This window comes from Vreelandella olivaria, assembly GCF_023507745.1.
Taxonomy (GTDB): domain Bacteria; phylum Pseudomonadota; class Gammaproteobacteria; order Pseudomonadales; family Halomonadaceae; genus Vreelandella; species Vreelandella olivaria_A.
Genome location: NZ_JALPZO010000065.1, coordinates 1 through 57,671, shown reverse-complemented (window position 1 = coordinate 57,671; position 57,671 = coordinate 1). Strand labels below are relative to the sequence as shown.

At 55.1% G+C, this 57,671-nt stretch carries 51 protein-coding genes and 1 pseudogene (1 of these 52 running past the window's edge); 19 read left to right on the top strand and 33 right to left on the bottom strand.

The window, feature by feature from the left end; all coding sequences use genetic code 11:
- The 7 genes from HP566_RS05205 to HP566_RS05175 all read right to left on the bottom strand — a co-directional run.
- Nucleotides 1-96, bottom strand: the 5' end (the start) of a protein-coding gene (locus tag HP566_RS05205; protein ID WP_249976200.1) for a M20 family metallopeptidase. It extends 1,086 nt beyond the left edge of the window; only the first 96 of its 1,182 coding nucleotides appear in the window; the start codon lies at nt 94-96; its stop codon lies beyond the left edge, outside the window.
- Nucleotides 93-1,499: a M20 family metallopeptidase gene (locus tag HP566_RS05200; RefSeq protein ID WP_249976199.1), complete on the bottom strand. Its 1,407-nt coding sequence runs from the start codon at nt 1,497-1,499 to the stop codon at nt 93-95. The genes HP566_RS05205 and HP566_RS05200 overlap by 4 nt, the downstream gene beginning before the upstream one ends.
- A gap of 37 nt (nt 1,500-1,536) precedes the next feature.
- Nucleotides 1,537-2,517, bottom strand: coding sequence for an ABC transporter ATP-binding protein (locus HP566_RS05195; protein WP_249976198.1), 981 nt, complete (start codon nt 2,515-2,517; stop codon nt 1,537-1,539).
- Nucleotides 2,498-3,556: an ABC transporter ATP-binding protein gene (locus HP566_RS05190; protein ID WP_249976197.1), complete on the bottom strand. Its 1,059-nt coding sequence runs from the start codon at nt 3,554-3,556 to the stop codon at nt 2,498-2,500. The genes HP566_RS05195 and HP566_RS05190 overlap by 20 nt, the downstream gene beginning before the upstream one ends.
- The gene (locus HP566_RS05185; protein ID WP_249976196.1) at nt 3,549-4,457 is read right to left on the bottom strand and encodes an ABC transporter permease; all 909 of its coding nucleotides are present in this window, start codon (nt 4,455-4,457) and stop codon (nt 3,549-3,551) included. Before HP566_RS05185 ends, HP566_RS05190 begins: the two co-directional genes overlap by 8 nt.
- Before the next feature lie 9 nt (nt 4,458-4,466).
- Complete coding sequence (locus tag HP566_RS05180; RefSeq protein WP_249976195.1) at nt 4,467-5,384, bottom strand: ABC transporter permease; 918 nt, start codon at nt 5,382-5,384, stop codon at nt 4,467-4,469.
- Between the two features lie 63 nt (nt 5,385-5,447).
- Nucleotides 5,448-6,965 (bottom strand): ABC transporter substrate-binding protein, encoded by a 1,518-nt coding sequence (locus HP566_RS05175; protein ID WP_249976194.1) that lies wholly within the window; start codon nt 6,963-6,965, stop codon nt 5,448-5,450.
- 198 nt (nt 6,966-7,163) lie between these two features.
- Between HP566_RS05175 and HP566_RS05170 the strand changes: the two genes are divergently transcribed.
- From HP566_RS05170 to HP566_RS05150, 5 genes are all read left to right on the top strand, one after another.
- Nucleotides 7,164-8,126, top strand: a complete 963-nt coding sequence (locus tag HP566_RS05170; RefSeq protein WP_249976193.1) for a LysR family transcriptional regulator — start codon at nt 7,164-7,166, stop codon at nt 8,124-8,126.
- A gap of 202 nt (nt 8,127-8,328) precedes the next feature.
- A complete protein-coding gene (locus HP566_RS05165) occupies nt 8,329-9,102 on the top strand; it encodes a pseudouridine synthase (RefSeq protein ID WP_249976192.1) in 774 nt (257 codons plus the stop codon).
- Nucleotides 9,103-9,147: 45 nt separating this feature from the next.
- Nucleotides 9,148-9,960: a tRNA cyclic N6-threonylcarbamoyladenosine(37) synthase TcdA gene (gene tcdA, locus HP566_RS05160; protein WP_249976191.1), complete on the top strand. Its 813-nt coding sequence runs from the start codon at nt 9,148-9,150 to the stop codon at nt 9,958-9,960.
- A complete protein-coding gene (locus HP566_RS05155; RefSeq protein WP_249976190.1) occupies nt 9,957-10,175 on the top strand; it encodes a DUF1653 domain-containing protein in 219 nt (72 codons plus the stop codon). Before tcdA ends, HP566_RS05155 begins: the two co-directional genes overlap by 4 nt.
- Before the next feature lie 30 nt (nt 10,176-10,205).
- Nucleotides 10,206-12,218 carry a RecQ family ATP-dependent DNA helicase gene (locus HP566_RS05150; RefSeq protein WP_249976189.1) on the top strand — a complete coding sequence of 671 codons (2,013 nt, stop codon included), beginning with the start codon at nt 10,206-10,208 and terminating at the stop codon, nt 12,216-12,218.
- Between the two features lie 7 nt (nt 12,219-12,225).
- Here HP566_RS05150 and HP566_RS05145 read toward each other — a convergent pair whose 3' ends face one another.
- Entirely contained in the window at nt 12,226-13,740 is a 1,515-nt protein-coding gene (locus HP566_RS05145; protein ID WP_249976188.1) for an AbgT family transporter, read from the bottom strand.
- Nucleotides 13,741-13,796: 56 nt separating this feature from the next.
- Nucleotides 13,797-14,978, bottom strand: a complete 1,182-nt coding sequence (locus tag HP566_RS05140; RefSeq protein WP_249976187.1) for a M20 aminoacylase family protein — start codon at nt 14,976-14,978, stop codon at nt 13,797-13,799.
- A gap of 158 nt (nt 14,979-15,136) precedes the next feature.
- Between HP566_RS05140 and HP566_RS05135 the strand changes: the two genes are divergently transcribed.
- Complete coding sequence (locus HP566_RS05135) at nt 15,137-16,093, top strand: LysR substrate-binding domain-containing protein (RefSeq protein ID WP_249976186.1); 957 nt, start codon at nt 15,137-15,139, stop codon at nt 16,091-16,093.
- Nucleotides 16,094-16,139: 46 nt separating this feature from the next.
- Here the strand turns inward: HP566_RS05135 and HP566_RS05130 are convergent.
- The 6 genes and pseudogenes from HP566_RS05130 to HP566_RS05105 form a co-directional block, all read right to left on the bottom strand.
- Nucleotides 16,140-16,752: pseudogene (locus HP566_RS05130) on the bottom strand (GTP-binding protein); the annotation flags it as partial.
- Between the two features lie 146 nt (nt 16,753-16,898).
- Entirely contained in the window at nt 16,899-18,386 is a 1,488-nt protein-coding gene (locus HP566_RS05125; protein WP_249976185.1) for an amidase, read from the bottom strand.
- A gap of 25 nt (nt 18,387-18,411) precedes the next feature.
- On the bottom strand, nt 18,412-20,058 hold the full coding sequence (locus HP566_RS05120; protein WP_249976184.1) for an ABC transporter ATP-binding protein: 1,647 nt from the start codon (nt 20,056-20,058) through the stop codon (nt 18,412-18,414).
- Complete coding sequence (locus tag HP566_RS05115) at nt 20,058-20,948, bottom strand: ABC transporter permease (protein WP_249976183.1); 891 nt, start codon at nt 20,946-20,948, stop codon at nt 20,058-20,060. Before HP566_RS05115 ends, HP566_RS05120 begins: the two co-directional genes overlap by 1 nt.
- Nucleotides 20,948-21,889 carry an ABC transporter permease gene (locus HP566_RS05110; protein WP_249976182.1) on the bottom strand — a complete coding sequence of 314 codons (942 nt, stop codon included), beginning with the start codon at nt 21,887-21,889 and terminating at the stop codon, nt 20,948-20,950. Before HP566_RS05110 ends, HP566_RS05115 begins: the two co-directional genes overlap by 1 nt.
- Nucleotides 21,890-21,964: 75 nt before the next feature.
- On the bottom strand, nt 21,965-23,563 hold the full coding sequence (locus HP566_RS05105; RefSeq protein WP_249976181.1) for an ABC transporter substrate-binding protein: 1,599 nt from the start codon (nt 23,561-23,563) through the stop codon (nt 21,965-21,967).
- 198 nt (nt 23,564-23,761) lie between these two features.
- On the opposite strand from HP566_RS05105, the gene HP566_RS05100 reads away from it, so the two are divergent.
- Nucleotides 23,762-24,664 (top strand): LysR family transcriptional regulator, encoded by a 903-nt coding sequence (locus HP566_RS05100; protein ID WP_249976180.1) that lies wholly within the window; start codon nt 23,762-23,764, stop codon nt 24,662-24,664.
- Nucleotides 24,665-24,735: 71 nt separating this feature from the next.
- Here HP566_RS05100 and HP566_RS05095 read toward each other — a convergent pair whose 3' ends face one another.
- Together HP566_RS05095 and HP566_RS05090 are read right to left on the bottom strand one after the other, a co-directional pair.
- Complete coding sequence (locus HP566_RS05095; RefSeq protein ID WP_249976179.1) at nt 24,736-25,350, bottom strand: class I SAM-dependent methyltransferase; 615 nt, start codon at nt 25,348-25,350, stop codon at nt 24,736-24,738.
- Nucleotides 25,351-25,548: 198 nt separating this feature from the next.
- Nucleotides 25,549-25,911, bottom strand: a complete 363-nt coding sequence (locus tag HP566_RS05090) for a helix-turn-helix domain-containing protein (protein WP_249976178.1) — start codon at nt 25,909-25,911, stop codon at nt 25,549-25,551.
- 645 nt (nt 25,912-26,556) lie between these two features.
- On the opposite strand from HP566_RS05090, the gene HP566_RS05085 reads away from it, so the two are divergent.
- Nucleotides 26,557-29,364, top strand: a complete 2,808-nt coding sequence (locus tag HP566_RS05085; protein WP_249976177.1) for a bifunctional diguanylate cyclase/phosphodiesterase — start codon at nt 26,557-26,559, stop codon at nt 29,362-29,364.
- Here the strand turns inward: HP566_RS05085 and HP566_RS05080 are convergent.
- Nucleotides 29,357-30,316, bottom strand: coding sequence for a helix-turn-helix domain-containing protein (locus tag HP566_RS05080; RefSeq protein ID WP_249976176.1), 960 nt, complete (start codon nt 30,314-30,316; stop codon nt 29,357-29,359). The genes HP566_RS05085 and HP566_RS05080 overlap by 8 nt on opposite strands.
- A gap of 212 nt (nt 30,317-30,528) precedes the next feature.
- On the opposite strand from HP566_RS05080, the gene HP566_RS05075 reads away from it, so the two are divergent.
- The 5 genes from HP566_RS05075 to HP566_RS05055 all read left to right on the top strand — a co-directional run bounded on the left by HP566_RS05075 (nt 30,529) and on the right by HP566_RS05055 (nt 37,067).
- Nucleotides 30,529-31,944: an ethanolamine ammonia-lyase subunit EutB gene (locus HP566_RS05075; protein ID WP_249976175.1), complete on the top strand. Its 1,416-nt coding sequence runs from the start codon at nt 30,529-30,531 to the stop codon at nt 31,942-31,944.
- Entirely contained in the window at nt 31,937-32,800 is an 864-nt protein-coding gene (gene eutC, locus HP566_RS05070; protein ID WP_249976174.1) for an ethanolamine ammonia-lyase subunit EutC, read from the top strand. Before HP566_RS05075 ends, eutC begins: the two co-directional genes overlap by 8 nt.
- A gap of 175 nt (nt 32,801-32,975) precedes the next feature.
- Nucleotides 32,976-34,409, top strand: a complete 1,434-nt coding sequence (gene eat / locus HP566_RS05065; RefSeq protein ID WP_249976173.1) for an ethanolamine permease — start codon at nt 32,976-32,978, stop codon at nt 34,407-34,409.
- Between the two features lie 144 nt (nt 34,410-34,553).
- On the top strand, nt 34,554-36,320 hold the full coding sequence (gene aceK, locus HP566_RS05060; protein WP_249976172.1) for a bifunctional isocitrate dehydrogenase kinase/phosphatase: 1,767 nt from the start codon (nt 34,554-34,556) through the stop codon (nt 36,318-36,320).
- 33 nt (nt 36,321-36,353) lie between these two features.
- Nucleotides 36,354-37,067: an SIR2 family NAD-dependent protein deacylase gene (locus tag HP566_RS05055; RefSeq protein WP_249976171.1), complete on the top strand. Its 714-nt coding sequence runs from the start codon at nt 36,354-36,356 to the stop codon at nt 37,065-37,067.
- A 3-nt stretch (nt 37,068-37,070) separates the two neighbouring features.
- Here HP566_RS05055 and bioA read toward each other — a convergent pair whose 3' ends face one another.
- The 6 genes from bioA to bioB are packed head-to-tail and all read right to left on the bottom strand — an operon-like array spanning nt 37,071 to nt 42,801.
- On the bottom strand, nt 37,071-38,342 hold the full coding sequence (gene bioA, locus HP566_RS05050; RefSeq protein ID WP_249976170.1) for an adenosylmethionine--8-amino-7-oxononanoate transaminase: 1,272 nt from the start codon (nt 38,340-38,342) through the stop codon (nt 37,071-37,073).
- A 15-nt stretch (nt 38,343-38,357) separates the two neighbouring features.
- The gene (bioD, locus tag HP566_RS05045) at nt 38,358-39,065 is read right to left on the bottom strand and encodes a dethiobiotin synthase (RefSeq protein ID WP_249976169.1); all 708 of its coding nucleotides are present in this window, start codon (nt 39,063-39,065) and stop codon (nt 38,358-38,360) included.
- Nucleotides 39,062-39,841, bottom strand: coding sequence for a methyltransferase domain-containing protein (locus tag HP566_RS05040; protein ID WP_249976168.1), 780 nt, complete (start codon nt 39,839-39,841; stop codon nt 39,062-39,064). The genes bioD and HP566_RS05040 overlap by 4 nt, the downstream gene beginning before the upstream one ends.
- Nucleotides 39,838-40,566 (bottom strand): alpha/beta fold hydrolase, encoded by a 729-nt coding sequence (locus HP566_RS05035; RefSeq protein ID WP_249976167.1) that lies wholly within the window; start codon nt 40,564-40,566, stop codon nt 39,838-39,840. Before HP566_RS05035 ends, HP566_RS05040 begins: the two co-directional genes overlap by 4 nt.
- A complete protein-coding gene (gene bioF / locus HP566_RS05030; RefSeq protein ID WP_249976166.1) occupies nt 40,551-41,702 on the bottom strand; it encodes an 8-amino-7-oxononanoate synthase in 1,152 nt (383 codons plus the stop codon). The genes HP566_RS05035 and bioF overlap by 16 nt, the downstream gene beginning before the upstream one ends.
- A complete protein-coding gene (gene bioB, locus HP566_RS05025; RefSeq protein ID WP_249976165.1) occupies nt 41,695-42,801 on the bottom strand; it encodes a biotin synthase BioB in 1,107 nt (368 codons plus the stop codon). The genes bioF and bioB overlap by 8 nt, the downstream gene beginning before the upstream one ends.
- A 140-nt stretch (nt 42,802-42,941) precedes the next feature.
- Between bioB and HP566_RS05020 the strand changes: the two genes are divergently transcribed.
- A complete protein-coding gene (locus tag HP566_RS05020) occupies nt 42,942-43,733 on the top strand; it encodes a tRNA-uridine aminocarboxypropyltransferase (protein ID WP_249976164.1) in 792 nt (263 codons plus the stop codon).
- Here the strand turns inward: HP566_RS05020 and HP566_RS05015 are convergent.
- The 8 genes from HP566_RS05015 to def form a co-directional block, all read right to left on the bottom strand.
- Complete coding sequence (locus tag HP566_RS05015; protein WP_249976163.1) at nt 43,730-44,638, bottom strand: DMT family transporter; 909 nt, start codon at nt 44,636-44,638, stop codon at nt 43,730-43,732. The genes HP566_RS05020 and HP566_RS05015 overlap by 4 nt on opposite strands.
- Nucleotides 44,635-45,888 (bottom strand): TraB/GumN family protein, encoded by a 1,254-nt coding sequence (locus tag HP566_RS05010; protein WP_249976162.1) that lies wholly within the window; start codon nt 45,886-45,888, stop codon nt 44,635-44,637. The genes HP566_RS05015 and HP566_RS05010 overlap by 4 nt, the downstream gene beginning before the upstream one ends.
- Nucleotides 45,889-45,938: 50 nt before the next feature.
- A complete protein-coding gene (locus HP566_RS05005; RefSeq protein ID WP_249976161.1) occupies nt 45,939-47,387 on the bottom strand; it encodes a TrkH family potassium uptake protein in 1,449 nt (482 codons plus the stop codon).
- Between the two features lie 15 nt (nt 47,388-47,402).
- Nucleotides 47,403-48,776 carry a Trk system potassium transporter TrkA gene (gene trkA / locus HP566_RS05000; RefSeq protein ID WP_249976160.1) on the bottom strand — a complete coding sequence of 458 codons (1,374 nt, stop codon included), beginning with the start codon at nt 48,774-48,776 and terminating at the stop codon, nt 47,403-47,405.
- A gap of 122 nt (nt 48,777-48,898) precedes the next feature.
- Nucleotides 48,899-49,105, bottom strand: a complete 207-nt coding sequence (locus HP566_RS04995) for a dodecin (protein ID WP_249976159.1) — start codon at nt 49,103-49,105, stop codon at nt 48,899-48,901.
- Nucleotides 49,106-49,142: 37 nt separating this feature from the next.
- The gene (gene rsmB, locus HP566_RS04990; RefSeq protein ID WP_249976158.1) at nt 49,143-50,477 is read right to left on the bottom strand and encodes a 16S rRNA (cytosine(967)-C(5))-methyltransferase RsmB; all 1,335 of its coding nucleotides are present in this window, start codon (nt 50,475-50,477) and stop codon (nt 49,143-49,145) included.
- Nucleotides 50,474-51,460 (bottom strand): methionyl-tRNA formyltransferase, encoded by a 987-nt coding sequence (gene fmt, locus HP566_RS04985; RefSeq protein ID WP_249976157.1) that lies wholly within the window; start codon nt 51,458-51,460, stop codon nt 50,474-50,476. Before fmt ends, rsmB begins: the two co-directional genes overlap by 4 nt.
- Before the next feature lie 150 nt (nt 51,461-51,610).
- Nucleotides 51,611-52,123 carry a peptide deformylase gene (def, locus tag HP566_RS04980; RefSeq protein ID WP_249976156.1) on the bottom strand — a complete coding sequence of 171 codons (513 nt, stop codon included), beginning with the start codon at nt 52,121-52,123 and terminating at the stop codon, nt 51,611-51,613.
- Nucleotides 52,124-52,303: 180 nt separating this feature from the next.
- Between def and HP566_RS04975 the strand changes: the two genes are divergently transcribed.
- The 5 genes from HP566_RS04975 to aroE all read left to right on the top strand — a co-directional run bounded on the left by HP566_RS04975 (nt 52,304) and on the right by aroE (nt 56,984).
- Nucleotides 52,304-53,350, top strand: coding sequence for a LysM peptidoglycan-binding domain-containing protein (locus HP566_RS04975; protein WP_249976155.1), 1,047 nt, complete (start codon nt 52,304-52,306; stop codon nt 53,348-53,350).
- Between the two features lie 72 nt (nt 53,351-53,422).
- Entirely contained in the window at nt 53,423-54,523 is a 1,101-nt protein-coding gene (gene dprA, locus HP566_RS04970) for a DNA-processing protein DprA (RefSeq protein ID WP_249976154.1), read from the top strand.
- A gap of 64 nt (nt 54,524-54,587) precedes the next feature.
- On the top strand, nt 54,588-55,142 hold the full coding sequence (locus HP566_RS04965) for an L-threonylcarbamoyladenylate synthase (RefSeq protein WP_249976153.1): 555 nt from the start codon (nt 54,588-54,590) through the stop codon (nt 55,140-55,142).
- Nucleotides 55,143-55,220: 78 nt separating this feature from the next.
- Nucleotides 55,221-56,153 (top strand): oxygen-dependent coproporphyrinogen oxidase, encoded by a 933-nt coding sequence (hemF, locus tag HP566_RS04960; protein ID WP_249976152.1) that lies wholly within the window; start codon nt 55,221-55,223, stop codon nt 56,151-56,153.
- A gap of 9 nt (nt 56,154-56,162) precedes the next feature.
- Entirely contained in the window at nt 56,163-56,984 is an 822-nt protein-coding gene (aroE, locus tag HP566_RS04955) for a shikimate dehydrogenase (RefSeq protein ID WP_249976151.1), read from the top strand.
- A gap of 116 nt (nt 56,985-57,100) precedes the next feature.
- On the opposite strand, the gene HP566_RS04950 is transcribed toward aroE, so the two are convergent.
- Nucleotides 57,101-57,671: hypothetical protein (locus tag HP566_RS04950; protein ID WP_249976150.1), on the bottom strand; the 571-nt coding region annotated here is incomplete at its 5' end.

Below are 57,671 nucleotides of genomic sequence, written 5' to 3'. Positions count from 1 at the left end.
GACCAGTTCCGCCAGGCAATCAACCATCGCGCGCTGCTGGCTGGCCAGCCAGTCGAGCACGAAGGTACTGGGTGTAGCGTGTGTGTCGTGTGTCATTTCCGCTCCTTGACGATATCCGCACCTTGTTTGCCGAGGTCCCAGAACAGGCCGGTCATGAGATACAGTGCTTCCTCGGCAAGACTTTCGAGCATATGTTCATCAGGCGCATGTTGCGAGCAGGACGGGTAGGAGTGAGGTATCCACAGGGTAGGCAGGCCCAGCGTGCCAGCAAAGACGTCATTGGGTAGGGAGCCGCCCAGGTTAGGTAGTAGTGTCGGGGATTTGCCCGTGGTGGTTTGAATGGAGGCCAGCGCCCAGCTCACCCAGGGGTCATCTGGGTCGAGCCGCGTCGCTTTCATTTGTGACATGCGTGCTGGCGTGACATCAATATCCTGGTAGCCATGGGCATCGAGGTGTCCGCGTAAATGTTCGATAAACTTATCCTGATCGCTGCCCACCACATAGCGAAGCTGGCAGTGAGCATAGGCAGTGGGGGGGATTGCATTGACAGGGGCATCAGGGTTGCCTGCTTTCAAGGCAAGGATTTCCAGTGTGTTCCAGGCAAATAGCCGCTCTGCGGGGGTTAGCCCTGGCTCCCCCCAGGTAGGGTCGATAGCGGGGGCATTATCGCCATTACCAATGGTCAGGTTAGCGATGGCGTGGCGGACAGACTCAGGAATCGGTTCAGGGCGCAGCCCTTTGACCTGTATAACGCCCTGGGGTGTCACCATGCTTGCCAGGGCATTGGCCAACCGCACTGCGGGGTTTTTAAGCACTCCCCCCCAATTCCCTGAGTGATGGGCTCCTTCGCGGGCATTAAGGGTTAAATCGAAGTTGAAGGAGCCTCGTGACCCTAAAAAAACGGTGGGTGATTCTGCATCCAGGCGAGGGCCATCGGAACCGATAAAGACATCCGCAGCCAGGCGCTGCTGATAACGCTGGCAGATCTCATTCAGCCCAGGCGAACCGGTCTCTTCACCCATTTCCAGGATGAGTTTGACGTTATAACCCAGCTTTCCATCGGTGGCGGCTAATACACTCTCCAGAGCCGCCAGATTAATGGTGTGCTGGCCTTTGTTATCTGCTGTGCCGCGGCCATACCAGCGGTCGCCCCGTTGGGTCATCTTCCAGGGTGAAAGGCCCTCCGCCCACTGGTCATCGTATCCCCGGATAACATCGCCATGCCCATACGAAAGTACGGTTAGCCCAGCCTCTGGCTCACTCCGCTCCGCCAGCAGGAAGGGGCCATAGCCGGTCACTGGGTTTTCAATGATTTCCCACTCAAAGCCAAGCCGCTCAAGATCGGGAATGATCTGCTCGGTAAGATAGCGTTCAAGTTCGTGAAATCGGCTGGGTTCCTGGCTTTCACTGGGGATCGCGATCTTGCTGGCCAGCGAGCGATACAGGCTGCCGCTCGAAAAATACGCTCTTGCCTTGCTGATTGCGTGTTGGCGTGTCATCAAAAAACTCCTTTTAAAATAGCGATACCGGTGTTGATCATGCGAAATGGCAGGCAACTCGCCCAGTGCCATGCAAGTCGACCGGGGGAAGTGATGGCCTACGTTCCCTGCACTCCGGGGATGATTGAGGGCAACGAGGGTGGAAGGCACATCCCGCCGGTGGGCGGCTGGGGTCCGGTTGCACCGAACCAAGCCCCAGGTCGGGAATATCCAGGCTGGGGTCTGGCGTCAGGGCTGAGGCAAGCAGTGCCTGGGTATAAGGGTGTTTGGGGGCAGCAAAAATCTGTTCACGGCTACCTTCTTCTACGATGCGGCCGAGATACATCACCGCCAGCCGATCAACCAAATGTTCGACCACGGCCAGGTCGTGGCTGATAAACAGATAGGTAAGCCCGAACTCCTCCTTGAGGTCGAGGAGCAGATTAAGGATTTGTGCCTGCACCGATACATCCAGTGCCGACGTGGGTTCATCGCAAATCACCAGGTCCGGGCGCATGATGAGCGCACGGGCGATAGCGACCCGTTGACGCTGGCCGCCGGACAGCTGGCCGGGATACTGCTGGGTGGCGCGCTTAGGCAGACCCACAAGGTCCAGCATCGCGGTTACCCGCTGTGAGCGTTCCTGCGATGACAGAGTGGTATGCAGGCGCAGTGGTAGCGCAATGATGTCGCCAATACGTCGGCGTGGGTTAAGTGACGAGTACGGGTCCTGAAAAATCGGCTGTACATGCCTGGCTAGGGTTTTCTGGTCTGAATGGGTAATCGACTTCCCCTGAATGAGCACATCCCCTTCGCTGGGGGGCGTCAGGCCAAGCAGCATTTTGGCCAGCGTGCTTTTGCCGCAACCGGATTCGCCCACCAGCCCCATCACCTGTCCGCGTGGCACTCGAAGAGAGACATCGCTGACAGCGTATAGCGCGCGCTTCTTACTGAACATTTTTCCCCCCAACGTGAAGCGCTTGGAAAGGCCGCACAGTTCTAGCGCGTAGGGAGTTGGCTCAACGCTGGTGGCTTTCATGGAGTACCTCACACGGGATAGCAGTGGACGGCACAGGAGAGGTGGCGAAGTGGCAGCGTACGGCATGGGCCTGGGTAGCCTGGATGAGTGCCGGTGCCGTGGTGCAGCGCTCCTCTGCCCTGGAGCAGCGATTGCGAAAAGCACACCCTTTCACCTCGCCGATAAGGCTGGGCACCACGCCGGGGATAGCCTGCAATCGGCTGCCGGGGGGCGTTTTTCCCGGTGTGGGAATACAGTTGATCAGCCCTTGTGTGTAGGGGTGCTGAGGCGCATTGAAGAGTGTCGTCGTATCGGCGGTTTCGACGATCTCGCCTGCGTACATGACGGCAACCCGGTCAGCAATTCTGGCAACCACGCCCAGGTCATGGGTAATAAAGATGATGGCGGTGCCAAATTCACGCTGCAGATCCCGCAGCAAACGTAATATTTGCGCCTGAATAGTGACATCCAGTGCGGTGGTGGGCTCATCGGCGATGATCAGGTCCGGTTCACACATCAGCGCCATGGCAATCATAATGCGTTGCCGCAGCCCGCCTGATAGCTGGTGGGGGTACTGATCAAGACGCTCTTCTGCCGCGCTGATACCGACTTTTCCTAACAGATAGATCGCGCGCTCTTTGGCTTGCTGGCGTGACACCTTGCGGTGGCGTCGTAACACCTCACAAAGCTGGTTTCCCAGGGTATACGCTGGGTTGAGTGCGGTCATCGGCTCTTGAAAGATCATCGCCATACGTGACCCACGCAAGCCGCTACGCTGACGCTCCGTGAGAGACAGTAGCTCAGCGCCATCGAAGTTCAACTGAGAGGCGGTAATGTTTGCCCGTTGGGGCAGTAAGCCCATCAGCGCCATGGAGGTCATCGATTTACCACAGCCGGATTCGCCGACAATGCAGAGCATTTCACCGCGCTGCACCTCAAAATCGATGCCCCTGACCGCATTCAGGGTACCCGCCGCTACGGGTAGTTTGACCTGAAGGTTGGTCACTTTTAGTAAAGGAGCGGATGTATTGGTGATGCCAGTGGAGATATTGTTACTCATCGCGACCTCCTGGAGCGCTGATATCGCGCAAGCCATCGCCGAGGAGGTTGATTGCCAGCACCAGCATGAATAGCGCGGCGCCCGGTATGGCAATCACCCAGGGTTGGAAGAACATGTAGGCCTTTCCTTCCGCAATCATCAGCCCCCAGGACGGGAGCGGTGGCTGAATACCCATGCCCAGGAAGGAGAGCGTGGCTTCCAGCAGAATGGCATTGGCTACCTCCAGGGTCGCTACCACGATCAATGCTGGTGCAATGTTGGGCAGGATTTCACGCAACAGGATATAGGGTAGTGATGCCCCCAGGGCTTGAGCCGCCTGGACATACTCCGCATCACGCAACTGCACCGTGGCAGAGCGGGCGACAACAGTGAACCTGTCCCAGAGCAGCAAGCCAAGCAGTAGCGTGACCATAATCAGCGAACCGCCTGTCAGCGATGCCAGTGCCAAGGCGACCAGCACCACCGGTAGTGCCAGTCGTGTGGTCAGGATATAGCTCACCACTGCATCCACCCGGCCACCAAAGTAGCCTGCCAATACCCCCAGCGTGGTGCCAATCAATCCGGAAATGAAGGCGGCCAGTAACCCTATAAACAGTGAAATACGGGCGCCGTATAGTAAACGGCTAAGATAATCCCGACCGAGCCGGTCGGTTCCCAGCATATGCTCCCAGCTTCCCGCCGCATGCCACACAGGAGGAATCATGCGGTTAGCAGTGCTTTGCGCATAGGGATCATGGGGAGCCAGCCAGGGAGCTAGTAGCGCAATCAGCACTAGCAAGCCTGTGATGGTGATACCCAGCAGTAACGTGCGATGGCGTGGAAGACGAGCACTGAGGCTGGCGAAGGGCGAACGTAGCCTGGGGGAGGTGCGGGTTGCCAAGGGTGTCGTGGAGTCCGGCATGGTGATCTCCTAGCGAGTACGCAAGCGCGGGTCCAGCGCTGCGTTGAGGATGTCGGCCAGCAACGTCAGCACGATGTAGAACAACGCAATAATCAGTACGACGGCCTGAACAACGGGGTAGTCGTTACGCGATATGGCGCTCCAGGCCAGGTGGCCAAGCCCACGTAGCGAAAACACCGTTTCGATCACTACCGACCCGCCCAGCATGAAGCCAAGCTCAACTGCGGCCAGCGCAACAACGGGAATAACCGCGTTGCGTAGCGCATGCTTGAACACCACACTGGTGGTACTTAGCCCTTTGGCCCGTGCGGTGCGAATATAGTCTGACTGCAACACCTCCAACATGCCGCTGCGGGTCAACCGCATCATGGCCGGGGTGGCGTAGTAGCCAAGGGCGATGGCAGGTAGTACATAACCTTTCCAGCTCTCGCTACCTGCTGCCGGAAACCACTGCAGGTTGACGGCAAACACAATGATTAACGTCAGGCCAAACCAGAAGTTGGGCATCGCCTGCCCTGTTACGGCAATGGCCATGGCAACCCGGTCGATCCAGCTACCGCGTTTTAGCGCTGCTGCCACGCCCAGTGGAATCGACACGCAGATCGCAATGGCCAATGACAAAAAGCCCAGGGTCAAGGTGACGGGTAACCGTTCGGCCACCAGCTCCATTACAGAGCTTTGGTAGTAGTAGGAGCGGCCAAAATCGAACTGTGCTGCATTCCACAGCCATGCCCCAAATTGCTGTATCAACGGGCGGTCCAGGCCGAACTCCTGGCGAATCTGCTCCACTTGCTCGGCGGTTGCTTCAGGTCCGCCAATAGCAATGGCCAAATCGCCCGATATCTGTAGCAGGCTAAAACTGAGAACCGAGATTGTCAGTGCCACACCCAGTGCTACCAGCAGGCGTTTTAAAATGAATGCCCACATGCGTTACCCCCAGACCGCGGCCCAAGGCCGCGGGGTTGTTAACCAGTGACAAAAAGCAATGCCTTATTTCCAGGCCGCTTCATAGAAGCGTGGTAGTTCATCGGGGTAAGCCGTGAAGTCAAGATCGGCGGTATGGGCATAGAAGGTCGAGTAAGAGAAGAGCGGTGCCCAATAGGCCTGCTCTGAAATGCGCGCCAGTGCTTGCCGGTAATTATCTTTGCGAACCTCTGAGTCTACGGAGGTGTCGGCGGTGGTCAGCCATTCATGGACCTGCTCGTCCCTCCAGAAATCATCAACGCCGCCATTGAAGTAGACCCCGACGAATGCCGAGACATCATTGATGGAGAAGGAACCCCAGGCTTTGAAAGCCATATCGGTGCGGTCAGAACGCTGTAGCTCCAAAAGTGCGGGAGAGGTCATAAAGCGCAGGTTGGCATTGATACCCACGGCACGCAGGTCACCAATCATTGCTTCAGCATAATCGCGCTCGCGATAGGCATGCAGGTCGATGTTGAAGCCATCCGGGTAGCCTGCTTCTGCAAGCAGTTCGCGTGCTTTTTCAGGATCATATTCGTAGGCAATGACATCGTCCGTCTCGCAACCAAACTGTGTCGGGAAGCAGGGAGCAAAGAGTGGCTGGCTACCGCCACGAACCAGATCGTTGGAGAGCGCTTCACGGTTGATGGCGTGATTGATGGCCTGACGGACCCGCAGATCATTGAGCGGTGACCCTTCCCGCTGGGCGGAGTCAAGGCTGATATAACCTACCCGCATTGTTTCATCCCCCAACACGGTGAGTTGAGGCATGCGCTCCAGGGACTCCGCCTGATCCGGTGGCACCCGCCATATCCAATCCACCTGGCCCGACATCAGCTGGGCCATGCGTGAATCTTCATCGGCGATAGCCTTGAACTCGATATTGCCAATCGATGGCTGGCCGATGGGGCTGTCTTCAAAGTAGTCATCAAACCGGGTCAGGCTGACACCATCACCAGGGCGCACCTCGGTAATACGGTAGGGGCCCGTACCCACCGGTTCACGACTGAAACCCTCAATACCGACTTCCTGGAAATATTCGTTGGGATAGATGGGCATGGGGCCAGAGAGGTATTCAAGGGCCGCTGGGAAAGGATCTTTAAGATGGAGTCGCACGTGGTATTCATCAAGCTTCTCTGCGCTTTCGATCCAGTCAACATTCTGGCGCGTTACCACGCGTGATTCGGGGGAGACCGCGTAGTTAAAGGTAAACACCACATCGTCGGCGTTGAAGGACTCACCATTGTGGAAGGTCACACCTTCGCGCAGCTCAAGGTCAAGGGTTTGGTCATCCACCCATTCCCACTCGGTTGCCAGTCGCGGCTCATACTCATTGGTTTGCGGATTGCGGTAGATCAGCGTGTCCCAGGCCAGATGAGCGAGAATAACGCCTTCACGCAGGTTGTTGTGGTAGGGGCTAACGTTTTCAGGTTCGCTATCGGATGCATAGACCAGTGTGTCGTTGGCCTTGCCAGCCAGTGCCGGGGTAGCACAGCAGAGTAGCGTTAGAGATGCGGCCCAGCAGAGAGTGCGTTGTGGAGTCATGTCATACCTCGTTATATGAGAACAAACGGATATGAGCGTTTGGCGTACCATCGGCGCTATTGTTATGGGGTGTCTTCTTGAGTGGGGTGAATCGTCGCCTTGGGTTTAAAACTAAGCGATTGATTAAACATGCCACAAGTGCAATGTTTAGAATTTATCATTGCCGTTTCGGCAATGCCTGTTCGTGATGGAGGGGACATGAATCCACGGGTGCTACAAGAAACGGCGTTACGCTACTTTCTGGAAGTGGTGCGTTGTGGCTCTATTAGTGAGGCTTCGGTGAAGGTGAATGTTGCCCCCTCGGCAATCAGTCGTCAGATTGCCCGATTGGAGAGTGAGCTGGACACTCTGTTATTTGAACGACGAGCCAGGGGAATGATCCCCAGTGCCGCAGGTGAGCTATTGGCTGTGCATGCCCGCCATATGCAGCTGGAATCCGATCGTGTGGGCAGTGAAATATTGGCACTGCGTGGGTTACAACGGGGAAAAGTACGCCTGGCTAGCTCGGAAGGCTTTGCGGTGGACTTCCTGCCCGCTGCTGTTATCGCCTTTCGCAAGCGCTACAGCGGTATTCACTTCCATTTAATGGTGGGATCACCTTCTGAAGCGACTCGTCATGTCAGGGAGGGGGAGGCGGATATAGGAATTACCTTTAGCCTTAAGCCCGAAGCCGATATCAAAATAGCATTCAGGCAGCCTGCCCCCATTATGGCGCTGGTCTCACCGCATCATGAATTAGCCTCCAAGAAGCAGGTTTCGTTAGCACAGCTTCAGCGTTATCCCCTTGCGTTACCCGCCCCGGAAACAACACTGCGCCAGTTGTTTGATATCTGCTGTAGCCGCCAGAATCTGGCATTTGAGTCTATTTTCAGCAGTGACTACACCGAAGCGCTGATTAACTTCGCCATCATGGGAGGAGGCGTTGCACTAGCGGGGGAAATTTCTGTTCGTTACCGCATTCACCAGCAGCGTTTGGTGGCTATTCCTATCCGTGACCAGGGAATGGACTCCCGCTTTATTGAAGTTCAAACCCTGGCCAACCGTACGTTACCGAGCGCCACTCAAGCGTTTTTAGAGTTCTTGAAAGCGCAGCTTCCACCAGGGAATATACCGCTTATCCCTAACCTGCCAATGCAATCTAACGGCTACACTCCTTCGTAACCAGCGCCGGGTCGTGCTCATCCGTCAATAGGAAGCCTGGCTTGAGCAGCTACATATAGACGCAACATGGCGAAACGATGCAGTTCACCGCCTAAATACTACGTTGGGCCGATATACTCGGCTGCACAATAGGTGACATTAACTCGCCAAGCCGCGACAATAACGCGCTATTTGCCATCTCAACGCTGTTATCGGGAGTGCTATGTTGCCACTGAACATCCTTTATCAGGATGAGCACCTTGTTGCGGTGCATAAGCCCTCCGGGCTGTTAGTGCACCGTTCAGCGCTGGCGCGTGGAGAAACGGAATTTTTACTCCAGCGCCTGCGTGACCAGATGGGCAGGCGAGTCTATCCGGTGCATCGGTTAGACCGGCCTACCTCTGGCGTCATGGTGTTTGGGCTGGCGTCGGAAGTGGCGGCGTTGCTGAGTGAAGCGTTCAGTGAACGTCAGGTGGAAAAGCGCTATCTGGCAGTGGTACGGGGTAAAGCACCTGAGCAAGAGCGCCTGGACTACCCATTACGGGAGGAGGATGGCACGCGTCCCAAAGCCGAGATGCCCGCTATGCCTGCGATGACGGATATTCGCCGTCTGGATAGTGTGGAGTTGCCTGTGCAGGTTGACCGTTACCCAGTGGCGCGGTACTCGCTGGTGGAAGCGCGGCCATTGACCGGGCGGCGGCATCAGATTCGTCGTCACCTTTCCCGGCGTGGTTATCCGATTATTGGCGATGCCAAGCACGGTAAAAGTGTTCACAACCGCTTTTTTGCCGAGCAGCTTTCTGCCCCTCGTCTGCTGCTGGCGGCAACGTATCTGGCGTTTGATCATCCGCTGTTCGACAAGCGCATTCAGTTAAGCTGTGCGCTAGATGAAACGATGAAAGCGCTGTTTGAGCAGCTTGGGTGGGTGGGGCATCTACCGCTGGACAGTGTACGCACACCACCTATCTCATCGCCCACTGCGCTGCAGGGGCGATAGCGCGGTTTCAGCCCTGACAATATGCATTTAGATAGAGAGCCTGCCATGTCTTCGGATTACGACTTTCGCTTCGGCGGCATTCGCCGCCTGTATGGCCAGCGGGCCGCCGAGGCGTTTCGCCATGCCCATGTGGTCGTGGTGGGGGTGGGAGGCGTTGGTAGCTGGGCGGTGGAAGCACTGGCTCGCTCGGGCATTGGCAAGCTGACACTGGTTGACCTGGATGACGTTTGTGTTTCCAACGTCAACCGCCAATTGCATGCCCTGGACAGCACCATCGGCAAGCCTAAAGTAGCGGTGCTGGCCGAACGCTGCCGCTTGATTGCCCCTGAGCTTGAGGTAATCGCCGACAGCGCTTTTGTGACTCCCTCCAATCTTGCTGAACGCATACCTGACGATGCCGACCACGTGGTGGATGCCATCGACAGTGTAATTGCCAAGGCTGCGCTGATTGCCTGGTGCAAGCGGCGCAAAATCCCCATCACCGTGACGGGTGCAGCAGGCGGACAAACCGACCCTACGCGCATTCAGGTGGCTGATCTCACTCGCACCGAGCATGACCCGCTACTCTCAAAAGTGCGCTCACGGCTGCGCCGTGACTATGGCTTCTCGCGTAATCCCAAGCGGCGCTTTTCCGTCGAGTGTGTCTATTCCGATGAGCAGTTGGTCTACCCCGGCAGCGACGGCGAGGTGTGCCTGCAAAAGCCCGGCAGCGGTGAGGCCACACGCCTGGATTGTGCCTCCGGTTTTGGGGCGGCCACCTTTGTGACCGGCACCTTTGGTTTTGTTGCCGCCTCAAAAGTATTGGAGCGCTTGGCGAAAAAAGCCGCTAAAACTGCCACTGAAAAGGAGACCGAATGACAGCCCCCGTTCCCGGTATTTACCGCCACTACAAAGGTCATCTTTACGAAGTGCTCGGCACCGCCCAACACAGCGAAAGCGAAGAGCCGCTGGTGGTTTACCGCGCCCTGTATGGTGGTTATGGTCTATGGGTACGACCCCTTGAGATGTTTACCGAAATGGTCACGAAAGAGGGGCACACCCAGCCGCGATTTGCGCTGGAGAAGGCATTTTAGGCCGGTATTCCGTTTATAAGGAGCGCTCCTATGGGCACCATCTCACCGCAGCAGACGCTAAAAGCAGTATTTGGTTTTGATGAGTTTCGCGGTGGTCAGCAGGCGGTGGTATCCAATGTTTTAAACGGCCACTCCACGGCAGCGATTTTTGCCACCGGAGCGGGCAAATCGCTCTGCTATCAGCTTCCGGCGCTGCATTTGCCGCATTTAACCCTGGTGGTGTCGCCTCTGTTGGCGCTGATGCAGGATCAGCTCGCATTTTTAAAAGAGCGAGGTATTGCCGCAGCAAGTATCGATTCCACTCAGGAGCGCGATACCACGCGCGATGTGATGGAGCGGGCGAAAAGCGGTGAGCTGAAAATCCTGATGATCTCGGTGGAGCGCTTAAAGAATGAGCGCTTTCGGCACTTTCTTCGCCAGGTTCGAATATCGCTATTAGTGGTCGATGAGGCTCACTGTCTGTCAGAGTGGGGCCACAACTTCCGCCCTGATTATCTCAAACTGCCGGACTACCAGCGTGACTTCGCCATTCCTCAGGTGCTGCTGCTCACCGCCACGGCCACCCCGACGGTCATTACCGATATGTGTGAGAAGTTTGCCATTGCGCCTGAGCATGTGGTCACCACCGGCTTTTACCGCCCTAACCTGGAATTACGGGTGGTGCCTGCACTGGCAGACCGCCAGCAGCAGTTGATTGACTGGCTCAAACCGCAAATGCTGCCGGGCAGTGAAGCGCCCACGATTATTTATGTCACCCTCCAAAACACCGCTGAGCAGGTCGCCAATGCCCTTAATGCCCAAGGTATCGCTGCCCAGGCGTACCATGCGGGGCTGGACTCCCTGCGGCGTGATGAGATTCAGCGCCAGTTTATGAGCGGCGAATCGCCTTGCATTGTGGCCACCATCGCCTTTGGCATGGGTATCGATAAAGGCAATATCCGCAATGTAGTGCACTTCGACCTGCCCAAATCCATCGAGAACTACAGCCAGGAGATTGGCCGGGCTGGTCGCGATGGCCTGCCTTCCACCTGTTTGACCATCGCCGGACGAGATGGCCTGCGAGTGCTGGAAAACTTCGTATATGGCGATTCCCCTGAGTATGGCGGCATTGTTCGCTTGCTGGAAGAGATAGCAGCCGCCGCCAATACGCCGGACCGCCAGTGGGAAGTGCTGCTCAATACGCTTTCCCGGGATACCAATATCCGCCTGCTACCTTTGAAAACACTGCTGGTGCGGCTGGAACTGCATGGCATTATCGCCCCCCGCTTTGCTTTCCTGGCCGAGTATCGGCTGCGCTATCATCTTGAGCCAGATACGTTGATAAGTCGCTTTGAAGGCGAACGGGCGGCCTTTGTACGCCTGCTGGTCGATAATATTCCGATTGCCCGTACCTGGGGTGCGGTGGATTTCGAGCGGTTGCACAGAGCGGGGCAAGCACAGCAGATTGATGCCTCCCGCGCTCGGGTTATCACTGCTTTGGAGTACTTCCAGGATAAAGGCTGGCTGACCCTGGAAGGCAAGCGCATGACCGATGTGTATGAAATATGTCAGCCGAATTTTGCCATCGAGGCGTTGGCAAGTCAGCTGTATGAAGACTGCCTCAATCGCGAACGTATCGAAATTGAGCGGCTGCACTCGATGCTGGCGCTGTTTGAATCGGAGAGTTGCCTAACACGGCGATTGGCTGAGCACTTTGGCGATAACACTTTTGGCGCACCGCGAGATGCGCCATCCGACACCGAACCGGGCCGCTGCGGGCACTGCTCGGTGTGTTACGGCCACCTGGTGCGGCTGCCTGATGCAACGCCGCAGCCTGCGCTATCGGATAACGACTTCACCCGCTACGCTACGCCGTTGATTGAGCGCCACACCGAACAGTTCGGCCAGCCGCCTAATGCACAGCGGCTGGCGCACTTCCTGTGCGGCTTAACCATGCCGATTTTCACCCCTCTTAAAGCCCGCAACCTTAACGGCTTCGCGGTCTTTGAGCAGCGCGCCTATCCTGAAGTGCGCCAGTGGGCGGAGGCGATGCTTGGACACTAAAGGCCGATTAAAGCCCGAACGGTAACCCCAACCAGAACCAAACAAAGAAAAGGCTGCTCCAGCCAGCTAGAATCGCCAGAGAATACGGCATCGCGATAGTTAGCAGGTGGCCGAGGGTAAACGACTTGTTGTAAAGATGAATGACTGCCAGCACTAACGGTAGATAAGGGTTGATGGGCGAAATCACATTGGTCGATGAGTCCGCGATACGGTAAGCGGCTTGGATGGCTTCCGGTTCAAGACCCAACAGCATCAGCATGGGTAGAGAGATCGGCGCCATCAGCGCCCACTGAGCCGAGCCACTGTAAAGAAACAGGTTCACAACGGCAGCTAGCAGGATAAAGCTTAATAAAGCCAGTGCCGTGGGCATGTTGATTTGCAACAGCCAATCAGCACCATTGACGGCACTGACAATTGCCAGGTTTGACCAGTTAAAAATGGCAATAAACTGCGCCACCATAAAGACAATGACAATAAACCCGCACATATCGCGCATCGCTTCTTCCATCAAGCGAGGCACATCGCTGGCGTGTTTAATTTTGCCGACCGAAACGCCATAAACAATGCCGCATAAACTGAAAAACAGAACAATGATTGGCACTAAACCACTCATAAAGGGGGAGGGGATTAGGCCGCCTTCGGCGTTACGCAGCCCAGAACCTGCTGGAAGGATCAGCAGCAGGATGGCCGCAATATAGGCCAGAGCTGCCAGGCCGGTGAAACGCAGTGCCCGCCGTTCCTGGTCTGTTAACTGTATGCCTTGGTTGTTGTTTTGATCGGCACCTTGGTCCTTAAAGCGAGCCAGGGTGGGCTCGACGTACTTGTCATTCATCACCGTGATGATCAAGGTAATAAGCGGCACCGAGGCACACATAAAGAACCAGTTGGATACCACACTGACCTCATAGCCGGGACGAACACTTTGAACGACTTCCGTCGATATGCCGGAAATCAGCAGGTCCGTTCCGGCAATAAAAAAGTTGGCGCTAAACCCGGCAAAAACGGCTATGAACGCCACAATAATGCCGGCAATTGGATTACGGCCAACGGTTTTGAACATGATGGCGGCCAACGGTGGAATAAGGAAAATCGCCGCATCCGATACCAGATTACTGATGATGGACGTGATGACTACCGCTGGTGTAATCAGGCGTGGCGCCACGTTGCTTAACATGCGCCGGATGGTCGCGTCGGCAAGCCCCGTTTTCTGAATCAAACCCAGTGCTAAGACCATCACCAGCACCAGCCCTAGTGGGCGGAAACTCGTAAAGTTAGTAACAGCACCGGTCACCATAAAGGTTAAGCCATCCCAGCTAAGCAATGAACGCACCTGAACGAACTCGTTGGTAGCTGGATGGCGGACAGGCTCGACCCACTCGCTCATCAATGCTGATAAGCCAAGTGTTACGAGGAACAGTATAAAAAACATAATGAAGGGGTGGGGCAATGCATCGGCTATTCGCGCAATACGATGCATTATTCCGGTGTTGCCACCGGGGGGGGAGGGTTTGCACGCTTCCATTTTGTTCTCCGTTTATGCCTGGATGCTGTTTCTTAAAGTGTGGTGTTTCGAAGTGTTTACTTAGCGGGGAGTTCGCGCTTAATTAGCTGTACAAAATAAGAGGCACCCACCGGGATTATGTTGTCGTTGAAGTCATAACTGGGGTTGTGAACACTCACACCGCCCGTTTCGCCTTCTATGCCATTGCCCAACAGCACATAGCAACCTGGTACGGCCTGCAGCATGAAGGAGAAGTCTTCGCTGCCAGAAAGTGGTAAACAGTCAGTGTTCACTTTCGCATCGCCTACCACTTCTCTTGCAACGTCGGCAGCCAATTGGGCGGCTTGTGGATCGTTAACCGTGGCGGGGTAGCTGCCGGGGCGAAAGGCGAGTGTTGCGGCAGCGCCATAGGCTTGCGCGGTACTTTCAACGAGCTGTTTCAGTCGCTGAATCGTATGCTCGCGGACGGTATCATTAAAGGAGCGAATGCAGCCCATCATGGTGGCTTTGTCTGGAATGACGTTGAACGTGCCGGAGCCAGCGTGCAGATCGGTGAATGAGAGTACGGCGGCGTCTAGCGGGGAGGTATTGCGGCTGACGATTGATTGCGCGCCGCTGATAATTGCGCTCACGATCAGCATAGGATCAATGGCGTGTTGGGGCATTGCTGCATGGCCGCCCTTACCGTGGACTTCAATGGTGAAACGGTCTGAACTGGCGAGCAGCGCGCCATCGCGAAGCCAGAATTCACCTTGAGGAATACCTGGCATATTGTGTATGCCGTAGATACGGTCACAGGGAAAACGGTCAAACAAACCTTCATCAACCATGACCTTGGCGCCACCCAGGCCTTCTTCGGCGGGCTGGAAAATAAAGTGTACGGTGCCGGAAAAGTCGCGATGTTTAGCTAGGTACCATGCAGCGGCGAGCAGCATTGTGGTGTGACCATCGTGCCCACAGCCGTGCATTTTTCCCTGGTTAAGAGACGCATGACCGAATTGGTTGTTTTCAGTCATGGCGAGGGCATCCATGTCGGCGCGGAGACCTATGGCGCGAGAGGAAGACGTTTTACCGCGTAGAACACCGACGACCCCAGTTTTAGCGATGCCGGTGTGAACTTCGTCAAACCCCCACTCTGTCAGCTTATCGGCCACTAATCTAGCGGTACGCTGTTCTTCAAAACCCAATTCAGGGTGCTGGTGAATATCATGCCGCCAGGCAGTGAACTGTGCATTGTGACTAGCAATTTCATTGATCATGGGAAGCCTTTACATTTACCTGAACGAGATAGCATTTAAGCTATAGCTAAATCTTATGCTCTTGGTGGTGGGAAACAATTTTCGGCTGCCTTTAACTGTATACTGGCAGTTTTAGGCAGTTATATTGATTTTTACTTATCGGTGGATAACAGAATGTTATGGCTTATCGCGGATTTACAGACAGCCAGATAGAAGCGTTCATGTGGATCATGAAAACCAGTAGTGCTACGGAAGCAGCCAATAAGATGTTGATTTCTCAACCGGCGATTAGCCGTTTGATAAAACAGTTGGAGGCGCGGCTCGGGTTTGATCTGTTCGAGCGCCACAATAACCGGCTGTTACCGACTCGGCGTGGAACGCTGTTTTATGACGAGGTGGAGCGGGTTTATATTGGTTTACATCATTTGCGTCAGTTTGCTGAGCGCCTGAAAGAGAGAGCGGCAGGCCAGTTAAGGGTGGTTAGCATGCCTTCTTTTTCCGTGAGCCTGGTGCCAGATGCCGCTACGCTGCTTGCCAGGCAGTTCCCCGACCTCGAAATCAGTCTCTACTCCTACCGATCCAGTCAAATACCGGATGAGATGGTGGCTCAGCGCTTTGATTTTGGCATTACCAGTGATTCTCGAATCGATCCACGTTACCAGAGCTTTCATTACTCTCTGCCTGGTATGTGCCTTATTCCGCCAGGGCATCCGCTGGAAGCGAAAGCATTTATCAACATTGAAGATTTTGCGAATGAAACGCTGATTTGTGGAGAGCCCAAGGAGCAAAGCCGCAACCTGATCGCCCAGCTGCTCACGCAGCATGCGGTTTCACCTCAAAAAATATGGACAGTGTCGTTAAGTGAAATGGCGATACGGCTAGTGGCGAACGGCACTGGTCTGTCGGTTTTAAATGCTGTATCGGCCTGTGATGCAAAGCGAGCGGGCGTGATGGTGCGCCCGCTCGCGTTTGAGATGAGTTATGACTTTCAAATTATTTTGCCACTGGAAAAGAATCTCGATCCCGCCATTAATAACATCAATGCTGAGCTGATTAATTTAGTCGAGCATAAAATTTTCGAAAGCCTCAAGGAGTTCGGCTACACATCACATGGCTGGCAGGATATGGCGACATAGCTGCATGATGTTGTATGCACCTATCTATTCCCGAATCTCATTACTCCTAGGCAGGGAAGGGGGCAGGAAAATGTCGCCACGCTTCCATACCTTCCAGCAGTTCAGTGTTGCTCAATAAGCAGGCATTCAGTGCTTCGCGCATTCTGTTCTGATTCAGGTTCTGGCCGATAAATACCAATTCCTGGCGCATATCGCCGAATGGCTCCTGCCACTTATCTTTAATGAATTGACGGTACTCAGGATCCTCAGGCCAGTTCGCTTCCGGGATCGTTTTCCAGAACACGCCTGCCAGCCCGTGATGGGCAATGCCGCCTGCCTGGCTCCATTGGCCTGTATAGCGTGGGCGGGTGGCAAGCCAGAAAAGCCTTTTGAACGTAATAGCCTTTGCCAAACCAGCCGACATTAAGCAGATCGTGAAACTTCTGTGGGTGAAAGGGGCGGCGGGCGTTGTAAGCAAAGCTACCAATACCGTACTCTTCGGTTTCCGGGGTATGTTTACCGCGCAGCTCTTTCCGCCAGCCGGGCACCTGTTGGGCGCGTTCAAAGTTGAACTTGCCGGTATTCAGTACCTTCTCCAGCGGTACACCGCCCTGCTTAATCGGTACTGGCTCCGCCTCAGAGTTGAGTGAGCGCAGAATGGCTTTCAGTGACTCCAATTCTGCAAAGTATTGTTGTGATTCACATTGGGGCATGCCGTTGTAGCCAGCATGCCCCAATGTGAACTGACCGTGTAATTGTCAGGCCTGGGGCATGGTGAATCTACCTGCGTTGGCCCTCTGGCGTGTTGTTCTTTTCCAGTGTGTGTTTAGAATCCCATAAAACCTTCCGCCTGGCTAAGCGGTTTGGCGGTGGTGAGGTAATCCAGGCTGACGCGTGGGCGCTCCAGTTCGCTGTCTCCCATAAACAGGGTTTCCAACTCACGGGCAAAGGCTAGTGTTTTGAGGTCGCTGCCTCGTCGGCCAATAATCTGCAGGCCAAAGGGGAGGCCGTGATGGTCTCGTCCGGCAGGTAGCGTGATGGATGGGTGGCCTGCAAGGGTTGATGCATAGGCCATGGAAAGCCAGTGGTAGTAACTTTGGGTTGGTTTGCCATCAATGGCAGTGGGGTATAGTTCGTGCCAGTCACGTGGGCTTATGGTGGTGGTAGGCGCCAGCAGGAAGTCATACTGCTCAAAAAAATCCTGCCAGTGGCGATATAGCATTGTCTGGTTAGTAAGTGCTCGCACAACATCAAGGGCTGAGTACTTATCGCCTTCGTGCACATTGTCACGCACATTAGGACCGACTTGATCTGGATGCAGCTGCAAAAGCTCTCGATGAAGTCCCGAGAAGCTAAGCGCGCGAAGGATGGCAAATGTCTCGTCCGCATGCAGGCAGTTCGGGTGTGTCGAGTCCCACTGCCCGAAGACATGACCAAAACGCTTTACTTTGTCGTTGAAACTATTGGCAATCAACTGCTCCGTCATGGCGAAGCCAAAATCTGTTGTATATGCCACGCGGGCACTACAGAGGTCATAAGCTGGTAGCTGACGGAAGGGGGCTGGATGGTACGCTGGCTGATCATCGATAACGGGAACCCATGGGTCGCGGCGATCAGGGCGTATCATGGCTGATAGCATCAGCGCCACATCATCCACAGTGCGGGCCATCGGACCATTCAGGGACATGGGCGACCAGCCTAGCGGCCGGCTATGACCCGGCACAACACCTGGGGTTGGGCGAAACCCCACCACGCCACAAAACGCAGCCGGGCTGCGCAAGCTGCCTCCGGTATCCGATCCGGTCGCCAAAGGGGCCATGCCGCAGGCAAGGGCTACCGCAGAGCCCCCTGAGGAACCGGCTGCCGAGCGGGTAAGATCAAACGGGTTGGCAGTGGCCCCATACACCGCATTGCGTGTATTACCACCGGCACTCCACTCGGGATTATTGGTTTTGCCCATGATGACAGCGCCCTCGTTGCGTAGTTGCGCGACCATGGGGTCATCATCTTTGGCTATATTGTCGGCGTAAATCCGGCTGCCAAACGTCGTCGGTAACCCGGTTACATCCACCATATCTTTTACGCATAGCGGCAGGCCGTGTAGTGTACCTAACATCTCACCATTATCGATGGCGAGTTGAGCCTTGTGGGCGGCGTTGCGCATGGCGTCGAAACTCTGTGCCACCAGGGCATTAACCGCAGGGTTTACGGCTACAGTACGTTCAATACAGCTTTCGGTCAGTTCCATGGCCGATAGTTGTTTAGAGGCCATCAGGCGACGTGCTTCAACGGCACTCAGGTCACAAGCATTCATATACATATCCGTATCAAAAGGGTGATTAGCTGGCGGGGGCGAACGACGCGAAGTTCCATGAACGGCCTGGTGCTACATCAATGAGCTGGCGGGTATAGGCGGCCTGTGGGTTGCCTAACACCTGCTGTGTCGGCCCATACTCCACCACCTGACCATGTTGCATCACCAGCACGTCATCACAAATTTGCGCCGCAACGCGCAAGTCGTGGGTGATAAACAGCACCGCAACCCCCAATCGCTGTTGAATATCGTTCAGTAGAGCTAATACTTGTGCTTGTACTGATACATCCAGCGCCGATACCGCCTCGTCAGCAACGATGACATCAGGCTCCATGGCGAGTGCACGGGCGATGGCGATGCGCTGCCGCTGCCCACCGGAAAACTGATGAGGAAAACGCCCAATCGCATCGCTGGGTAACCCAACAAGTTCAAGGAGCTCTCTTGCCTGGGCCAGTGCAGCACGGCGTGGTTTACCATAATTTATCGGCCCTTCAATCAGGCTCTGGCCAATGGATAAACGTGGGTTTAAGGAGCGGTAAGGGTCTTGAAAGACCATTTGGATGCGACCCCGGTGCGGTTTAAGGCTACGGGGGCTTAAATCGGCAATATCCTGTCCACTGACACGCACAGTGCCGCCGGTAGGGCTGATCAGGCGCATCACGCAGCGTGCCAGCGTGGATTTACCTGATCCTGACTCGCCGACAATGCCCAGTGTTCGCCCTTCAAGTAACTGGAAGCTGACGTTATTGACAGCCCGGGTACCTGTATGGGTACGATGCAGCCAACTGAATAAGTGACGTGGTGGGGCATACTCTTTTGCAAGTTCATATACATCAAGCACCCGTTTGAGGCTCTGCTCAGGGCGGGGAGACCTGGGTGTTAAGCTGGGCACGGCGGTTAACAAACGGTGTGTGTAGGCTTCTTTAGGGGCGCTGAGTACGTCGCGTACTGGCCCCTGTTCAACAATAGCTCCGTTGTTCATTACGCAAACCCGGTCTGCAATATCCACCACGACACCCATGTCATGGGTAATAAACAGTACGGCGGTGCCATATTTCTGCTGCAGCTCACGAATCAGTTTGAGAATTTGATGCTGTGTCGTGACATCCAGTGCGGTGGTCGGCTCATCAGCAATCAGCAGGCGTGGTTTCAGCAAGAGAGCCATGGCAATCATGATGCGCTGGCGCTGTCCTCCTGATAGCTGATGAGGAAAGCTGGCATAAATACGTTGGATATCAGGCAGGTGGACGTGTTCAAGGGCCTCATGAACCCGTGCCCGGCGCTGAGTGGAAGGCGCGTTTGTATGGCAGGCCAACACTTCGTCAAGCTGTTTACCAACGGTTAGTACCGGGTTCAATGCCGTCATGGGTTCCTGGAAAATCATGGCCATGCGGCTGCCACGAAGCTGGCTCAAGCGTTTGGGGGTGGCATGCAGCAGGTCTTCGCCATCAAGCCGTATATGTCCGCTTACCGCCCTCAAGTTGTTATGTGGCAGGAGCCCCATGGTGGTCAGCGATGAAACCGATTTACCAGAGCCACTTTCTCCCACCAGGCAGAGTGTTTCGCCAGCATCAATCTCGAAAGAGACCCCTTTGAGGATCTGTTTGGGAGACGTATCCGTGGTTTCAACAACCAAACCATCAACGCTGAGTACAGGTGTGTCAGTCGTCATTAGCTCTCCCTCCGCTTCATGGCAGGATCAAGTGCATCGCGGGCGGCATCGCCCAATAAATTGATCGATAGAATGCACAGTGAGAGCACCAGACCCGCCCAGAAAATAAGCGATGGTTGTAGTTGGAAGTAGATGCGTCCATCCGACATGATGTTGCCCCAGGTGGGCGTTTCGGAGCTGAGGCCCACGCCAAGAAACGACAGGGTGGATTCGGTGAGAATGGCGGCGGCACAGACATAGGTGCACTGCACAATCAGCGGTGCGAAGGTATTGGGCATCAGGTGTCGCCAGAGAATGGTGCGGGTGGGCGTGCTCATCAGTATGGCTGCTTCGACAAATGCCTCTTCTCGGGTTGCCAGCACCTGGGAGCGCACCAGACGCACAATCTGTGGTATTTCAGGCACGGTAATCGCCACCATCAAAACCCATAGGTTGGCGGAGGTCAGTGAGACAATGGCAATAGCCGCAAGAATGCCGGGAATGGCCATCAAGCCATCCATAAAACGCATCAGGATTGCATCAACGGCGCGAAAGTAACCTGCGATAAGCCCAAGAGGCAGGCCTATCAGCAGGGTAAGGAGCGCTACCCCCAGGCCAACGGCAAGCGAAATACGGGCGCCATAAACCACCCTGGAAAATAGATCCCGCCCGTAGGCATCGGTACCCAGCCAGTGCTCTGCACTCATGGCTTGCAACCGGCTGGCGGGGGAGAGTTCGGTTGGGTCATAAGGTGCAATGAGAGGGGCAAACAGGGCGATCAGTACAATCAGGGCCAGTACGGTGCCCGCTATCAGCGTGGTAGTGCGGGGGCGAACCCTTAGTAGCCTGCTGATCACTCCATGCAGACGGTAGCGGGCAGGCAGCACCTGGGGTTGACTAGGTGTGTGCATTAGTAGCGAATCCTGGGATCAGTCACAGCGTAGGAGAGGTCGATCAGTAAGTTGATAACCACGTACAAACCCGCCGTAAGCAGAATAATGGCCTGGATAACCGGGTAATCGCGTGCAAGCACTGCATCAATAATCAAGCGCCCAAGCCCCGGTATATTGAAGACGCTCTCGGTGACCACAACACCAGACACCATCAGCGCAAACCCAGTGCCAATCACGGTAAGAATGGGGACAGCTGCGTTGCGTAATGCGTGGCGAAACAGTATCAACCGCTGCCCTAGCCCTTTGGCTCGAGCGGTACGGATATAATCCTCCTTTAACACTTCCAGCATGCTGGCGCGGGTCATACGGGCTATAAGCGCGATATAAACCGACGATAATGTCAGGGCAGGCAACACCAGGCGACGGGCAAACTCGCCAAATCCATCTTCCAGGCTGCGGTAGCCCTGGACGGGCAGCCAGCCCAGTTCAATGGCAAAAACCTGTATGACAAGATAGCCAATCACGAAAACCGGTACCGAGAACCCCACAACCGAAACCGACATCACCAGGTTGTCGATCCAACTGCCCTGCCTCCAGGCAGCGATAACGCCTAACGGCACTGAAATCAGAACGGTGAAGACAATCGCAGCAATTGCCAGACTAATGGTGGGTTCCAGGCGCTGGGTAATCATCGTCATGGCAGAGGTTTGGGAAATCAGCGAGGTGCCAAAATCCCCTTGCAGCATATTGCCGATCCAAATAAAGAATTGGGTATAAATTGGTTGATCCAGCCCTAGGGCAGCGCGAATGCTCGCAACCTGCTCGGGGCTGGCCATATCCCCGGCAATGATGACCGCTGGGTCTCCGGGAGAAAGTCGTAGCAGCAGGAAAATGGCAAGAGCCACTACCAGCATCACGGGAATAGCCATCAGCAGCCGTCGAATAAAGTAGCTAAACATGGTGTTGACCTCGGTCTGTGGATATCACTCGGTCATACCCTCTGCCCACCATCGGTGGGCAGAGGCGACTGCTCGTTAGTTGTTTTTCTGCATACCCCAAAAAACAGGGACGGGGCCCTCAACCACATCGCTTAGCTCATTACGCCAGGCGGTAACATTTTGAAATTGGCCCAAAGGGATAAACGTCGTCTGTTCCATGGCGTGTTCCTGGATTGCCTCAGCCATGGCCTTACGCTGCTCTTCCGACTCTGCAAAGGCATAATCCGTACGCAACTGCTCCATCTCCGGATCAGTCGGCCAGCCAAACCAGCCACCTTCTTCTCCCGTAGAGATCAACAGCAGGTTGATGGTGGGTGACCAGATGCTATCTACTCCAAAATTGGTAAACATCATGTTCCAGCCACCCTCGCTGGGGGTGTTACGGTTGGCACGCTGACTCACCAGCGTCTGCCAGTCCATCTGCCTTAGCTCGACATTGAAGCCCGCTCTACGTAATGCCTGGGCAGCGACGACCGGCTGGGGCGCCAGGGTGGCAACATCAGAAGGCTGTAATAGAACAATGGGCGTTTGGTCATAGCCCGCCTCTTCAAGTAGCGCCCGGGCCTCGTCAAGATTGCCCCCCGAGGTGAGTGACTCTCCGCCTGACTCAGTAGCAAGCGCGGTATTGCATCCAAAGATAGAGGCACAGGTTTGGTAATAGCGTGGGTCTCCCACCAGGGCCGACAGCACATCCTGCTGGTTCATCGCCAAGAGCGCGGCACGCCTAATCCGGGCGTCATCAAAGGGCGGGTGCAGGAAATTCATGCGCGCCACGGTCAACATCCCCAGAGGGTCAAGCACATCGGTCGTAATATCGGGGTTGCCCTCTAACAACGGTAAAAGGTCAAAGGGGGTGCGCTCAATGAAATCAATGTCACCGCTATTAATGGCGTTAACGGTGGTTTGTACATCCGGCATGTGTACCCATACCACGCGATCCACATACACTTCCTTGCTACCTGCTGTGCCTGAAGGTGGCTCGGAGCGAGGTTCATAGGCGTCAAAACGCTCGTAGATAACCCTGACACCAGGCTGAAACTCATCGGCAGCAAACGTAAAGGGACCTGAGCCAATCTGGTTGGGAAGCGGCTGTCCTGGGGCTGTCGAGGCGACGTCCTCGGGCATCATAAAGGCTGGTATTGCCGACGGCTTGGAAAGCAGCCCAATGAGATCGCCTAGTGGAGTGGCAAGTGTCAGGGCAAAGCGTTTGTCATCCAGGGCGGTTAAGCTTGCTGTGTTATCCATGATCAGCTTGCCACCCGCGTCATACGCCGCCCAGCGCTCCAGAGAGGCAATGCAATCTGCCGGGGTCACTGGGGTACCGTCGTGCCACGTTAAGCCGTCACGCAACGTAAAGGTGTAGGTCAGGCCATCGTCAGAAACCTCCCACTCCGCCATTTGTGGCTGAGGGTTAAATTCTGCATCAATGCCAATCAGCGTGTCATAAATCATATAGCCATGATTGCGCGCAATCGTAGCACTGCTTGAAACCGGGTCTAAGGCACGTAACGCTGAGTGCATCACTGCATGAACCGTTGTATCTGCCTGCGCAGTGGCTGCAAATGTAAGCGCCCCAACACTGAGGGTAGAGAGTAAAGCAAAGCCCTTAAAACGGCGTAAGCTGGTTGGTTTCATCAATGTCTATCTCCGTCCAGGAAAGTGAGGGTGCATCGTGAGTCGTTATGCCATTCGTACACGGGGTCAGCGTTGTGCTTTGAAGCGTTACTTCACCTGATACTAGCGCTGGCTGGAATCATCACGTTAGATGTATTTTTCGAATGCGGTATTGCTTTTTAGGCAATACAAGGCCCGGATCAAACACGGAGAAATTGCATGAATGATCGGCTGCTTATCGACTCAGCGTTGCGCTATTTTTTAGAAATAGTACGGCAGGGATCGATTAATAAAGCGTCAGCCAGGCTACATGTTGCTCCTTCTGCCGTTAGCCGCCAAATTGCCCGACTGGAAGCCGAATTAGGTAGCCAGTTGTTTGAGCGACACCCGACAGGTATGCGTCTGAGCCCCTCGGGAGAACTGTTGGCAGCCCATGCAAGAAAGGCTCGTTTAGATGCAGCAAGAGTGATTGAAGAAATAACCGGACTGGAAGGCATACAGCGTGGAACGGTACGGATTGCCAGTATTGAGGGGCTTGCAGGTTATTTATTACCCCATGTGATTAGCGGGTATCGTGAAAAGCATCAAGGTGTGCATTTTGATCTGACCGTTACATCCTCAACAGATGTAACACAGCGCATAACAGAAGGTATGGCCGATATTGGCTTAACGATTTCACCGTCTCCGGCGAAAAACATTAAGGTGGAAAAGCGCATCATGGCGCCTATCCATGCGGTGATGAGTGCCACCCATCCATTGGCATCGAAGAAGCAGGTGTCACTGGCCCAGCTCAGCCACTGTTCGCTGGCGCTACCTACGGAAAATACCACCATACGTCAGCTGTTTAATGTGAGCTGCAGCAGGCAGGGGCTGTTAATAGAGCCTGTGCTGGTCAGCAACCATGTCACCACCTTGGTGCATTTTGCTGCCTGTAAAGGGGGGATAACGCTAATTGGCGATGTATCTGTGCGCCATTTGAGTGATGGTGTGCAACTGGTTTCCCTGCCTATTCGGGATCGGGAAATGAGTGGTCGGACTATTGAGGTACAAACATTGGCAGGGCGTACTCTGCCCAAAGGGGTCGCTGACTTTATTGGTGACTTATGTTTAGCGCTAGAGTAAGAAAGAGTAGTAGTCAGTGACTGGGTTCTGCAAAGACGGTGGTGCTGGGAGGCAGCATTCAGTGCAGTTTTTCATTTGGCGGCCAGCAATGCGCGAAAGAGGCCATTCATAAGTACCGGTTCATCATGGCGAATATGAAAGCCAGCCTGTTGAAGAAGAGGGGTGACCTGGCGGGTGATGTCTGTCGCTATAAACGATGTAAGGACATTCAATGCTCGTCGGCCGATACCTGCGGGCTGCGTGTCCGGCTGAAATTTATCCATAACACTGAGTTGGCCGCCGGGCTTTAGCACCCTGTGTGCTTCTGACAAGCCCTGGGCAGGACAAGGCATCACAGCCAGAATCAAGTGCATGACGACAACATCAAAATGCTCGTCAGGGTAGTCGAGCGATGCTGCGTCCATAACACGGCAGACCACATCCCGTTGATGCTTTTCCGCCCGCTCACTGGCTCGCTTGACCATGGCCGGGGTAATATCGGTAAGATGAATTTCCAGCTCACGGGGTATAAAGGGAAGATCCAACCCAGTACCCGCTCCCACCAGTAGAACGCGCATACCGGGCTCCCAATCTACGTGACCCAGCGCTACTCTCCGTGGTTTTCGAAACGCACGGTTCGCCAACATGTCGTAAATCGGCGCATAAACGGTATAGCGTATCCGGTTCCAAACGGTAGTGTTCAGCATAAAGCCTCAGTGTGGGCGGTGCAGGCAGCTCTGCAGATATCTATAGCACGAACGCCATAATACGACCAATACCTGTGTGGTGTTGGTGTGCATGGCAGGTGGCAACACTGCCGATTGCGGTACACTGGGAAAATACAGGGATATAGCTGTGCGACAAAATTCATGGATGTAGGTTGGGCAGAGAGTATCCAAGCCGATTTACTCTTCAGGTGTTTTGTCCTGTTGAAGACGAGAGGCCAGGCTTTCAATAACGTCGAGTATTAATTGCCGATCATTTTGCTTTAAAGGGGCTAATAGTGCTTTGATTCGATTGGTTTGGTCATCTACATGCAGACTTGCTTGGCCTAATAATTCTGCTGCTTCGCAATTGAACACCTCGGCTAATTCTAATAAGCGCACGATGTTCGGAATAACCCGACCTCGCTCAATTCTAGAAACGGCTTCATTGCCTACCCCCAGGCGTTCGGCAACCTCTTCCTGTGTCAACTGGCTGCGTATACGCTGCTTGGCGATGGCTCGGCCTATGTTGCTAGCAAGCCGTTTCTGTTCAATTTTGTTCACAATATCCTCCATATAGACCTGAATGGTTGGGGAACGACCTATTGACATGAAGGACTGTTTGGGTTGAATATCGCCTTGAAAGGTTGATAATGAGTGCGGGCAGATGCTTTTTTTCGAATCAGCTTCATGAAAGCGCAATTATGGTGATTAATATTATTTAATTTGGTCATTTAAAATAATTAGAGGGCTGTTAGTTGAGTATTTAGAGGAAATGATGCCTATGCATATGCTCCCGAATCAGGGGGGCGATAAAATTTAAAGTTTTCTATATACGGAAATGTAGGGCATGCACTCCTGAAACTTTGGCTTTAGGTGGTGAGGTTGCTTTTAACTAGAAAATTTTAAATTTTCTTCTGCTGGTAACTTAACAGTGCCTCATGAATGGTGTTTCCTTCTATCAACACTAAGTGCCGGTACAGCACTTAGTGTATTAAATAGCAGGCAAAGCATGGCCTTACACATGACGGGTAAGGGTAGGTGACGGTTAAAGAGTTAAAAGGGTGTTCGGTGAAGTACTGACACTGTCGTAGCAGAGGCTATCACTGTATGGCTCAGGGATGATCACACAGCGGTCAATTCGGCTTTGGTCAAAGCTTTTGGCTTGCAAGCGTGGCTTACCCATCAAATCCGAAGGCGCTTAATATCATGTCTCCCACCACTGCACCAGAAATTTTTCGACAACTTGCGGATCGGTTGTCGAGTGCTAGTAAAGATGGATTCTTTCATCATTTGGCGCACTCTCTTGCAACGCTGCTACACGTTGACCACGTATTGGTTGTCAGTATTGATACTCAACTAGGCGCTGCTACTCCATTGGCAATGAGTACGTCAGGAGAGTGGCTGGAGCCGTTACCTTGTGCACTTCAAGGGACAGCATGTGAGCAAGTGTACCGTCAGGCCCGCCTGTATGTGCCCTCACAGGTGAGGGCACAGTTCCCCAATGACCCACTGCTCGAGTTGTTGTCTGCAGAAGGGTATCTAGGTGTAGCAATGGTTGATGCTGAGGGCAATTGCCAGGGCATCATTGCACTCATCCACTCCTCTCCCTTATCGCCACCGTTACACACGAATGAAGTGCTGAAAATTGCCTCCTCTTTGGCGGGGTTTGAGCTGTCACGGCAAGTGATGGGAGCGCAGGCACAGGAACGAATCTTGAGTGAGCAGCGGGCATTGCGTTTGATTAGTCGGGGTAACGAGGCGTTGATACATGCCCGCAGAGAGGCATCTCTACTACAGGCGGCCTGCCATATCCTCGTGGAGGTAGGCGGCTATTCGGCTGCATGGGTGAGCGGTGTTGTGGAGAACTCTGCACAGCCACTCTGCTGGGTTGACCAGGCGACAGCTGACCTGCAAGGGGAGGTTCCTGTATGGTTTAGCCCGAAACAATTGCTGATTACCAGCTATAGCCGCGATATGGCTAAACAAGCGTTAGAAAGTCGTGCCCCGATAGTGATAAGTGAATATGGGACTGATGCTATAGCACCAAGCCTCAAGGCAGCACTATTAACGTTAGGTGTGAAAACATTAATTGCCTTGCCATTAATATATCGTGGTACTGCTTTTGGAGTGCTTAGTTTTTATCAGACTGATGAACCTGAAGTAACTAATAAAGAGCTGCGCCTGGTAAGTGAGCTGGCGGACGATATTGCTTTTGGTCTTGATAGTGTGAGGCGAAGGCAGACCGAGCAACGCATTCAGCATGCGGTCACCCAGGTGGCAACCGCCGTATCTGCACAGCATGGTGAAGCCTTTCTAACTCAGTTAACCGCCCATATGGCGGATGCGCTATCGGCTGAAGTTGGTTTTATAGCCACGTTGGATGAGGACGATGCGGGGGTCGCCAATATCCTGTCGCTTTATGTAGATGGGCGTCAACAACAGGGGTTCAGCTACCGGTTGGCAGGGGTGCCCTGCCAGGAAGTGCTGTATGAAGAAGAGTGTATTGTTCACGATGGCGCGGGAGTGCGGTTACCTGTAGAAGCCAATGGGGCACTGGAGTGGGTGAGTGCTTATGTGGGACGGCGACTGGACGATGCCAATGGTAAACCCATAGGGATTATTGGCGTTATGTTCAGGTCGCCACTGACTGATACCCAGATAGTGAGTACCGTGCTACAGATATTTGCCGTTCGTGCTGCATCGGAACTTGAGCGAAAAGAAAATGAAGCGCGGATACGTCAACTGGCATTTCGTGATGAAGGAACGCTGCTGCCTAACCGCGCTGACTTTATGCATTATATTGAGCGAAAAGTATCTGAGTACCCGGCAACTCCGCTTGCATTACTATTATTAGACCTTAATCATTTTAAAGAAATTAATGATACAGCCGGGCATGATTTGGGCGATTTGGTGCTAAAAGAAGTGGCGGGTCGCTTTTCAAAAGTGTTAAAGGAGGGCGATTATCTGGCCCGCTTGGGAGGCGATGAGTTTATTGTAGTGTGTAACGGCGAAGACTCAGCCAATGCACTAAATACAGCGCAGCACTTGTGTGAAAGCCTTAATGCTCCCATAAATATTGAACACCACTCTTCAGAGCTCTCTGTCAGTATTGGTATATCGCTTTATCCACATCATGCCTGTTCCTCACAAGAGCTACTCAAGTATGCCGATATCGCCATGTATCAGGCGAAGCGCCAGAAACTTGCCATTCGCACGTTTGAGTATTGGATGGAACAGGAAGTATCGGAAAAGTTACATATTGCAAAACGTTTGGCGATCGCCATTGCCGACAATACCCTGACGTTAAACTTTCAACCGCAAATTGATATGCGTAGCGGAAAAATCATTGGCGCTGAAGCATTATGCCGTTGGCGTGATGACGAATTGGGTGATGTATCCCCCCTGCAATTTATTCCGATAGCTGAAGAGCGAGGTATGATTGCTGCGCTGGGTAAATGTGTTATTGAAAACTCCTGTAGGCAGCTTGCCCAATGGAGAAAAAGAGGCATGCAGCTGCCCGGACAGTTAGCCATCAATATTGCCGCAGATCAGTTTGAAGATGGTGACTTAGTCAATATATTGCTAACAAATTGTAACACTTATGGTATCAGTCCCGCTGCGCTTAGCCTGGAAATAACGGAAAGTGGCATTATGGATAATCCCGAGAAGGCGATTGCCATGACAGAGGTACTGAAAGGCTATGGTTTGGGATTGGCGATTGATGATTTCGGTACCGGGTATTCGTCGCTTTCCTATTTAAAGCGTTTTGCTGCCGATAAAATCAAAATCGACATTTCCTTTATTCGCGATATGCTGATCAGCGACAACGACCACACTATTGTGGCCACTATTATTGCCATGGCAAACACCCTTGGGCTTGAAACCATTGCTGAAGGTATTGAGAGTAAGGCGCAGGTAGAATCGCTATTAACAATGGGGTGTACACAGGGCCAGGGCTACTATTTCGACCGTCCTTTAGCGGCTGATCAGTTCGCAGAGCGCTGGCTTATATAGTGATGCTGGCAGGCCGATGCAGTGTTTGTGATGGGCATTCACCAAACTGCTGCTTGTAATCATGGGCAAATTGTCCTAAATGCCAAAAGCCCCAGTACGTTGCAATATCGGTGACCGTTTGGGGTGGTTCAGCGGTACGCAGGGCGCGGCGCACTCGGTTAAGCCGTGTGAGACGCAGAAACTGTAGGGGGCTAATGCCTAAAATGGTGGTGAAGCTGTACTGTAGTGTACGTCTGCTCACATGAGTAAGCTCACAAAGCTCCTCCATGGTCACTGGCCCGTCAAGATGCTCATCCACATAGCGCTTTACCCGATCCACCACTTCTTTACGGTGGGCATAGCTGGGCGGTAGTTGTTCCCTGTTGGGTTGCTTGGCGTTAAGCAGTTCAAGCAAGCCCATCAGCAGAATATCCTGATGCAGTTTTTCGGCAATGGCACCTTGCTGGCTGGTAAGCAGTCTCTCCAGTAAGAATGACATCGCGTTCAGGGTTGCGTGGTCTGCCCGTCGCCGTGGAGAACCGCACCACTCCTCATCCAGTTGTAAGCCCTGACGCTGGGCGGCAGCCTGTAAAGCCGGTAGGCAGATCACCAGGCCATAAATATCGAACACCTCCGGTGTTACCAGCTCGAAGTCATGGCCACCGGGCCGACACATCACCTCTTGTTCGTCCAGCGTTTGACCATTGATCTTCGCCCTCAGCGGCTGTGTGGGGATACCCAGCCACAGGGAGTCGGGCCATACCCGGCAGTCTTGGCGCAGCGCCTGCCCCGTATGTTCTTTGAAGACCTGCATGTCAGGCAGCTCTATTTCATCCAGTCGTCCATAAAAGCGGCCAGCACTTAGCTGGTCGTACTGCTGCTGCCAGCGGGTTAGGTTTTGAGCGTGTTCATCAGCATCAAATGCCTCTTGTGTGCACTTTTTTGGTGCGCCGCTTGGGCTCATCAAGGTCATAGGAAACTCCTGGGGGGGTAGTGGCAGTACGACTGTGCCCCGTTGTGTTTTTTAATTTATTGTATTCACTGTATTTTTTGGCGATTAATCAGGTTTGCCAAAACTTGATACCCCCCGTTAAGTGATAGCGCTATTGTGAAAACAAGCAAATTTTGTTCCTCCATGCACATACCGTGCCGATGAACAGTGAACAGGTAATAAAAGGAAAGCCCATGGCGCAGACCTATCACACCACGGTGGGTAGCCGTCGTTACCGCTTTGAAGGCTTGGCGGAATTGATGGCGAAAGCCACGCCTGCCCGTTCCGGTGATCGTTTGGCCGGTGTCATTGCCGACACGGCAGAAGAGCGTGTGGTGGCCCAGATGGTACTGGCGGAGTTACCGCTCAGCACGTTTTTGAATGAGGCGCTGATTCCCTATGAGCAGGATGAAATAACCCGGCTGATTATCGATGAACATGATGCCCGTGCCTTTGCTCCGCTGAAACACTTAACCGTCGGCGACTTCCGTAATTGGCTGCTTTCTGACCATGCCACCAGCGAGGCGCTGGCCGCCGCACGGGATGGAATTACCCCTGAAATGGCGGCTGCTGTCAGTAAGCTAATGCGCAACCAGGATCTGATACTGGTTGCCAGGAAGTGTCAGGTGACGACGGCCTTCCGTAATACCATTGGTTTGTCGGGCAGAATGTCTACGCGTTTGCAGCCCAATCATCCTACCGACGATGTTACCGGTATTGCCGCCAGTATTTTGGATGGTTTGCTATATGGCAGCGGAGATGCAGTGATTGGTATTAATCCTGCCACGGATAACGTCGCCCAAAGCATTAAATTAATGCGGCTGATGGACGACGTGATTCAGAAATATCAGATTCCCACCCAGTCCTGCGTACTGACTCACGTGACCAATACCCTGGAAGCGATAGAGAAAGGGGCACCGGTGGACCTGGTGTTTCAATCCATCGGCGGTACGGAAGCCACCAACCGTAGTTTTGGGTTCGATTTAAGTATTCTGGCTGAGGCGGAAGCTGCTGCACAAACGCTCAATCGTGGCACTGTAGGCCGCAACGTGATGTATTTCGAAACCGGCCAGGGCAGTTCGTTGTCTGCGGATGCTCACCACGGCCTTGACCAGCAAACCTGTGAAGCCCGTGCTTATGCCGTGGCACGCAAGTTTTCTCCTTTGCTGGTTAACACAGTGGTGGGGTTTATCGGCCCTGAATATTTGTACGACGGTAAAGAGATCATTCGTGCGGGGCTGGAGGATCACTTCTGCGGCAAGCTGCTGGGTGTGCCCATGGGCTGTGACGTGTGCTACACCAATCACGCAGAAGCCGATCAGAACGATATGGATAATCTGCTTACCCTGCTGGGGGTTGCTGGATGCAACTTCGTGATGGGTATTCCCGGCTCTGACGACATCATGCTCAACTATCAAACCACCTCTTTTCACGATGCGCTGTATGCCCGGCGAGTGCTTGGCCTGAAAGCGGCGCCAGAGTTTGAGAGGTGGCTTGAGCAGGTGCAGATTTTTCAGGATGTGGGTGCCTGCCAGCTTAACGACCAGCTTCCCGCTGCGTTTGCCAACAGCCTGCGCCATCTGCCCAGAGGGGGCTCCCGGGATGCCTGATACTGGTGCAAATGAAGCGCAAGTCCCGTTTGTGGTAGAGAACCCCTGGGAGCGGCTACAGGCGTTTACCGATGCCCGGATTGGGCTGGGGCGGGCAGGCGTTAGCCTGCCCACCAGGCAGTTGCTTGCTTTTCAACTGGCCCATGCCCAGGCCCAGGATGCGGTGCACTGCCCACTTGATAGCGATGCATTAGCCAGTCAGTTAACCAACACGCTTAGCCTTACCGTCCCGCCCCTGCGTTTGCACAGCCATGCCCTGGATCGTGCTATGTACCTGCAACGCCCCGACTATGGGCGCCGCCTGAATGATGATTCCAGAGCGCGGCTTCAGACAGCAGCTATGGATGGCCAGCGTTTTGATTTGGCTGTTGTCATTGTAGATGGGTTGTCAGCCCGTGCCGTACAACAGAACAGTGCACCTTTCCTTGCCGCGCTTTACCACGCCATTCAACAGGATCAGTCAGACAGTGAAGACGTGTGGCGACTTGCTCCACTCACCATTGTGGAGCAGGGCCGGGTTGCGGTTGGCGATGAAGTGGGTGACTTGCTGAACGCCGATGCAGTGCTGGTAATGATAGGCGAGCGACCTGGGCTGAGTTCCCCGGACAGCCTGGGACTGTATATGACCTGGGCGCCTGAACCGGGCTTAAAAGATGACCGTCGCAACTGTATTTCCAATGTACGCCCGGCAGGGCTGTCATCAGAAGAGGCCGCCCGGCGGCTGATGCTGCTATTAAAAGAGGCTCGCCAGCGCAGGTTGTCGGGGGTTCAACTGAAAGATCGTAGCGAGGATAGCGTCCTGGAAGGGGAGTCTGGTGGGAGTGGCTCTACGCGTAACTTTCTGGTGGCTGATTAACCAACACTTTAACCAATACGGCGGTTCATACCGCAACACCCTGGCACGGTGTTTTGACAACAACGGGCATACAACAATGACCAAAGAGCAATGACCAAAGAACAACAGAGGATCTGCACCGCTATTCAGCACGCCGCTGACGTTGATTGAGTTCCTCACTGAAAAGGGCAAGACGATGACACAACCTTCTGTTGATCAAGCGTACCTGGCCAAGCGCCAGCTGCGTAAGGGCACTGCTGGCTGGATGCTGTTGGCGGGGCTTGGGGTTTCTTACGTGATTTCCGGTGATTTTGCCGGCTGGAACTTTGGTATCGCCGAAGCGGGCTGGGGCGGGTTTGTTATTGCCGCCTGCCTAATGGCGGTGATGTACTTTGCGCTGGTGCTTTCGCTGGCGGAAATGTCGGCAGCTATTCCTGCCGCGGGGGGAGGTTATAGCTTTGCCCGCCAGGCGATAGGGCCTACGGGAGGGTATCTGACCGGGCTGGCGGTACTGATTGAATATGCGCTTGCACCTGCTGCCATCGTGATTTTTATTGGCTCAGCGGTGGAAGCGTTGCTGGGAATTAACGGACCGCTGGTTTATCTGCTGTTCTACGCTGTTTTTATTGGCATTCATCTGGCAGGGGTGGGGGAAGCTCTCAAGGTGATGATGGTGATCAGTGGTCTCGCGGTATTTGCGATTCTGGCAACTGCTGTCGCACTGATTGGTGATTTTGATTCGGCTAATTTATTTGATATCGCGCCCACCGATGCGGCTGGCGCAAGCACGTTTATGCCCTATGGCTGGTACGGTATCTGGGCAGCGCTGCCGTTTGGCATGTGGCTGTTTCTGGCGGTGGAGGGTGTGCCGCTGGCGGCCGAAGAGTCCAAAGACCCGGCACGGGATATGCCCAAAGGCATTATTGCTGCCATGCTGTTTCTATTATTCACTGCACTCCTGGTGGTGGTACTGCTGGCCGGTGCGGCGGGCGCTGAAATGATTGGGCAGAGCGGTGTGCCGCTGGTGGATGCGCTTAACGTGGCCGGTAATCCAACGTTGGCAACACTGGTGAATGTACTGGGGCTGGTAGGGCTGATTGCCTCTTTCTTCTCTATTATCTACGGCTATAGCCGTTTAGTGTTTGCACTTTCCCGGGCAGGTTACCTGCCAAAACAACTGTCACTCACCAGCGAACGCAAGGTGCCCTACCTGGCACTGGTCGTACCGGGTGTGTTTGGTTTTTTAGTGTCGTTAAGTGGTGAAGGCGACCTGATACTTGGCATGGCGGTAGTGGGTGCCACACTCTCCTACGCGTTGATGGCATTTAGCCACATCATGCTACGTTTGAAGCGCCCGGACTTACCGCGCCCCTATAAAACGCCAGGGGGTATCGTTACCTCCAGTATTGCCCTGGTGCTGGCACTGGTAGCACTCACCGGGGTTTATGCGTTCGACCCCCGTGCGTTTAACTACACCATTATGTTGTTTATTGCCGGTGCGGCGTACTACTTCCTGTACAGCAAAAACAAGCTGGTGGCGAAAACCGCCGAGGAGGAGTTTGCGCTGGTCATCACAACTCCTGAAGAGCTGGATGAGGCTGAACTTGTCCCGGTAGCTATCAAGGGCTAGCTGCTGTAATAGCCAACCACGTACGCCTCTGGTGCTATACCGCCAGGGGCGTTTTGGTGACTTCTCTCCACTAAGGTCGTCTCGTATGTAGTGTACTGTTCGGTAAGGCTTACTGCAGACACCTCCAACGAAGAGTATCGCGCCATGAAACACTCGCCAGCGTATCGCATTGCGGCCACGATCCTGCATGGATTCGACGAGTACCGGGCGCGCTTTAAACAGATTACGTTCGATGCCAGCCGACGCTTTCGTGACGCCGCATGGCGGGAGGCTCAGCAGGCATCGGTTGTGCGTATCAAACTTTATGGCGAGAAGGTGGCGGATACATTGGACCGTTTGCAGCGCACCTTTAGCCATGACGTGCTGGCGAACTGCGAGACCTGGCGGGAAGCGCGGAAACACTATGCTGAAATGATCAGCCAGCGGCTGGATTATGAACTGGCGGAAACCTACTTCAACTCGCTGTTCTGCTCGGTTTTTCACCACCGGCATATCCGCAACGACTGGATGTTTGTCTACAGCTCCCGAGCGGATGCTGCTCATCACTCTGGTATTGAACTGTGCCGCCGCAAGGCAGTGAAGGGCGATTGGGCGGGTACGCTGGCCTGGGCGTTGCAGGAAGCGCCGTTTGATAACCCTTTTGCCGACCTCAAGCGTGATAGTGAGCTGGGCGCCAGCCTGCTGGCAACCCAACTGTCAGCGGCTATCGTGCAGGCGCATGATACGCAGATAGAACTGTTGAAAAGCGTGTTCTACCGCAATAAAGGTGCCTATCTGGTGGGCCGCATTTTGGGTGGCGGCGAGCAGGTGCCTCTGGTATTACCGGTGCTGCATGGAAAGGGATTTGGTGAGCAGCAGGGAGGCGACCCCTGTCTGCACTTGGACACGGTGCTCACCGAAACTGACGAGGTCTCGATTATTTTTTCCTTCACGCGGGCCTACTTTCAGGTGGATGTGCCGGTGCCAGGGGAGTTTGTGAACTACTTAACACAACTGATGCCCCATAAGCCCGCAGGCGAGTTATACGCCGCCATTGGTTTTTTTAAGCATGGTAAAACCGAGTTCTTTCGTGCGCTTAATCAACAAGTCGCCAAACGTGAAGATCGGTTTGTGATTGCTCCAGGGGTGCGCGGTATGGTCATGGCGGTATTTGTGCTGCCCCGCTTTCGCACCGTGTTTAAGGTTATTAAAGATAAATTTGACCCTGCCAAAGAGGTCACTCCCGCTATCGTGCGCGACAAGTATCGGTTGGTGAAGCTCCACGACAGGGTGGGGCGTATGGCGGACACCCAGGAGTTCTCCAACTTCATCGTGCGCCAGGATCATTTTGCGCCCGACTGCCTGGAGCACCTCCTGGAGGTGGCGCCCTCTTCGGTATTGCTGAAAGAGGATAAAGTCATTATCAAGCACTGCTATACCGAGCGCATGATGACCCCGCTCAATATCCATCTTGAAACGTGCAGCCCTGAAGAGCGTGTCATGGTGCTGAAAGACTATGGTAATGCCATTAAGCAGATGGCAGCGGCGAATATTTTTCCCGGCGATATGTTGCTGAAAAACTTTGGCGTCACCCGTCAGGGGCGGGTGATTTTTTATGATTACGACGAGGTATGCTACCTCACAGAGTGCCGTTTTCGACACCTCCCCAAATCCCAGAGCAATGATTTCCAACTTGGGGGAGGGGACAGTTTGTCCATTGGGCCCAACGATATCTTCCCCGAGGAGTTTGGGCCGTTTATGTTTGCCAACCCTGAATTACGCAGCCTGTTTATGGCGCAGCATCCCGAGCTATTCGATCCAGGCTACTGGATAGGGCTGCAACAGGCCATTGAGGATGGGCGTGTGATTGATGTTTATCCTTATCGTAATAAGCAGCGGTTCGCGGGAACGGTCGGGCAGCTGGTACATTAGGGCGCTATCAGGAGCGATATCGTTGAGGACACTATGACATTACCCCCACATCTGGTGGTATTTACCGGGTCAGGTATCAGTGCAGAAAGCGGCATTAAAACGTTCCGTGCCAGCGATGGATTGTGGGAGAACCATCCGGTAGAGGATGTGGCGACCCCGGAAGCCTGGCGGCGTAACCCCCAGGGCGTATTGGATTTCTATAACATGCGTCGGGAGCAAATCCGTAAAGCCAAGCCCAATGCTGCCCATAAAGCGCTGGCTGCTCTGGAGCAGGATGGGTTCAGGGTAAGCATTATTACGCAAAACATTGATGATCTGCACGAGCGTGCGGGATCGCGCCATGTGCTGCACCTGCACGGTGAGATTTTAAAAGCACGCTCCACGGTAGACGCACGCCTGCGTTATCCGCTGGTGAAAGGTGGCATTGAGTTGGGTGATGTATGTGATAAAGGCAGCCAACTGCGTCCGGATGTGGTGTGGTTTGGCGAAGCCGTGCCGCTATTTGAAGAGGCCTGCGAACTTGCCAGTCAGGCGGATTTTTTTCTGGTAGTGGGTACCTCGCTAACGGTGATGCCGGCTGCTTCGCTCCTCTCGTATATTGAGCTGGATACCCACTGCGCCTTGGTTGACCCGGATGCGGATGCCATTACCCCCCCTGGGGTGCTGGCTGTCAACACCACGGCAGGGGAGGGTGTTCCCGCCCTGGTGAACCAATGGCTTAAGCAGGGGAGTTTGATCCTGCCTTGATCACTATCGCTCTAAAAACCACGCTTTCATGACGCTGGTAATGTGTGTTATTTCCGCCTCGGAAGTGATGTAAGCAGGCATGGTGTAAAGCCAACGGTCAATAGGGCGCAGCCAGACCCCCCGTTCACGAGCAAAGGTGCCCACGCCTGCTAGTGTAGTTGCAGAGTGTGCCTCAATGACTGCAGTTGCACCCAGCACCCGTATATCGGCAACTGCCGGGTGAGCGCGAAGCGCAGCATCCTCCAGCAGTTCACGGCGAAGGGAGTGGCTCAGGGCATCAATCTTGCTGAGATAATTCTCCTCTTCAAACACCCTTAGGCTTTCCAGTGCCACCCGGCAGGCGAGTGGATTGCCCATAAAGGTTGGCCCGTGCATAAAGGCGTGATGGGGGCTGTCGCCGATAAAGGCATCGTGCACACGATCTGTGGCCAGGGTGGCGGCATGGCCCAGATAGCCACCGGTCAATCCTTTGGAGAGCACCATGATGTCTGGCGTAACGCCCGCGTGGTCAGCGGCAAACAGTGTTCCAGTCCGGCCAAAACCGGTGGCAACTTCGTCAAACACCAGCAGAACATTGAACTCATCGCACAGCGCACGCGCACCGGTTAAATAGGCAGGAGACGTCATGTTAAGTCCACCGGCGGCTTGCAGCAGCGGCTCCATCAATAGCGCGGCAATCTCAGTGTGGTGGCGCTCAAGTACGCCACGCAGGGCATTAAGGTCGTGGTCAACGTGAGCCTGGGTGGCGTTGTAGGGAGCACTGGGGGCCGGGGCAAAATGGTGTTGCGGTAATAGTTTGGCGAACAGGCTATGCATCCCCTCTTCCGGGTCACACACCGCCATGCAGCCAGTAGTGTCACCATGGTAAGCCTTCATTAATGAGAGCATACGGCTCTTTTCAGGATGGCCGGTCAGCGCCTGATACTGCAGTGCCATCTTCATCGCCACTTCCATGCCTACCGAGCCGCTATCGGAGTAGAACACGTGGTTAAGCCCGGCGGGAGTGATGCGCACCAGTTCTCTGGCCAACTGATCGGCGGGCTCGTGGGTGAGGCCGCCGAGCATCACGTGACACAGTTTGCCTGCCTGTTCGCGAATTGCGGCGATCAGGCGCGGGTGACTGTAACCATGAATCATGCACCACCAGGAACAGGTGGCATCCAACAGGTGCTCGCCGCTATCCAGGGTAAAGTATGCACCGCTGCCGCCAACAACGTTCGGCGCGGGGGCTTGGGTTTTCAAGTGGGCGTAAGGGTGCCAAACGGGCGATTTCATAGATTGGCCTTGTGCTTAAAGGGAGTGGTCATCAAGCAATGCGGATAAGGATAAATAGCCATGTGCCTGGGCAGCATCGGCATCAGCCAAATGGGGAATCACACCCAGACAGGGTGCTACCAGGGCATTTTTCAGACGCTCGATGTTGGCGTGAAAGCGTGCCTGCTCAGTAGAGAATGCAGGATCAACCACACTGCCAATCCAGCCCGCCAGTGCAAGGCCGTCGTTGCTAATCGCTTCCGCAGTGAGGCGGGCATGATTGAGGCAGCCTAGTTTCAGGCCGACGACCAGTATCACGGGTAGTTTCATGGCGTGGGGAAGCGCTGAAAAATCCTCACAAGTGTTGAGTGGCACGCGCCAGCCGCCGGCGCCCTCAATCAGTGTCAGATCACGGGGATTCTCTGCAAGGGTAGCCGTCAGTGCGGCGACCACATTGCTAACGCTGATATGTTGACCTGCTTCGCTGGCGGCTAAATGGGGCGCAATGGCGGGGGAAAACGCCCAGGGGTTAACGGTTGCATAACATACGGGCAGTGTACTTTGCGCTTGTAGCGACAGGGCATCGCTATTGCGCAACCCTTCAGGCGTGATGCTGCTACCTGAGGCAATCGGCTTTAAGCCCAGCGTGGTGAGTGGCAACTGACGCGCTGCATACAACAGCGCGCTGGCGGCTAGGGTTTTACCTGCATCGGTGTCGGTGCCGGTCACAAAATAAACGGTCATCGCGTTTTTTCCAGGTGCAGGGTGCAGCAGTGGTAGCTAACAGGCAGTCCTTGGGGGGCTCGCAGGGTTTCAAAGCGGGCTTGGGCCGCGCTAAGTTCGCGGCGTGTCAGCCTGGCGTTGGGCCGAGCCACCTGGGCACCCACTCCTTTGATGGAATCCATAACCGCACGCAGATCGGGATAGTGAAAGCGCCGCCACTCTGTTGTTTGCTGAACCAGCGTTAAGCCGCTGTGGGTAATGACATGTTTAAGCTCATGGGCATCAGGCGTTTGTAGCAGTGCTTCAGGCCGCTGCCAGGCAGTGGCCACTTCCGCCAGTGTACCGGGCAGTAGCGTGGTGATGTGTGCCTGACCTCCAGGGACAAGCACCCGTTGTAGCTCGCTCATCACGGCGCCACTGTCGCGGCACCATTGAATGGCGAGATTGGAAAACACCACATCAAAGCTATCGCCGCCAAACGGCATTAGGGCGGCGTCGCCCTGTCGCCATTCGATCTGGGGGCCATAACGTGCCTGGGCGTGTTCCAGCATGCCGGGAGCAATATCCACACCTGTGACGTGGGCATGGGGGTAGCGTAACGCCAGCCGTTGGGTCCAGTAACCCGTGCCACAGCCAAGATCAAGCAGGCTACTGGCACCGGGCGGAAGCATTTGCCACAGTGTTTCGCCAATATGACGTTGGGCGCTGGCCAGTGCGTCGTAGCGGGGCGCTGCCCGTGAAAAGGCTCGGGCGACTTTTGTCTGCCAATCTGTCAGCGGCAGGATAGTGATACTCACGCCAGCTCCTTCGCCGTAAGGCTAGCCTGCTCTGCCAGCATCAACGCAAGCTGGGCCGGTTGGGAGAGCATGGGACAGTGCCCGGCATTGGCAATCAGCATGGCTCGATCGCGCGTGCTGGGGCCAACGAATGGGTCATGCTTGCCCACCACACGAATGATCGGGCAGGGGGCGTTTTCGAAACGCTGGGTGTTATCGGTATGGGCCAGCCAGTCAAGACCATGGGACAGGGTACGATGGTCGGCGTTGGGGTGATCATCCAATAGCGTTTGCAGTTGTCGGTGGGCGTTGCGAACGCAGGGTTCTCCCTGAACTTGCCAACGTAAAAAGTGCTGCCATGCAGCCGTTGGGTTGCGGTTGAAAGCCCGGCGAAAACGTAACAGCTCCGTTTCGCTAACGCCGCCGTCGGTACAAAAACGATCACCGATACCCAGCAGTATCAAGCGGCGAGGGGCAGGGAGTTTGTCGAGCAGCGCGCCGGCCAGCAGTCCACCCAATGACCAGCCAACCCATACCGCATCAGCGGGAAGGTGGCTTGCCATTGCGCTGGCAAGCTGGTCGATGGTCGCGTTTTCAGCCAGCGTGGGATGCTCGCCATAGCCCGGCCAGTCAACCGCATGGTGCTCGATGGAAGATGGCCAGTAGCTATCCAGTGTCTGCCAGATACGCTTGTCAATGCCCCAGCCTGATAGCAGTACCAGGCGTGCTCCTACTGGGTGTGACATAAGGCATCCTCGCGCTGGCAGCGGCTTAACCCTTCCAGGAGTCGGTCGATATCACGGCGGTGATGGCGGGCGCTGAGGGTAATACGCAGGCGTGCTCCACCGTTTGGCACTGTAGGAGGACGAATGGCGCCTACCTGAATGCCGGACTGGGACAACCTTGCCGCCCAGGTCATAACACGGGCTTCATCGCCCAATAAGAGCGGCTGGATAGGTGTGTAAGAGGCCGCAACGGGGAGGCCGAGCTGCGCTGCCTGCTGGCGGAAATACGCAATGTGCTGCTGTAGCCGCTGGCGGTGCGCAGGTTCGTGCTGCACGATGGTGAGCGCTGCCAGGGTTGCCGCTGCAATACAGGGGGGCTGGGCGGTGGTGTAAATATAGCTGCGGGCAAACTGGGTGATATGTTCAATCAGTGCGGCATCACCGGCGACAAAGGCACCGGCAGTACCCAGTGCTTTGCCCAGTGTGCCTACCAGAATGGGCACGTCCTGGCTGGTCAATGACTCTGTACAGCCGCTGCCCTGCTCGCCCAGCACCCCCAGCCCGTGGGCATCATCAATCATGAGCCAGGCGCCGTGGCGCTGGCTTAGCTGGGCCAGTGCTGAAACATCCGCCACATCGCCATCCATGCTGAATACACCATCGCTAACCACCAGCTTGTAAGGGTTCGGGCTGCTCTCCAACAAGCGTTCCAGGTCATCGCTATCCTGGTGATGGTAACGGCGGGAGCGGGCGCCGCTGAGAGTGGCGCCATCCAGGAGCGACGCATGGTTAAGCCGGTCTTGAAAGATCGCTGTGTGACGATCACCTAGCGCCTGTAATACCCCCAGGTTGGCCATATAACCGGTAGAAAAGAGTAGCGCGCGTTGTCGTCCGGTCCAGGCTGCCAACGCCTCTTCCAGGTCGTCATGAATGCCCAGATGCCCACTCACCAGATGCGATGCGCCTGCACCCGCGCCGAAGCGGCGGGCGCCTTCCGCCTGGGCTGCCTGCACCCGTGGATCATGGGCCAGTCCAAGATAGTCGTTGCTGGCAAAATTCACTGACTCACGGCTGTTTACGTGGCGAATTCGCCAGCGCTGCTCCTGGAGCCGGGCATCGCGGGCGGTGGCTAGCCGTTGATGCCACGCGTTAGACACTGGCGTCCACCGCCAGGGCTGCCGTACGCTCTGCCTGCGCCTGTTGACGTGCTTGTTGTGCCAAGCGTTGGGCGTGGTTGTCATCATCCTCGCAGGTGTCACGACGCTCTGGGCGTAACCCCAACTTGGCGAACAGCGCGCGATCACGCTCGGCCTGTGGGTTGCCGGTGGTCAGCAGCTTGTCACCATAGAAAATCGAGTTGGCGCCGGCCAGGAAGGCCAGCGCCTGGGTGGATTCGCTCATTTGCTCGCGCCCGGCAGATAGCCGTACATGGCTTTGGGGCATCATAATGCGGGCGACAGCAATGGCGCGGATAAACTCAAGGGGATCCAGATCTTCCACGTTTTCCAGCGGCGTACCGGGAACTTTCACCAACATGTTAATGGGCACAGACTCCGGGTGGGGCACGAGTCTGGCTAATTGCTGTAACAGAGCGCTGCGGTCCTGGGCACCTTCCCCCATCCCCAAAATGCCACCCGAGCATACTTTCATGCCTGCCTCACGCACCGTGGCTAAGGTCTCCAGGCGGTCGCTGTAAGTGCGAGTGGTGATAATTTCGCCGTAATAATCGGGGGAGGTATCCAGGTTATGGTTATAGTAGTCCAGCCCCGCCGCCGCCAAACGGTTGGCTTGCTGGTTATCCACCATACCCAGGGTCATGCAGGTTTCCAGGCCAAGGGCTTTTACCTGGCGAACCATCTCTTCCACCACCAGCAAGTCTTTATCCCGTGGGCTGCGCCACGCGGCTCCCATGCAGAAGCGGCTGGCTCCAGCCTCCTTGGCCGCTTTGGCCTGGGCCACCACTTTTTCGATTTCCAGCAGTTTCTCTTTTTCCAATTTTGTATTGTAGTGGCCCGACTGCGGGCAATATTTGCAGTCTTCCGGGCAGGCGCCGGTTTTAATCGAGAGCAGGGTAGAGACTTGCACCGCATTAGCATCAAAGTGCGCTCGATGAACTTGCTGGGCCTGAAACAGCAGATCATTGAAAGGCAACGCAAACAGAGCGTTGATCTCATCCAGCGTCCAGTCGTGTCGCGGAGAGGCGATATCAATGTGATGAGCGGTCTGGGGTGTGGTCACGGGTAAACCTGTTTTCATTTTGAGGTTGACCGAACTCTAGCGGCGTTGCGCTTTTGGTGTCAACCTGTTTGGTTTTTTTGGTTTACTCATTGCCAGGGTTCGTCATTAGAGAGGCGCTGCTTTATACTCAGCGCCCTTTGCTAATTATGGGTGCGCGGATGCCTGCTTCCGAGTCGTTGCCATCTTCCTCTTCCCCACGCTTTGATAGCGGCGATACGCCACCCGGTGCTGATGGTGCTGGGCCGGGGCATCCTCGACCGCTCAGGCGTGAGTTTAAGGCACGGGGAAGTTTTGTCAGGCGCTGCGAGGGGTGCAACCTGCCAGAGCTAAACTGTCTATGTCCTTATCAGGTCAAAGCAGAAAGTGATGCTCAGGTGTGGCTGTTAACCCACCCACTGGAGCATTACAAGCCGACCAATACCGGACGCTTGATTGGTGATGTGCTGGCGCAGACCAGAGTATTTAGCTGGTATCGTACTGCGCCAGATGTGCAACTGGCTGCACTGCTTGAAGACCCCCGTTATGCGCCCTTTGTGATTTTCCCCGATGACCAGCCTGACTACGCAGACCGGGTCGTGGATATTGGCGCTGTACATGCGGCTAAACGGCAGCCACGCATCCCTGTTTTTGTCGTTCTTGATGGCACCTGGCGTCAGGCGAGGCGAATGTTTCGTAAAAGCCCCTATCTTGATACGTTGCCCGTGTTGCCTCTGCGCACCGAGCGGGAGACACGCTATCGTCTACGTAAACCTGCTTCCAAGGCCCATCTGTGTACGGCTGAGGTGGCGATTGAGCTGCTGCGCCAAAGTGGTGACGAAGCGGCGGCGGGTGCACTGGATGACTACTTTGATGTATTCAACGACAGCTACGCCGCTAGCCGTTTTTACCATAAAATTGATGAGATCACCCCCGCCATGCAGCGGTTGCTAGACCGGCAAGGGGTTGATTAGCGCTGTAGGGCGTTTGGCAGCCAACGTACTACCACCTTGCGTACCCAGTACCAGCGGTTAATCAGCAGAGCGGTAAAGATCAGCCCGCAGCCGGTCAGCTGTAGCGGGGCCATGGTTTCGCCAAACCACCAGGCGGCGAGTAGCGCCGTCCAGACCGCTTCCAGCATTAAAATGACCGCCGCATGACTTGGCGTGGTCATGCCTTGGGCTTTGATCTGTAGAAAGAAACGCAGTGAACTGGCAAACAGGACGCTGGCCATGAACCAGCCCAGTATAGAAGTGCTCAGCGCCAGCGGCTGATGCTCAAAAAGCAGCGACAGACAAGTGAGCACGCTGCCTACGGAGATGAGTTGCAGCGTCGTCAGCGGCAGGGCGGGCATGTTGCGTACTACACGGGTATTGACATTAATCAGTACCGCGAAACAGAGTGCTGAACACACCATGAAGAGTTGGCTTGCTTCCAGCCTGAAACCCGCATTGAGGGAGAGTAAGGCAAAGCCGAATAGCGCGACAGGCAGCGCTACCCATGTGGTGCGTGGAGGACGGTCACCAAACAGCAGTCGGGCTACGATGGGTACCAGCAGGATGCCCAGGCTATGGATAAATGCGCTTTCTCCCAGGTGAGTGGAGTACTGAAGCCCTAATATCCAGAAGGCAATAGCGGCGCTAAACAGAAACCCTACCAATACGCCCCGCCGTATACGGCGGGCCGGTAAGCGGCGCAGGGTGGGCCAGGCAAACCCCAGCAGGATGATGCCTGCCAGCAGGAAACGGGTGCCGATAAACAGTAACGGCGGCATGCCTGCCAGCGCTTCTTTAGAGAAGATCCATCCGCCTGCAGCCACCACTGTTACCAGCAGCAGTAACGCATCGGCTTGCCAGGGCGCTTGCTTGATGGTGCTCACGCAGCTCCGCTACCCAACAGAGCGCCTGCAATTCTAAAGCCAGCCACCCAGGTTCCGATGGCTGATCCCAGCGTTGCCAGGATAAATACCAGTAGCGTACGGGATACACGATTTTTCCACCACCCCTTAAGCTTGGTGACGTCGTGACGCAACGTAGCAAAGTCGCGCACTTTAGGCTTGCGCATATAGAGCTCTACGCCAGCGGCCACAAAACCTGCGCCAATTGTGGGGTTAAGAGAGGTCAGTGGTGCAGCAAAGAACGTTGCCACTACCGTAAGGGGATGCGCCAGCGCCACAATGGTTGCACCACCGGACAAAACGCCGTTGATCAGGAACCACTCAATAACCAGTTGCCAACCAAGTTCGGTATTGCGTGAGAAACCAATGGCAAAACCAGTGAGCACCAGTATCGTAATCAACCAGGGGGCGGCTTTCCATAGTTTGGAGGGCGGCGGAGTTTCCTCAAGGGACTCCCGCTCAGGCGTAGGGTTTTCGGGCAGAGGAGCTTCCAGGTATTCGCTGGTGCCTTTCAAATGTCCGGCTCCCAACACTACCAATACGTTTTTGTAGCGCCCAGGTGGTGCCTCTTCAGCAAGGCGAAGTGCCATATAGTGGTCGCGCTCGCGGATGAGCGGGGTATACAGTGCTTCCGATTCGGCGGCAAACTCACTGAAGGTGGCTTCCAGAATATCGCCTTCCTTAAGCTTTTCGATCTCCTCTTTAGAGACATCCTGACGCGATAACACGCTGCCAATCAGTCCTGAAAAAAGTGAAAAGCGTTGCCACCAGGGAATATTGCGGTAAATACGCTTCAGGGTAATGCCCACATCACGGTCTACCAGCAGTAGTGGCAGTTCCCTGTTATGGCACTCTTCTACTGCTGCGCGCATTTCGGCGCCCGGTTGTATGCCCGACTGCTCGGCGATGCGTTGCTGAAACGCACCCAGCGCCAGACTGGCCGCTACCATGCCTGCTTTGCCCTGTTTGAAGACCTGAAAAAGATCCTGTTCGCCCATGGCATCAGGATTCGCCATACTATGATGGCGTGCATCGCACAGCTCGATAGCCACCGCATCAAAAGTGCCGCTGTCAATTAGGTTGCGAACATCATCAGCACTTTCGGCGGAAACGTGGGCGGTACCCAGCAGGGTATAACGCGTTTCACCAACGGTAATGGTTTTTAATGGGCCGCTGGTGGTTGGCAGCGCATCAGGCGCAGAAGCCAGCGGTAAACGTTCGTCATGGGTCATTAATGTTACTCAGCTAATAAAAAATAGAACGTGAATGCGTAGATGCCGGATCAGCGTCGCCAGAATGCAGGCGTAAATAGCACCAGGACCGTGAAAATTTCCAGGCGGCCAAGCAGCATGGCCACTACCAGAATCCATTTGGCAAGGCCTGGCATATCGCCATAGTGGTGACTGGCCTCCCCTAAAGCAGGCCCCAGGTTATTCAGCGCAGAACCAACAGCTGACCATGCAGTGATCTGGTCAACGCCCGTTGCCATTACGCCTACCAGCATCAAAAAGAACAACATGACGTAGGCGGAGAAAAACCCCCAGACGGCTTGAGCAATACTATCGGGCACGCTGACCTTCCCCACTTTTACCGCAATCACCGCATTAGGGTGGATTAGGCGCATAACCTCGCGCATACCTTGCTTCAATATCAAAATAATGCGGATGACTTTCATGCCCCCCGCCGTGGAGCCGGAACACCCCCCGACAAATGCCGCTACAAAAAGGAGAAAAGGCAGTGCCCCGGGCCAGCCAGAGAAATCGGCAACTGCAAACCCGGAGGTGGTTGCTACAGAAACGGCTTCAAATAATCCGTATCTAAGACCCTCAAGTGTCTCGTAGGTGCCGGTTAACCACAATGTGATTACCGTCACCGTGGTGAGTGCGGTCAGAAACAGCATTAAAAAGCGGGCTTCAGGATCTTGAAAGTAATGCAGCAGGCGTTTTTCGCGCCACGCAATGAAATGCAGGCTGAAACTGAATGCTGAAATCAGCATAAAGCTTATGCAAATCAATTCAATGGTGGTGTTATCAAAGTAGCCTATGCTGGCATCGTGGGTTGAAAAACCACCCAGCGCTATGGTTGAAAAGCTATGGCCAAGGGCATCAAACCAGTCCATGCCTGCCAGCATGTAGGCAACCATACAGCCAAAGGTTAAGGTGGCGTAGATATACCAGAGCGCTTTGGCGGTTTCGGTAATGCGCGGGGTAAGCTTCGAATCTTTCAGCGGCCCTGGAATCTCGGTGCGGTAAAGCGCCATGCCCCCGACGCCAAGGGTAGGCAGAATCGCGACTGCCAACACCACAATCCCCATGCCCCCCAGCCACTGGAGCTGTTGGCGGTAGTAGCGTATGGATTCCGGGAAAAAGTCGATGCCTGTAATCACCGTGGCGCCAGTGGTGGTCAGGCCTGAAAAGGATTCAAACACAGCATCGGTAATATTGAGCGACCCTTCTCCGAACAGCATAAGCGGGAGAGAGCCGAACAGTGCCAGTACGGTCCAGAACATGGTCGCGATAATGAAGCCATCGCGTATACGCAGTTCCTTGTGGGCTTTACGGTTGGGGAGGTAGAGCACAAGCCCGGTTACCACGGTGATCACAATGCCGCTCATAAAGGCATGCCAAATGCCATCGCGAAACCATAGCGACATCAGCATGGGGGGCAGCATAGTGAGGCTAAACAGCATCAGTAGCAGCCCTAAAATGCGTAAAATGATCCTCAGACTCATGTCCGTGACAAGCCCCTAGAAGAACGTTAAGCCAACCTGGAACAGACGCTCCACGTCGCGGATTCGCCGCTTGTCGATCACAAACAGAATAACGTGATCCCCGCTTTCGACCACCACATCTCCACGGGCAATGAGGACTTCCTTACCCCGTACAATAGCGCCAATGGTGGTGCCTTCTGGCAGGTCGATGTTACGAATGGTGCGGCCAACCACTTTGGAAGAGTGCTTATCGCCATGGGCAATGGCTTCAATGGCTTCCGCTGCTCCACGGCGTAGCGAGTGAACATTGACGATATCGCCACGCCGCACGTGGGTAAGCAGGCTGCCAATGGTGGCCTGCTGGGGAGAGATGGCAATATCGATCTCGCCACCCTGCACCAAATCCACGTAGGCGGCATTATTGATCAGCGTCAGCACTTTCTTGGCCCCTAACCGCTTGGCCAGCAGCGATGACATGATATTGACCTCATCATCGTTGGTCAGGGCGCAGAAAATGTCGCAATCCTCAATATTTTCCTCTTCCAGCAGCCGTTTGCTGGTGGCACTGCCGTGCAGCACCACCGTCCGGTCCAGCCGCTCTGAGAGGGTGGTGCAGCGCTCCAGGTTATGCTCAATGATCTTCACCTGGTGGCTATGTTCCAGATGTTCTGCCAGCCGTTCGCCGATATTCCCACCGCCAGCAATCACCACACGACGGAAATCCCTCTCCACGCGGCGCAGTTCGCTCATCACCGCACGGATATCGCGCCGGGCAGCCAGGAAGAATACTTCGTCATCGGCTTCAATGACGGTGTCACCGCGGGGGATAATAGGGCGGTTACGGCGGTAAATGGCAGCTACCCGAGTGTCTACATTGGGCATGTGCTTGCCCAAAAAAGCCAGATCCTGGCCTACCAGTGGGCCGCCATAAAAGGCTTTGACGGCTACCAGTTGTACGAGGCCACCGGCAAACTCCAGCACCTGTAGTGCACCAGGGTGTTCGATCAGGCGGCGTACATGGTCGGTCACCACCTGCTCGGGGCTGATAAGCACATCAATGGGAATGGCTTCGTGGGCAAACAGTCCTTTGCGGGTGAGATAGGCCGTTGCACGTACCCGGGCTATCTTGGTAGGGGTACGAAACAGCGTATGCGCCACCTGACAGGCAATCATATTGATTTCGTCGGTGTTGGTGACGGCGATCAGCATATCCGCATCTGCGCAGCCCGCCTGGCGCAGTACGATGGGGTAAGAGCCTGCACCGGTTACGGTGCGAATATCCAGCTTGGTGTGCAGTTCGCGCAATTTAGTGGCGTCGGTATCCACGACGGTAATATCATTTTCCTCGCGGGCGAGGTGCTCCGCCAGGGTACCACCGACCTGGCCGGCGCCAAGAATGATGATTTTCATTGCTAAGCATCGGTTCCGTTGTAAGCGCCAGCGCGTTCTGCCACTGGAGGCGTGAAGGGCGCATTGCAATAAAGACGGCGGCCAGTGTAAACCAGCCGCCGCCGAAAAGCAGGCCGTCGGGCTTATTCCAGCGTAAAGCCGACTTTGACGGTGACCTGCCAATGGGCCACACGGCCATCTTCGATATGGCCGCGGGTATCGGTTACTTCCAGCCAGCGCATATGCTGAATGGTTTCAGAGGCTTTGGCGAGCGCGTTCTGCACGGCTTCCTCAATACCCTTCTCGGAAGACCCGGTGATTTCTATATGCTTGTAGGTGTGATGACTCATGGTTTCTCCATCCTTGTCATGAATTCACTGCTTGCGGTTAAGCAGTACGCTTCTCTAGTCTGGCATAAAAAAAGCCATCGTGACTGTTCTGTTCAGGAAACAGCTGGCGCCCCTTGCCGCTGGGTATTCCCCAGGCGATGTCGCCTGGGGTGGTGGTGATGGCGTCTGGGGTACGGGCTAAAAATGCCTCAATCTGTTCGGCATTCTCTTCCGGCAGCACAGAGCAAGTGGCATATAGCAGTGTGCCGCCTGTGCGGAGCAACGGCCAAAGGTTATCCAATAGTTGGCGCTGCAGTTTCGCCAGTTGGCGGATATCATCTTTGCGGCGTAGTTTTTTGATATCAGGATGGCGGCGGATGACGCCGGTTCCTGAGCATGGGGCATCCAGCAAAATGGCATCAAAGGGGGTGCCACTCCACCAGTCGCGCTGGGTGGCGTCAGCGTGCTGTAACTCAGCTGCCAGCCCCAGTCGGTTGAGTGTATCATCGACCCGGGCCAGGCGCTGGTTATCACTATCAAGCGCGGTAAGAGCAATATCGAACTGCTCTAATAGATGCGCCGTCTTACCGCCTGGTGCACAGCAGGCATCCAGTACATGCGCACCGGGACGCGGCGCGAGAGCAGGGCCTAACAGGACCGCGGATAGCTGGGCTGCTTCATCCTGAACACTGACGTCACCTTCATCAAAACCAGGTAGCGAAGTGACATCACAGGGAGCGTCCAGAGTGATACCGTCAGGGGAGTGCAGGCACAAACGGCCGTTTAAGCCTTTTTCCGTTAACTGACCAAGGTAGGCTTCGCGATCGTTATGGCGCTGGTTAACCCTGAGTGTCATGGGGCCTGGCTGGTTATTGGCCTCTATAAGCGTTCTCCACTGCTCAGGCCATTCAGCGCGCAGAGTGTTGAGCAGCCATGGTGGGTGCTCAAGCGCCACATGTTCGTCGCGGTCTACCTCAGCTTGCAGGGTTTCGGATTCACGCTGTAAACGGCGCAGGCATCCATTCAGCACTCTGGTGGCCCACTCTTTGCCCAGCAGCCGCGCAGCTCCCGCGGTTTCGCCTACCGCCGCATGGGCAGGAATACGCATGTAAAGCAGTTGATAAATACCTACGAGCAGGAGCGCTTGAATATCGCTGTCACGCTTTTTAAAAGGTTGTTTAAGCAGCGTATTGGCCAGCGCTTCCAGGCGCGGCAAACGCCTGCAGGTACCATAGCAGAGCTCTTTTAACAGTCCACGATCCCTGGCTACCACACTATGTTCATCCAACCCAGCCAACGACCCTTGATCGGTCAAAACGGGTACCAGCGCTCGGGCTGCGGCAGCACGAACCTCTTGGCCGTTGCCACCTTGGGGTGGGCGTTTCTGGCTCATGCACTCGCTCCTTGGGCAGGTATGGCGTGCCCGAGTTGGGTGCCGGTCGTCAGTCGGGGTTGGTGAGCGTTTAACAGCTCTCGTACGGCCATGGCTTTACCACCGGGTAACTGGGCACGGCTGACACACAGCACTTCACGACCTTCGGTACCACAGGCTATCCGCAAGTGACCATCGCCATGGGGCAGCAGAGTGCCGGGCGGCGAGGATGGCTGCTCACCGGGCTCCACGCTGGCCATTAGCAGTCGAAGGCGGTCATCGCCCAGCGCACACCACGCCACGGGCCAGGGATTAAACGCACGGATTTTACGGGCAATCTGCTCTGCTGGCTGATGAAAGTCGAGCTCTGCTTCCGCTTTGCTCAGTTTGGCCGCGTAGGTAACGCCTTCTTGTGGTTGGGGCTGGGCGTTGAGGTGGCCACTATCCAGGTCATCCAGAACGTTCACCAAGGCGTTGGCCCCTTGAATGGCGAGCCGGTCATGTAGCTCACCTCCCGTGGTGCGCGAAGTGATGGGGGTACGTACTTCATACAGCATGGCGCCAGTATCCAGGCCAGCATCCATCTGCATAATAGTGACACCCGAGGACGTATCACCAGCCTCAATAGCGCGCTGGATGGGAGCCGCTCCCCGCCAGCGTGGCAGCAGGGAGGCATGGACATTGATGCACCCCAGGCGTGGCGTATCTAACACCGCTTGGGGAAGCAGCAAGCCATACGCCACGACCACCATCACATCCGCATCCAGTGCTGCCAGCGTTGCCTGGGCGTCAGCCTCTTTCAAGCTGACAGGCTGATAAACAGACAATCCATGCTCAAGTGCGAGCTGTTTGACTGGGCTGGGGGTGAGTTTGCGCCCTCGGCCAGCTGGCCGGTCAGGCTGGGTGTAAACCGCAACTACCTGATGTTGGCTTTCCAACACGGCAGCCAGGCTTGAAGCGGCAAAATCGGGGGTGCCAGCAAATACAACGCGCAACTGTGACATGTGGGTGGCTACCTAACATTGAATGGGATAAGCGAAAGAGCAGTGCATCGAACGTTAAAGGCCGAGAGGCAAAGCCGCCTGGCACCGGGGCGAACATCCGTGCTTTGGCAGCCTGACAGCTCGGCCAGCTGTGACGCCCACAGTGATGCGTTAAGCGTCCTGCATCAGTTTGTGACGCTTTTGCATCTTTTTCATTATCCGGTCGCGTTTAAGCGGCGATAAGTAGTCGACAAACAGCACGCCTTCCAGGTGGTCGTATTCATGCTGAATACAGTGGGCCAGCAAACCCTCGGCCTCAAGCTCATAGGGCTCGCCGTTACGGTCAAGCGCATTGAGTTTTACTTTGAGATAGCGCGGTACTTCGGCATAGTATTCAGGTATCGACAGGCAGCCTTCAGAAAGTGGCTCTTTTTCATCCCCCATTGGCTCGTAGCGGGGGTTGATAAGCACTAGCGGCTGGGAGTTGTCGTCGCTGACATCCATTACCACCACGCGGCGATGAACATCGACCTGTGTGGCTGCAAGGCCAATGCCGCGGGCGTCGTACATGGTCTCCAACATATCGTCGACAAGCTGGCGGACCTCATCGTCAACGGTTTCCACCAGTACCGCCTTGGTACGCAGGCGCGCATCGGGGAATTCGAGAATGGGAAGTTTGGCCATGGCGTTACAATCACCGTTATGCTGAGTCTTTAGATGAGCAGGCCCCATACGAGCTGTGTCGGCGGGCCTAAGTACTTTACTATTATCCACTATATCATGCTGTCGGTGTTCCTGGGCACGTGCTACCCCATGCGGACCGTGTTCAGCTTATGCCAATGACAACTGCCTGGGGAGAATAGGATGGTGGCTAAAAAGCCCTTCTATTATAGCGCTATCATCACACTGTTACTGTGTATTGCCTTACTGTGTAGCCCTGCAATGAGCTGGGATCGTTTTCGCAGTGACGCTCCAGAACGCTATGCAGTGGCTCGTGGTGATACGCTATGGGACATTGCCGCACGATTTCTGAATTCACCATGGCAGTGGCCTGATCTCTGGCAGGCGAACCCTCAAATTCGCAATCCACATCTTATTTACCCTGGCGATATTCTGGTGTTGGATAATTGCCAGGGAACACCCTGTCTATCGCTGGAGCGGGGCCAGGGAGTGGTGAAGCTTTCACCCCAGATGCGTACGGTTCCCCGGCGCGAAGCGGTTGCTCCGCTGCCTATGGAAGTGGTGAGCGCGTTTTTGCGTGAGCATCGGGTACTGGACGAAGGGGCTACTCTGAACGAGTTAGCCTATGTCGTAGGGGGGGATAATCAGCGACTGATCAGCGGGGCGGGTGACACACTCTATGTGCGTGGTGAGCTGCCCGCCAGAACGCGCCTGGGTATCTATCGCCAGAGTGATCCTTATGAGGCAATCGATGGCACGCCGCTGGGTATGGAGCTAATTAATATTGGTGAGGCCCGTTACTTGAGTAGTGAGGGGGATATTGCCCGGGTGGAAGTGCTAAGTGCCCACCAGGAGGTACGCAATAACGATATCCTGTTACCGCTGGAAGAGCGTGAGCAGGCAGAGACCTTTCAGCCACGCGCGCCCTTGAATGACGTAGCAGGGCATATTATTGCGGTGCCGGGCGGTGTGCGCTTTATTGGTCGATTACAGGTCGTTGCATTAGATCTGGGGGCTCAGGACGGGATTCAGCCTGGGCACGTACTACGCGTTGACCAACAGGGTGAACGGGTCCATGACCCTCGCTCCCAGGAGCTGATCCAGTTACCCGCAACAGAAGCGGGGCTGGTGATGGTCTTTAAACCCTATGATCAGGTCAGTTATGCGTTGGTGATGCAGGCAACCAATATGCTTGCCGTAGGGGATGTGGTTCGCACACCGAGCCAATAAAATGCCATCTGGCCTGGATGAACACTCGGCAGGTAAAAAATCGGTCGATAAAAGAGCACAGAGGGGACAAGTATGGACGCCAGGGAGTGGCTGGTAGTTAATGCCCTACCCAATATAGGCCCGCACCGCATTGCACAGCTGGTAGCCCAGGAGTTGCACTGGCCCCAGGGTTGGCTAATGGCACTGCCCAGCAGTGCTGCTGCGGCTTTACGGTTATGGCTTGAACATCCTGCGCGCAGCCCGCTTCAGCGGTTGGTAGCTGATACCCAAGCATGGTTGCAGGGAGGGCCAAACCGCCATCTACTGCATCGTGACCACCCTGCATGGCCTGCGTTGCTTAACCAGTTGCCAGACCCGCCGGCAGTGTTATGGGCTCAAGGAGATTTATGCGCTTTAGAAGGCCCCAGGATGTCCATCGTGGGGACCCGCAGGCCCACCTCCGAAGGTAGTGGTAATGCCCATGCTTTCGCCCAAGAACTTGCCCGGCGAGGTTGGTGTATTGTGAGCGGTATGGCGCTGGGGGTTGACGGTGTGGCCCAGCATGCGGCACTAACGGCAGGCGGTAGCTCAATTGCTGTATTAGGGTGCGGCGTTGATATTATCTATCCTGCCCGCCACCGTGATCTGTATGAGCAGCTCAGTACAGCAGCGGGCGGCCTGTTGCTTTCTGAACACCCACCGGGAACCGTTGCACGCCCAGCGTTTTTCCCACGTCGTAACCGTATTGTGACCGGCCTCTCGTTAGGAACGTTAGTGGTAGAGGCTACCGAGAAAAGCGGTTCGCTGGTCAGTGCTCGTCTGGCACTGGAGCAGGGGCGTGAACTGTTTGCACTGCCAGGGTCGTTGCATAATGTTCAGGCGCGAGGTTGCCTGCACCTGCTTCGCAATGGCGCGACGCTGGTACGCCATGTGGATGATATGTTGGCAGAGCTACAGCATTGGGCAAGTGAGTTTTTACCCCGTGAGACAAGCAATCCGCAGGCCCCCGAAGAAGAGCACCCACTACCCGATGCGTTATTGGCATCGTTGGGAGTGCGACCGACACCGATTGATGTGCTGGTTCAAACGACCGGGGTAGCCGTTGGCGAGTGTCAGCAGCGGTTATTGATGCTGGAGCTCGAGGGGTATGTGGCGCAGCAGGCTGGTGGGTGGGTACGTCTAACGCGACCATGATAGGATGCCGTGACACTATTTTCATTGGCTTGTGGCATGCCATGATTTTCCACAAGGAGCGTCTATGACACCGGCTGAACTCAACGCGGCTGTCAATGCACTGCGTGCGGGTGGCGTGATTGCATGCCCAACAGAAGCCGTCTGGGGGCTAAGCTGCGATCCGGATAATGATGAAGCTCTGGCACACTTGATGCGCATGAAAATGCGTGACCCTGCCAAGGGCGTCATCCTGGTCGCCGCCAGTATTCATCAGTTTCAGCCCTGGTTACATCAACTGCCACTTGCACTTCATGCGCCGTTGGCAGCCAGCTGGCCAGGGCCCAATACCTGGCTGGTGCCCGATAATGGCCGCAGCCATGGGCTGGTGCGTGGCGCCCATCAATGCGTTGCGCTGCGGGTAACCGATCACCCTGTGATGAAGGCATTATGCGAAGCGTTTGGTGGGCCACTGGTATCCACCTCCGCTAATCGCGCAGGAGAGCCGCCTGCTATGAGTGGTCATGAAGTCTCCACCCTGTTTGGTGATGAACTTGCCTATGTGGTTGAGGGCGCTCTTGGTGGTAATGCCAAACCCAGCAGCATCCGTGATTTAGTCACGGGCAAGGTGGTGCGTTCATAACGTCACCTCGCTTGCTATTAACGATTAAGCTTCGCGGTACCTTGTTTACGATTCACCTTTAAACCCTCTGGAGTTAACGTGGCTCACGAGCACCTAGATGATGTCAAACACTACCTGTTAGACCTGCAGGATCGGCTGTGTAGCGGCCTTGCCGCTGCCGATGGTCGCGCCAGTTTTCAGGAGGATAGCTGGGAGCGTGAAGAGGGCGGTGGCGGTCGTTCTCGGGTGATAGAGCACGGCGCTGTATTTGAAAAAGGCGGTGTTAATTTTTCACATGTGTTCGGCGCCCAGCTCCCCCCCTCCGCGACAGCCGCACGGCCTGAGCTTGCCGGGCGCAGCTTTCATGCGGTGGGTGTGTCCTGGGTCATGCACCCGGAAAGCCCTCATGTGCCCACCAGCCATGGTAATGTACGTTTCTTTATTGCCGAAAAAGAGGGCGAATCGCCAGTATGGTGGTTCGGGGGCGGCTTTGATTTAACGCCCTACTACCCGGTGTTTGAAGATGTTGTCTATTGGCACACCGTTGCCCAGGCGGCGTGTACTCCCTTTGGCGATAACGTTTATTCCCGTTACAAAGCATGGTGCGATGAGTACTTTTACCTCAAGCATCGCGGTGAAACCCGTGGTGTGGGGGGGCTGTTTTTTGACGATTTAAACGAAGGCAGCTTTGGAGAGTGTTTCGCCTTTTTGCGTGCGGTGGGAGATAGCTTTCTTGACGCCTATCTGCCCATTGTAGAGCGACGTAAGGGGGATGCCTGGGGAGAGCGGGAGCGGGATTTTCAGCTATATCGGCGTGGTCGCTATGTCGAGTTCAATCTGGTGTGGGACCGGGGCACCCTGTTTGGCTTGCAAAGCGGCGGGCGTACGGAATCCATTTTAATGTCGTTGCCGCCGCTAGCTCGTTGGGAATATGCCTTTACACCGGAAGCGGGAAGCCCTGAGGCGCGCTTGAATGAATACCTGGTGCCACGGGACTGGTTGCATGAAGCTGATCAGCAAACGGGGGCTTAAGGAGTAGATATGACTGATCACTACTGTGTATTTGGCAATCCGGTTACACACTCCAAGTCACCGTTGATTCATGAAGAGTTTGCCCAGCAAACCCAGCAACCTATTCGCTATACCGCAACATTAGCCCCTATCGATGGTTTTGCCAGTGCATGGCGAGAGTTTGTTGCCAGTGGGGGGCGCGGTGCCAATGTAACCGTGCCATTCAAAGGTGATGCCTATGCGATTTGTGATACGTTGAGCCATCGTGCCAAGCGGGCTAAAGCAGTGAATACGCTGATTGTTGGTGGTAATGGCCGCACATACGGCGATACAACGGACGGTGTTGGTTTGGTCCGTGATCTTGCCTATCACCGTATTTCCCTCCAGGGCAAACGCCTGTTGGTGATTGGTGCGGGGGGAGCCGTGCGCAGTGTGCTGGAGCCGCTGCTTGCCGCGCAGCCCAGTGAAATCGTCGTGGTGAATCGTACTGCAGCTAAAGCCACCCAACTGGCCCAGGACTTTGCTGACCTGGGTAATATCGTTGGTGGCGCCTTTGACACACTGGAAGGGCAGTTTGATCTTGTGATCAATGGCACCAGCGCCAGCCTCGTCGGTGACCTGCCTCCTTTACCTGATGAGCTGTTTACAAAAGGTGCCTGGGCTTACGATATGATGTATGGGCCAGAACCTACCGTATTTCTGCAGTGGGCGGGGCCGCGAGGCGCCAAGCTGCTGGATGGCCTGGGTATGCTGGTGGAACAAGCCGCTGAGTCATTCTTCTTATGGCGGAATATACATCCTGAAACCGCTTCGGTGCGTACCTTGTTACGTCAGTCGCTAGAGCTGGCCTAGTGGTGTATTGTCGAGCGGCACCTTATTTATGTACACGCTGGTAGCCGCCATACCAGCCGTAGTGGGCCATAGGTGTGCCAGCTCAACGCTGGCTACTTCCCCGAACAGGCCTTCGTTTACGGAATCTCGCGCCGATAGAGTGAGTAGCCCGCCACGCGCCAGCGTTCGCCTGTGTTGGTATCGTAGTAGCCCCCTTGGGCACTACGGCCTTCATCCTCTATTCGCCAGCGGGCACCACCATCGTAGCTGACCGCAGTCACATCCTTACCCAGCAGGCTGCCTTCGTTCACCCCATCAAACAGCAAGCCCTCTTCCGGGGTGATATACAGGGCATAGCCCACCAGATCGCTATCGAATTCATGCAACTCGGTGAGTTGGTCACCACTCCAATGCCAAACAGAAGTAGGGTGCTCCACCAACTGCTCCTTGGGCATTAGCGTGATGGGCCGACCTTTGCGGGCCAGAATATACACCTCGCCGTGTTCGTTAGCGGCAATATCGTTCACGCCATAGTCGCCTACGGCTACCTCAAAGCGTGGCTCGGTTTCCCCCCAAGGCAACGAATAGATAACGCTTTCACCCCGGAACTGATCGAAGAAGGCCATGCGCAGTACGTTATCCTGCCCCAGGGCGACTAAGTCGAAGCGCTGACGTTCATTCTCGGGGTTACGAGCGCCTGTGGGAACG

Excerpts from the sequence above, each read along its gene's own strand:
- HP566_RS05200 (WP_249976199.1), bottom strand. The coding sequence starts at position 1,499 with ATGACACGCCAACACGCAATCAGCAAGGCAAGAGCGTATTTTTCGAGC.
- dprA (WP_249976154.1), top strand. The coding sequence starts at position 53,423 with ATGGACGCCAGGGAGTGGCTGGTAGTTAATGCCCTACCCAATATAGGC.
- HP566_RS05005 (WP_249976161.1), bottom strand. The coding sequence starts at position 47,387 with ATGAGTCTGAGGATCATTTTACGCATTTTAGGGCTGCTACTGATGCTG.
- fmt (WP_249976157.1), bottom strand. The coding sequence starts at position 51,460 with ATGTCACAGTTGCGCGTTGTATTTGCTGGCACCCCCGATTTTGCCGCT.
- HP566_RS05035 (WP_249976167.1), bottom strand. The coding sequence starts at position 40,566 with ATGTCACACCCAGTAGGAGCACGCCTGGTACTGCTATCAGGCTGGGGC.
- bioB (WP_249976165.1), bottom strand. The coding sequence starts at position 42,801 with ATGAAAACAGGTTTACCCGTGACCACACCCCAGACCGCTCATCACATT.
- HP566_RS04975 (WP_249976155.1), top strand. The coding sequence starts at position 52,304 with ATGGTGGCTAAAAAGCCCTTCTATTATAGCGCTATCATCACACTGTTA.
- HP566_RS05175 (WP_249976194.1), bottom strand. The coding sequence starts at position 6,965 with ATGACTCCACAACGCACTCTCTGCTGGGCCGCATCTCTAACGCTACTC.
- HP566_RS05095 (WP_249976179.1), bottom strand. The coding sequence starts at position 25,350 with ATGCTGAACACTACCGTTTGGAACCGGATACGCTATACCGTTTATGCG.
- HP566_RS05020 (WP_249976164.1), top strand. The coding sequence starts at position 42,942 with ATGCCTGCTTCCGAGTCGTTGCCATCTTCCTCTTCCCCACGCTTTGAT.
- def (WP_249976156.1), bottom strand. The coding sequence starts at position 52,123 with ATGGCCAAACTTCCCATTCTCGAATTCCCCGATGCGCGCCTGCGTACC.
- HP566_RS05135 (WP_249976186.1), top strand. The coding sequence starts at position 15,137 with ATGGCTTATCGCGGATTTACAGACAGCCAGATAGAAGCGTTCATGTGG.
- aceK (WP_249976172.1), top strand. The coding sequence starts at position 34,554 with ATGAAACACTCGCCAGCGTATCGCATTGCGGCCACGATCCTGCATGGA.
- HP566_RS05055 (WP_249976171.1), top strand. The coding sequence starts at position 36,354 with ATGACATTACCCCCACATCTGGTGGTATTTACCGGGTCAGGTATCAGT.
- HP566_RS05195 (WP_249976198.1), bottom strand. The coding sequence starts at position 2,517 with ATGAAAGCCACCAGCGTTGAGCCAACTCCCTACGCGCTAGAACTGTGC.
- HP566_RS05115 (WP_249976183.1), bottom strand. The coding sequence starts at position 20,948 with ATGCACACACCTAGTCAACCCCAGGTGCTGCCTGCCCGCTACCGTCTG.
- HP566_RS05170 (WP_249976193.1), top strand. The coding sequence starts at position 7,164 with ATGAATCCACGGGTGCTACAAGAAACGGCGTTACGCTACTTTCTGGAA.
- HP566_RS05010 (WP_249976162.1), bottom strand. The coding sequence starts at position 45,888 with ATGACCCATGACGAACGTTTACCGCTGGCTTCTGCGCCTGATGCGCTG.
- HP566_RS05140 (WP_249976187.1), bottom strand. The coding sequence starts at position 14,978 with ATGATCAATGAAATTGCTAGTCACAATGCACAGTTCACTGCCTGGCGG.
- HP566_RS05075 (WP_249976175.1), top strand. The coding sequence starts at position 30,529 with ATGGCGCAGACCTATCACACCACGGTGGGTAGCCGTCGTTACCGCTTT.
- HP566_RS05110 (WP_249976182.1), bottom strand. The coding sequence starts at position 21,889 with ATGTTTAGCTACTTTATTCGACGGCTGCTGATGGCTATTCCCGTGATG.
- HP566_RS05180 (WP_249976195.1), bottom strand. The coding sequence starts at position 5,384 with ATGTGGGCATTCATTTTAAAACGCCTGCTGGTAGCACTGGGTGTGGCA.
- HP566_RS05190 (WP_249976197.1), bottom strand. The coding sequence starts at position 3,556 with ATGAGTAACAATATCTCCACTGGCATCACCAATACATCCGCTCCTTTA.
- HP566_RS04965 (WP_249976153.1), top strand. The coding sequence starts at position 54,588 with ATGACACCGGCTGAACTCAACGCGGCTGTCAATGCACTGCGTGCGGGT.
- HP566_RS05145 (WP_249976188.1), bottom strand. The coding sequence starts at position 13,740 with ATGGAAGCGTGCAAACCCTCCCCCCCCGGTGGCAACACCGGAATAATG.
- bioD (WP_249976169.1), bottom strand. The coding sequence starts at position 39,065 with ATGACCGTTTATTTTGTGACCGGCACCGACACCGATGCAGGTAAAACC.
- HP566_RS05155 (WP_249976190.1), top strand. The coding sequence starts at position 9,957 with ATGACAGCCCCCGTTCCCGGTATTTACCGCCACTACAAAGGTCATCTT.
- HP566_RS04995 (WP_249976159.1), bottom strand. The coding sequence starts at position 49,105 with ATGAGTCATCACACCTACAAGCATATAGAAATCACCGGGTCTTCCGAG.
- eat (WP_249976173.1), top strand. The coding sequence starts at position 32,976 with ATGACACAACCTTCTGTTGATCAAGCGTACCTGGCCAAGCGCCAGCTG.
- HP566_RS05085 (WP_249976177.1), top strand. The coding sequence starts at position 26,557 with ATGTCTCCCACCACTGCACCAGAAATTTTTCGACAACTTGCGGATCGG.
- trkA (WP_249976160.1), bottom strand. The coding sequence starts at position 48,776 with ATGAAAATCATCATTCTTGGCGCCGGCCAGGTCGGTGGTACCCTGGCG.
- rsmB (WP_249976158.1), bottom strand. The coding sequence starts at position 50,477 with ATGAGCCAGAAACGCCCACCCCAAGGTGGCAACGGCCAAGAGGTTCGT.
- HP566_RS05150 (WP_249976189.1), top strand. The coding sequence starts at position 10,206 with ATGGGCACCATCTCACCGCAGCAGACGCTAAAAGCAGTATTTGGTTTT.
- tcdA (WP_249976191.1), top strand. The coding sequence starts at position 9,148 with ATGTCTTCGGATTACGACTTTCGCTTCGGCGGCATTCGCCGCCTGTAT.
- HP566_RS05100 (WP_249976180.1), top strand. The coding sequence starts at position 23,762 with ATGAATGATCGGCTGCTTATCGACTCAGCGTTGCGCTATTTTTTAGAA.
- HP566_RS05185 (WP_249976196.1), bottom strand. The coding sequence starts at position 4,457 with ATGCCGGACTCCACGACACCCTTGGCAACCCGCACCTCCCCCAGGCTA.
- HP566_RS05165 (WP_249976192.1), top strand. The coding sequence starts at position 8,329 with ATGTTGCCACTGAACATCCTTTATCAGGATGAGCACCTTGTTGCGGTG.
- HP566_RS05120 (WP_249976184.1), bottom strand. The coding sequence starts at position 20,058 with ATGACGACTGACACACCTGTACTCAGCGTTGATGGTTTGGTTGTTGAA.
- HP566_RS05105 (WP_249976181.1), bottom strand. The coding sequence starts at position 23,563 with ATGAAACCAACCAGCTTACGCCGTTTTAAGGGCTTTGCTTTACTCTCT.
- eutC (WP_249976174.1), top strand. The coding sequence starts at position 31,937 with ATGCCTGATACTGGTGCAAATGAAGCGCAAGTCCCGTTTGTGGTAGAG.
- HP566_RS05080 (WP_249976176.1), bottom strand. The coding sequence starts at position 30,316 with ATGACCTTGATGAGCCCAAGCGGCGCACCAAAAAAGTGCACACAAGAG.
- aroE (WP_249976151.1), top strand. The coding sequence starts at position 56,163 with ATGACTGATCACTACTGTGTATTTGGCAATCCGGTTACACACTCCAAG.
- HP566_RS05125 (WP_249976185.1), bottom strand. The coding sequence starts at position 18,386 with ATGAATGCTTGTGACCTGAGTGCCGTTGAAGCACGTCGCCTGATGGCC.
- bioA (WP_249976170.1), bottom strand. The coding sequence starts at position 38,342 with ATGAAATCGCCCGTTTGGCACCCTTACGCCCACTTGAAAACCCAAGCC.